Here is a 57,671-nt window from a genome sequence, read left to right on the forward strand (position 1 = left end):
CCCCGACACCGGCCTCGACGTCTACCACGGCCCCAACAAGGACCTCGGCGTCGTCACCGCCGACCGCGCCGACGTCAACGGCGTCAACACCAAGTGGGTCGGCGACCGCGCCGCCGGCAACGGCTGGATCGACTTCCCCCAGGCCGGAACCACCGTCCACAAGAACGGCACCGAGAACCTCGGCACCGTCACCGCGGACAAGGCCGACCTCAACGGCCTCAACACCACATGGGTCGGCGACCGCGACCACGGCAACGGCTGGATCGACTTCCCCCAGGCCGGCGTCAACGTCCGCAAGGACGGCACCCAGGACTGGGGCACCGTGGCCGCCGACAAGGCCGACCTGAACGGTGTCAACACCAAGTGGGTCCAGGGCCGTGACACCTCCGACGGGTGGATCGAGTTCCCCAAGTCCGGCGTCCGCGTCTACCGTGACGGCGGGCACGACCTCGGCGCCGTCGTCGCCGACAAGGCCGACGTCAACCAGCTGCGCGCCGGCGAAGGCCACGTGAAGGGCCTCCTCACCGTCGGCGGGGGGATGAAACTCAGTCACGACGGCGAACGGCTGTTCGTCACCATGCCGGACCGGATCCTGTTCCTCGGGATCAACGAGTTCAAGAAGTGGGTGACCTTCGATCGGGGCCTCGGTGTCGCCTTCGGCAAGGCGAACTTCTCGCTGACCAAGGACTACGGCCTGCTGACCCGCGGATGCGACGTCCAGATCCAGCAGGGGAAGCTCTCCATCTCCACCGGCAACCCGCCCCACGTCAGGGAGCTCTAGGGTCTCCGGCGCGCGTGCCGGTCGCAGTGCCTCGCCGAGGACTGCGACCGGCACTCCGCCCCGTCACGGCCGGTCGGCCGGGTCGGACGTTGGGTCGCCCCGCACCGCCCGACCCCTGATCAGCCCTTCGGCTTGTTCAGACGGGACTTGAGCATCAGCGCGCGGGAGAACTGGTCGGCGGCGGTCGTCGTCCGCTTCGGGAAGTTGGCTTTCATCAGCTTGTCGTAGGCGTCCGGCCGGAACTCCGCCGTGAGCAGCCAGCCGCTGCGGACGTAGCTCGTCGGCGCGCTGTTCCCGGTGCCGTCGGTGCCGTCCACACGCCCGGCGTAGTGGCCCGAGCCGGTGCTCATCGCGTCCACGAAGGTGTTCGCCAGCGGCGCCAACTGCTGGGCGGTGATGCCGTACCGGCCGGACAGATAGGCACGGTAGAGGCCCGCGCAGTCCAGGCTGCCGTGGTTGTTGTCCTCCTTGTCCCGGGTCTGCGCCGCGTACACCCAGTCGTAGGCGGTCTTCCCGGCGGGATCCCGGTAGCTGCGGGCCTCCGCGAAGAACCAGTCCACGCTGGCCTGCACCAGCCGGTCGTACCGGGCGACCCGCTTCGCGTCGTCGCCCAGCAACTGGTGGGCGACCGCCAGGTTCTGGAAGGCGTAGTCGAACATCATCTGCTGGTTCCACGGCACCGGCTTGCCGCCCTTGTACGGCGAGTCCGCGGCGAAGTACTGGCGGTCGCCCTTCGAGACGTCCAGCAGCCGGCCCAGGATGTGGCGGTCCACGGCGGTGTCGGCCTCCTTGACGAACCGCTTCGCCCGGTCGAGGTAGGTGGCACCGTAACCGTGCGGGTCGTGGTCGGGCACCTTCGTCTGCCAGAGGGCGGGCGTCCGCAGGACGAGCTGCGCGCAGTAGGCCAGGTGGCCGACCGGATCGCCCTGCTCGCCGCCGGTACCGACGGGCGCGGCCGACACGTCGTTGGGCCAGGCCGGATCGACCTTGCCGGTCCAGAGCACGTGCTGCCCGACCGGCTTCGCCGCCAGGTCGTTGCGCTCGGAGAGGACGGCATCGCAGAAGACGATCATCCGGTCGAGGACCGCCCGGTCCGCGGACACCTCGTACACCAGGCCCATCGCCTTGGTGTCCTCGCCGCTGTGTCCCTGGGCCCACTGGTTGCGGATGTTGTTCGGGGCGGGAGTGAGCGTCAGGGCGTAGGAGCGGAAGGACTCGATCTCCGCCTTCGTGACCGGACCGTCCAGACTGCTGAACGTCAGCACCGGGCGCGCGGCACCGGACGGCCGTTCCGCGGCGGACGAGGTCGGCGCGGGAGCGAGGGCGAGGATCACGGCACCCGTGGCGACGAGCGTCGTGCACCCGATCACCAGCCTCCGGACGGGGATCCGGACGGGATTTCGCTGGGCCATGGCAGTCTCCTGGGCGGGGCGTCGGGGCGTCGGGCTTCGGGGCGTAGCGGGGCGGTCCTCCGGGGGGACCGCCGCACGCATCCTGTCGCCCGCCGACCCGGCCGGGTTGCCGATCCGGCCCCACCGGCGGGAGGTCCGCCCGAACGGGCAGCGGCGGGACCGCGTAGGGGTGGGGCCGGTGCGCGGCAGGGCACCGGCGGGCGCTCGCCGCCGGCGTCGGCCCGGTCCGGGCGCGCGCGGGAAGTCGGCCCGTCCGACGTCCCGCGCGGGACGGGCGGGGGCCGGACCGAGGGTCGGGGCCGAGGTCAGGGGCTGGGCGGGCTGTCGGTCTGCCGGAGGGCGACGACGGCCTCGGTGGTACGGCAGAGGGAGTCCACGGCGCGGCGCAGGGAGCGCCAGGAGACGAGGCCGACGAGGATCCCCACCACGGCCGAGGGCCACCACCAGAGGCCGACGACGGCGAAGGCGACGCCCCACACCAGGCCCTCGCAGGCCGCGTCGTAGGAGTCGCGGACCGCGCTCAGCGCCTCGCGGGAAGCGTCGGACGCACCGAGGAGCAGGCCCGTCCACGCCTCGGCGACGTCCGCGCCGGTCGTCGCCCTGATGCGCTCCTCCGCCGCGCGCAGCCGGTCACCCGACCAGGTGGGGCCGGTGGGAGCGGTCGGGCTCGCCCGGGCCCGGAGCGCGTCGAGCCGGGCGGCGCGCAGTTCGCGGCCCGCCGCGCGGGCCCGGACGGCCTGCCGGGCGATCTCCGCAGGCGGCGCCCAGCGGCGTGCCCGACGGCGGGTCAGCCGCTCCCCCAACGGCGTCAGCCACCAGGGCCAGGCCCCCGCCGCCAGCGCGCCCACCGCCCCGGCGGCGAAGGGCAGCAGGAACGCGGCGGCCACCGCGGCCACCGCGAGGAGGGCGAGCACCGCCGCGGTGTCGGACGCGAGTCCGCCGTCGAACCGCAGCACACCGGCGACCGCCTCCCGGGCGAGGCCGCGGTCGGCCCAGTGCCGGTGCCCGAGCCGGCCCCCGACGGCGGCGACGACGACCAGGAGGACGGCGGGCAGCAGGCGGCGCAGGAACCATCCGTCGGGGATGCGTTTCTGGAGTTCGAGGAGCAGGCCCATGCGCGTCTCAGTCCACTCGGCGCAGCGGTCCGCCGCTCAGCGCGCAGACCCGGGCGTCCGGCGGGGCGTTGTCCGGCCCGACGGCGTCCGGCGGGGCGTCGTCCGGCAGGTCGACCCGGGCGCAGCGGCCTGTGGGGCAGATCCAGCCGACCGACCGCGGCGTGGGCCCACCCGGCCAGTCGCCGACGCCCATCGTGGTGCGCAGGCCGATCCCGCCGGGGATTCCGGCGTCCTCGGCGGCCTCGTGGAGGGCCCGGACGGCGTCGTGCCACGCGCCGGTGGCCGGGTCGCCGTCGCGGACGAGGGCGAAGGGCCCGTCCCAACGGGTCGCTCCGACGAGATCGCGCAACGCCCCGGCGTTGCGGCAGAGGTACTCGACGGCGTCCTCGAAGGCCCGCCGCTCCTTGCCCCCGGCTCCCACGGTCCCCCCTTACGGTTCCCCCTCGATACACTCCTCGCCACGATACGTCAGGTTACGCTGAATACGTGACTGACCTTCACCAACGGTTTACGGCAAGGCTGTTGAGGTACAGGGACACGGACGACGCACTACCGCTCCGGGCTCCGGAGGTGACGGACGAGGCGTACGCGCTCCTGCGCGAGGCGACGACATGGCCCGAGAGTCCCGTCGATCTCGACAGGGTCTTCGCCGTCTTCCGGACGTTCTGGTTCCGGCACGAGGGGCCGGACGACCCGGAGGCCGCCGTCAACGTTCTCTTCATCGGCGCCACCTCCGGCTTCCTGCAATCCCGCACCCCCGGGGACATCCGGTTCCCGGCCGCGCTGGGCGAGTCCTTCGACCCCGCCGACCCGCTCCACGACGCGCGCTTCGCCCAACTCGCGGGCGCCGCCCACGGCGAGCTGATCGAAGCCCCGGATGTCGCCGAACCCGACCGACTGGCAGCGCTGGGCCGCGCGCTCGCCTGGTCCGCGTTCGCCCGGAGCCTGCTGCCGGAGGGGCCCGACGGGGACGTCGGATTGACCATGCAGGCCCTCGTACTGGAGCTGGCCCGGTTCCGGCTCACCGCCGATCCGGGCGCGCTGGCCGTCGCCGGGCGGCACGGCCGGGTGGCGACCGAGGCACTGTCCTCCGTCACCCCCGGCGACCTGGACGCGGCCGGCACCGGCATGGCCGCGCTCGCCCTCGGAACCGTCCTGGATGCGGCGCGAATGCTCGGGGACCCGCCGCTCGCGGAGGTCGACCGTCTGGTCGCGGCGGCTCCGGCCGGCACCCTGCCCCCGGAAGCCCTGGAGGCCCTGCGGACGGTGCGCGAGCTCCAGGCCGATTCGACCTCCTGGCCGGGGCAGTTCGAGCTGCGGATCGGACTCGTCCTCACCGAGGCGGGCACCCGGGAGCACGACGCCTGCCGGATCGCCTGCGCCGTACACCGGCTGCACTCGGCCCTCGCCGCCACACCCGCCGAGCACCCGGCGCATCCCGTCGTCACCGCCGCCCTGAGCGTGGCTCAGCAGGCGTTCCTCCGGGAGCGAGGTGACGGCACCGCCCCCGAACAGCTCGACCCGGGCGCGGCAGGGGAGCTCGTGAACCAGCTCCGGGAGCTGTACGACCACCAGGGCGCGCCCCCCGACATCGAGCTGGAACTCCTCGCCGTCGCGGACTCGATGAGCACGGGCACGAGGGTCCCCGACGAGCAGATCACCCGGTTCCGCGCCGCACTGGCCGCGGTCCCCCCGGAGGAGCCGCGCCGTTACGCCTACGTTGCCGTCCTGGCCGCCCTCACCGGGCTCGGGGCCGACGAATCGCGGGCGGTCGACCCGGCCGGGGCCGCCCGGGCGGATGCCGACGTGAGAACGCTGACCGAGGAGGTCGCCCGCACGTCACCGGCGGGCTCGTCGATCTGCGATCCACTGCTCGCGTGCCACTACGCGCCGGCCCTGGCCCTCGCCGTGATCGCCGCCCTCCCCTCGGAACCGGCCGACGGCCTCGACGACCCGCAGCTCGCCCGGCCGAGGTCCCTGCCGACCCGGTTCGCTGCTCTGCGGCTCGACCTCCTCGACCCCGGCGACACGGACGGCCTCGACCACGCGATCGCGGAGTTGCGCGCGATCATGGCCGAACTCACCGAGAACGAGAGCCTCCAGAGGGCCCACGTGGCCGCGACCCTCGGTACCACCCTGATGGTCCGGGCCAACACCTCCCAGGACCTCGGTGTCATCGACGAGATCATCCAGCTGCTCCGCTACGCCCGCACCCGTGCCCCTGCGGACTCCGAGGCCACCGACGAGCTCCTCGCCTACGCCCTCACGGCCGTCTCTGCCTTTCGCATCGATCCGGAGGCCGCTCGCGAGGCAGCCGCGGTCATCGCCGAAGCAGCGATCCGCCCCAGGGACCCGCGCAGGGCCACCGGCCTCGCCCAGGCGTTCGTGTCGGCCAACACCGAATACGCCACGGCCGTACAGAACTACCTGCTCGGTCACGAGCCGGACCAGCTGGCCCTGGCCCGCCGGGCGGCGCTGCGGATCAAGGAACTCGGCGCCGAAACGAGCTCGGCCAGGTGGACCGCGCAGCTGCGGCTCGACGCGGTCGGCGATGACTGCCTCAACCTGATCGACCTCCTCGGCCCGGGGGGTCGTCCGAAGGCCGTCCTCACCGACGAGCTGGTCGACCGGTGTCGGACGACGTTCGCCGCGTTCGTCCCCGGTCACCGCCGACGGCTGACGTCCGCGATGACGCTCGTCACCGTCCTCACCCAACGGGTCTGGGCGAACGGGAGCAGCGACCCCGGTCAGAATCGGCGTTTCATCGACGAGATCGAGCGGGTCATCGCCACCGTCGCGCCGGAGGCCCCCGAGGGGTGGGCCGACCTCCTGCGGATCCCCGTCTCCATGGCCGTCGGAACCCTGCGGTTCCCACCAGCGGTGGACTCGACAGGGCCGGCACCCGAGAGCTCGAACCGGCTGGAAGCCGTGGACCGTCTGCTGTTCGAGGGCCTGGTCGCCATCAACCCGCGGATTCCCGGCGGCTTCACGCCCTCCGTGGCGACCAGGGCGCACATCGAGATCTGGGGCGCGCAGGATGCCCTGCGGGCGTCGAGGTCTGGCATCCCCAGGGCCCTTGCGCACGTCGAGGTGGCCGTCGACCTGCTGGCGCAGGTCACCGACCGGGGCAGCTCACAGCCCGCGGCCGAGCACGGGCTGTCCTCGTTCGACGGGGACCTCCGGGGCATCGTCGAGCTGATCCTGTCGGTGGCTGCCGGCCGGGACACCGGCGCCCGCCGGACGGTGTCCGTGGTCGACGGGCCCGACGTCGAGCGGGCTGTCGAGCTGCTGGAGCGCGGGCGCGGGCTGCTGCTGTCGCGGCGGATCGAGGCGCGCGCCGACCTCGGTGACCTGCGGGCCGCCCACCCGGGGCCGGCGGGCGAGTTCGAGCGGCTCACCGGCCTGCTGGCCGATCTGACCACGACCGGGCCGGAGGCCGGGCCGGCCCCCCGTCCGGCCGACGCCGGGCCTCGCCGGGCCCCCGACGTCGTGCCCGAGCGGGACCGGCTCGACGGGCTCCACGCCTCGCGGGACCTCGACGAGCTGATCGGGCACATCCGTACCCTGCCCGGATTCGACGCCTTCCTCCGGCCGCTCACCGGCGACCGGTTGCGCGAGCTGGCCGTCGACGGGCCCGTCGTCCTCCTCCTCCAGGGCCCGCACTACCTTCACGCCCTCGTGGTGACCGGCCGGACGATCGCCGCGCTGCCCCTCGCGCCGCCGACCGACGAGCTCACCGACACGGCCCACCGGCTGCGCGAAGCCGTCGGCGCCGTCAGCCTCCGGGGCTCCGCCCGGCCCTCCCCGGCCGACCTCGTCGGCGCCGGGGCCACCACGCGTCGCACCCTGTCCTGGACCTGGCACAAGATCGTCCGCCCCGTCCTCGCCCATCTGGGGGCCGACGGACCCGTGCCCGACTCCGGGGCGTGGCCCCGGATCTGGTGGATCCCCACCGGGGCCTTCCACGCCCTGCCGCTGCACGCCGCCCAGTGCACCCTGCCCGACTGCGACGAGCCCGGCTGCGGCGCCGCGCTCGACACCGTCGTCTCCTCCTACGTCCCCGGGTTCCAGACCCTGGCGTACGCCCGCTCCCGGGCCGCCCACCGCGAGGGCGGCGGCCCGGCCGCCGGAGGGACCGCCGCCCTGCTGGTCGCCGCCCCCGAGAACGAGATGCCCGGCGTCGCGGAGGCGGCCCGCTACGCCGCCGGCCTGCTCCGGGCGCCCGCGCCGCTGGTCGGCACCGCGGCGACCCGCGAGGCCGTCCTCGGCGCGCTCGGCGGCACCCAGTGGGTGCACTTCGGCTGCCACGCGGCCACCGACCCGGCCGAACCGTCCGGCGCCCGGCTCCACCTGCCCAGCGGCGAGCAGCTCTCCGTCCTGGAGATCTGCCGGGCCCGGCCGCACGCCGCCAGGCTCGCCTTCCTCACGGCGTGCGGCACGGCGCGCACCTCGGAGCGGCTCAGCGACGAAGCCATCCACATCACGAGTGCCTTCCTGCTCGCCGGCTTCCCCGCCGCGGTCGGCACGCTCTGGGAGATCGACAGCGCGCACGCGGACCACGTCACCCGCGACTTCTACCGCCGAGTGACGGCCGACGACACCCCGGGGAGCGCCCTCGCCCTGCACCACACCGTCCGCGAACTCCGCCGCCGGATACCCGACCGCCCCCACATCTGGGCCGCCTACGTCCACGCGGGTGCCTGAGGGCGGGCCGGGCAGTCCCGGTCAGGTGGTCGGGAGGCCGGGGAGCCCGGGGGTGAAGCCGTCGAGGGCGTGCGGGCAGGGGCAGGTGCGGGTGGCGGGGAGGGCCTCCAGGGCGGTGAAGAGGACCGTGCGCAGCCGGTCCACGTTTCGGGCGAAGACCTTCAGCACCTCGGCGTGGGTCACGCCCTCGCCGCTCTCCACGCCCGCGTCCAGGTCGGTGACCAGGTTCAGGGAGGTGTAGCAGAGGGCGAGTTCGCGGGCGAGGACGGCCTCCGGGTGGCCGGTCATGCCGACGACCGACCAGCCGTTCGCGGTGAACCAGCGGGACTCGGCGCGGGTGGAGAAGCGCGGGCCCCCGATCACCACGAGGGTGCCGCCGTCGACCGGTTCCCAGGTGGCGGCCCGGGCCGCCGCCAGGACGGCGCCGCGGCCGGCCGGGCAGTAGGGATCGGCCATCGGCGCGTGCACGACGCCCGGGACGGAGCCGTCGGGGAGCGGGACACCGTCGTAGAAGGTCTGCTCCCGGCCGGAGGTGCGGTCGACGAACTGGTCGGGCACGAGCAGGGTGCCCGGCCCGTACGCGGGGCGCAGCCCGCCGACCGCGCAGGGGCCGAGCACCTGGCGGACCCCGAGGGAGTGCAGGGCCCAGAGGTTGGCGCGGTAGTTGATCCGGTGCGGCGGGACGGCGTGCCCGCGCCCGTGCCGGGGCAGGAACGCGACCCGTCGGCCGCCCACCTCGCCGACGAACAGCGAGTCGCTGGGCGGCCCGTACGGGGTGTCGACGGTGACTTCGGTGACGTCGTCGAGCAGCGCGTACAGGCCGGAGCCGCCGATCACGCCGAGTTCCGCGCGCGGGGCCGGATCGGGTGCGGGCCGGGTGGTCGTCACGTGGTCACCTCTCGGGGGCGGTCGGGGTTGCACCGGCCACCCTAGGAGGGCGCGACGGACGAGGGGTACCCGGCGGCGGTCCGGCCGCGTCGGGCGGGCCCGGCCGGGTCCGGTGGCGGGCCGCGTCGTCAGCGGGGCGGTCCGCCGGCGGTCAGCTCGGCCACCGCGTAGGGGCGGTGACCGAGCATCGGGACGCGCAGGACGGCGGCGGCGATCCGCTGCACGGGGCCGATCCGTTCCATGACCGGGTGCTCGGCGACGGCCTTCCAGCCGGGTGCGGCGGCGGCGAGCCCGGCGGCGCCGCGCGCGCCGGAGCGGAACCGGGCCCCGGTGGCGCGGGAGATCGGATGGAGGCCGCTGCGGGCCACCCAGGGGTGGAAGAAGTCGGCCAGCAGGCCGGTGCCGGGTCCGAGTTGCCGGTGGACGTCGGTCAGGAAGCGGGACACCTCGGTGTCGGTGAGGTACATCAGCACGCCCTCGGCGACCACCAGGGCCGGGCCGTCCTCCCCCACCAGCGCCTCGACCCACTCCGGGTCCGTGACGGAGGCGGCGTGCAGCCGTACGGCGCTGTCGGGCAGGAGCCGTTGCCGCAGTTCGGCGACCTCGGGCACGTCGACCCCGATCCACCGGACGCCCTCGGGTACGGCGTCCCCGAGGCGGGTGTCCCGGGTGCAGAGGCCGATGCCGACCGACACGACCGCGCCGTCGGGGTGGAGCCGGGCGAACCGCCGCACCAGGGCGTCGAAGACGATCGCCCGGTGGATCGCGCCGACGGCGTTGGACCGGTCGGTCAGCACCTCCTCGGCCCGGAACCCGGTCAGTTCGAGCACGGCCGCCGCGAGCGGGTCCCGGAAGTCCGTGCCGGGGAGCAGCCGGTCGGCGTGGGCGCGGCCGTAGAGGGGGGTGAGCAGCGTACTGGCCACGCCCGAGAGGCCGTGCACCGGGAAGTCATCCGACATGAAGGTTAGCCTTACCTAAGTTCGATGTCCGGTCAAGGCTCGACCGTCCGCCGGCGAACCGACAACTCCCGTGGACGTGAAGCGAGAAGGACGGACAGGTCGAGGGAGCCGCGGTGGTCGGGCCCTACGCTGAGAGCGACTGGAGCGAAACGAGAGGTGGCCGGTGACCGGGAGCGGTGAGCGGGCGTGACGGCGGGCGCGGGGTTCGGCAGGCTGGTGCCGGTCGCGGACGGGCCGGGCGGGTTGCGGGTCTGGGGAGTGACGGAGCCGCCCCGGTGCGCGCGGGGCGGGGAGCCGGTCGAGGTCAACGTGCTGCTGGAGGCAGGCGAGGAGCCGGGGCAGGTGGATCGGACGCTTCTCGGCGAGGTGGTCGCGGAGGTGGACCGCTTCGTCGGGGCGGCGCTCGGGTTCGTCCAGCGGGTGATGGCCTCGGACCCGGGGTCGCTCGGGCTTTCGGCGGAGGAGGCGGGGCACTACCTCGCGGCGCCGGCCGCGGAGCTTCCGCTGGGCGCCCCGCAGGTCGACTTCTTCGTGGACGGGTGGCAGCTGCGGTTCACCGAAGGGAGCCTGCCGGTCTGCGACCCGTACGGCCTGGCCGTGGTGTTCGACGGGCGGCGGCCGGTGCGGGTGGAGGACCTGAGCGACGCCGAACCGGTCGAGGAGTAGGACTTCTCCGGCCGACCGGCCGGCCTGTCGCCGCCGTGGTCGCCGCCGTGGTCGGCGCCGTGGCGGCGGGCAGGACGTAGCGAAGCGAAGCGGCCCGGTCAACAGAGTGCGTCCCAGTCGTGGAGCGCCCGCAGCCCCGCCGCGCGTTCCGCGTGCGTGGCGGAGTCCGGGGCCGGGGTGAGGAGGTAGTCGGCGACGGGGGTGAGCAGGAGCGGGCCGTCGGGCACGGGGGCCAGAAGAGCCTCGTCCCAGTCGTGGCGGATGACCGTACGGCGCAGCAGGGTGCCGTGGCGGGCGGCGGGGCGCAGGGCGGCGGCGGCCTCGGTGCGGCGGCGGTTCTCGGGAGCGAGTTCGGCTTCGAGGGTGGCGCGGACCAGGGCCAGCGGGCCGAGCGGGAGGTACGTGGCGGCGAGGTCGAGGAGGGCCGCGGCCTCGGGGGCGAGCCGGTAGGCGGCGACGACGGCGGCGGTCTCGGCGGGTTCGAAGGGTTGCCGGTCGAGGGCCGCGACGTCGAGGACGTCGGCCGGGAGGAAGGGGCGGCGGAGGCCCTCCTCGGCGAGGGCGATGAGGCATTCGACGTGGTCGTCGGCGACCAGGTAGGGGCGGACGGGGACGCCCGCGCCGTCCCCGTCGAGGGCCGCGGTGGTGACGCGGACGCGGTACCACGGGTCGACGAGCGGGTCCTCGGACGGCCAGAGGACGGTGACGGCGGTGTGGTGGGGGCGGTCGCCGAGCAGCGTGACCTCGATGTGCTCCACCGGGTGGTCGGTGACCAGGCGGACGACGGCCTGCCAGAGGGCGGCCTCGCCGGGGGCGACCAGGTCGAGGACGTCCAGCGGCCTGAGCAGGTCGGCCGGGTAGTAGCCGGCGAGCGGGAGGCCGCGGAGGGCGCGGACGCCGGTGGAGCGCGCGAGGCCGTCGGCGAGGCGCGTGTAGCGGTCGGCGCGGTCGTGGGCCCGGCGGAGTTCGGCGCGGGCGGGCTCGCCCATCCGGACGCCGTCGCCGGCCAGGGCGGAGAGCACCAGGGCGGGCAGCCCGCGGCTGCTGCGGGCGCGGTGGAGCAGTTCGGCCGGCCCGTCGGCCGGGTCGACGTCGAGCAGGTGGTAGAGCAGAGCGGTATTCACGGACGTCCGCCTCCGAAGGTATGGTCGTGGCCCGCGCTGCGGCGACCGACGGCGGGGCCGGAGCACAGGGGTCCCGGCCGTCCGGGCGGAGGCAGGCGCGGGGTGGACCGGCCCGCGGCGGTAGCGGCCTTGGGGGGTAGGGAAGTTCGGGGATCAGGGGGTTTCCCTGTGCCCGGCGTGCAGGGCGGGACGGGGACCGACCGGACCGTCTCCGGTGGCCCCCCGCACGGTCGATTCTGTACGACCGCGTTCAACGCCCGGTCACCACAGGCTCAACGAAGTCTCGACATCGGGTGCGGCGCTGTGGTTTATAGGTGACACGAAGTCTGACATGTGCACGAGCGGGGCGGGCACTGTCCTGGGGCAGCTGGGGGCAGGATTTGGGCGATCTCCGTTTTTCCTTACTCGGTCTGATGCGGTCGTACCGGGGCGCGTCGGCGCTCAAGGTGGGCAGTCCGCAGCAGCAGGCGATGCTTGCCGTCCTCCTCCTGCGGCCCGGCCACTCGGCGAGCGCCACCGACCTGATCGCGGCGCTCTGGGGCGAGGAGCCCCCGAACGCCGCGATGACCACCGTGCGCACCTACGCGTGGCGGTGGCGGAAGATCCTCGACGGGGGAACCGTCGGCGGCGCGGACGGGCCCGCCGACGGCGGTCGGGGCGGCGACGACAAGGCACCGAGCGTCCTGGTGTCGATGGGCGACGGCTACCGCCTCGTGCTGCCCAAGCTCGCGGTGGACGCGGCCGAGGCCGAGTCGCTGGCCGCCGAGGCGGAGCGCACGGCCCGGACCGACCCGCTGCGCGCCCGCGACCTGCTCAACCAGGCCCTGGAGCTGTGGCAGGGCGAGCCGCTGGCCGGCATCCCCGGTCCGTTCGCAGAGCGGCACCGGCAGCGGCTGGAGGAACTGCGGCTGACCCTCCTGGAGGAGCGGATCGGCCTGGACCTGACGCTGGGCCGTCACTCGCGCTGCATCCCGGAGCTGACCGCGCTCACCACCGAGCACCCGCTGCACGAGCGGGCCTACGAGCTGCTGATGCGCGCGCTGTACCAGGCCGGACGGCAGGCCGACGCACTCGCGGTGTTCCGCGGCGTGCGGCAGCTCTTCCTCGCGGAGCTGGGGGTCGGGCCGGGCACGGAGCTGGAGCAGCTGCACCGGCGGATCCTGGAGGGGGACCCGGCCCTGGCCGCACCCGCCGCGCCGGAGCCGGCGGGCCCGGCGGTGGCGGGGAGCAGCGGGCCCGAGGCCGCCGCCGGGGCGGGCGAGCCGGAGGAAACGGGCGAGGCCCGCACGACGGCCCGACCGGCCGCCGCGCCGCCCCGCCCCGCGCAGCTGCCGCCGGACGCCGCCGACTTCACCGGGCGGACGGCGCCGGTCCGGGTGCTGGACGAGGCCCTGGGCTCGCCCTCCCCGCAGGCCCTGGTGATCGCGACCGTGGTCGGCATGGGCGGGGTCGGCAAGACCGCGCTGGCGCTGCACGTCGCGCACCGGGTCCGGGACGCCTACCCGGACGGTCAGCTGTACGTGGACCTGCGCGGGTCCGACCCCGTCCCGGCCGATCCGGAGGCGGTGCTCAGCGGGTTCCTGGTGGCCCTCGGGGTGGCGGCGGACGCGGTGCCGGACGGGCTGGACGCCCGCTCGGCGCTGTTCCGCTCGGTGGTGGACGGACGACGGCTGCTCCTGGTGCTGGACAACGCGAAGGACGCCGCACAGATCCGGCCGCTGCTGCCGGGGGCGGTCGGCTGCGCGGTGCTCACCACCGGGCGCACCCGGCCGGCCGGACTGCCCGCCACCGTCCAGGTCGACCTGGACGTGTTCCAGCCCGCCGAGGCGTTGGACCTGCTGGGCCGCACCATCGGCGCCGAACGGCTGGCCGCCGAACAGGACGCGGCGCGGGAGCTGGTGGTGGCCTGCGGCCACCTGCCGCTGGCGGTCCGGATCGTGGCCGCCAGGCTGGCCGCCAGGCCCGGGTGGACGGTGGAGACGCTCAGCCGCCGCCTCCAGGTGGAGCGGCGGCGGATCGACGAGCTGCGGATCGGGGACCTCGCGGTGGCGGCGGCCTTCGAGCTGAGCTACCGGCAGCTGACCGCCGACCAGGCCCGGGCGTTCCGGCTGGTCGCGTCGGTGGACGGGCCGGACATCGGCCTGGCCTCGGCCGCCGCGCTGCTGGACCTCGACGAGTACGACGCCGAGGACCTGCTGGAGGCGCTGGTGGACGTGGCGATGGTCGAGTCGCCGTTCCCGGGCCGGTACCGGTACCACGACCTGCTGCGGGCGTTCGCCCGGCGGCGGCCGGCGGAGGGTGCGGAGCCGGCCCGGGACCACGGCGAGGTGGTGGCCGCCCGGGACCGCCTGCTGGACCACCTGCTGGCCACGGCGTGCACCGCGTTCCAGCACGCGGTGCCGGGCGACCCGGCGGCCGGCGCGCTCGGCCCGGCCCGCTCCCCCGGCGTTCCGCTGGCCGGCCACGACGCCGCGCGGGCGTGGGCGTCGGCGGAGCGGGCGGGCGCGGTGGCCCTGGCGGCCCAGGTCGCGGAGCAGGCGGGAGTGACTCCGGCGGGAGTGACTCCGGCGGGCGCGGCGGCTGCTTCGGACGGTGGGGCGGCCCACGGCGGGGCGGACGGGTCGGCGCTGCGGGCCGCGATCGACCTGCTGATCGCGCTCACCCCGTTCGTGCTCACCCCGCCGAGCCGCCGGCTGGCAGCCACCGCCGACGCGCTGGCCGAGGCCGCGGCCCGGCACCGGGACGTCCGGGCCGAGGGGCGCGCGCACTTCCTGCGCGGGAACGTCGCCCTCGCCGCGACCCGGCTGGACGCGGCCGAGGCGGCGGCCCGGCAGGCGGCCGGGGCCGCGCGGGCCGCCGGGGACACGGTGATCCTCCGTCAGGCGCTGAACGACCTGGGCCTGATCTGCCAGTTCCTCAGCCGCTACGACGAGGCGGTCGACCTCTACGACGAGGCGCTGCTGCTGGCCAACGCGCTGGGACACCGTTCCGGGGCCCTGGTGACGACGGTGAACGCCGCGCTGGCGCGGGTCCGCAGCGGACGGGCGGACGAGGCGGTGGCCATCTGCCACGAGGTGCTCGCCGAGCTGCGCACCCGGCAGGACGACCCGGGGCGCGCGTACACCCTCTACGTGCTGGGGCTGGCGCTGCACGCGCTGGGCCGGCACGCGGAGGCGGTCACGTGGTTCGGCGAGTGCCTGGCGGTGGCGCTGGGCGCGGGTCTGCGGGACCGGGCCGCGCATGCGCGCTACCGGTTGGCGGACAGTCTGCGCTCGCTCGGCCGGGCCGACGAGGCGTTGGACCACGCCGGGCAGGCCCTGGCGCTCTGCGAGGAGCTGGGGGCGGAACGGGACCAGGCGCAGGCGCTGGTGGTACTGGGCCGCTCGCTCGCGGACCTCGGACGCGGGGCGGAGGCGGGGGTCAGGCTCCGGCAGGCGTTCGAGATCTTCGCCCGCCTGGGGCTGCCTGAGGCCGCCGAGGTGGCGGTGCTGCTGACGGAGCCCGCGTTCGCGCTGGTCGAGCCGTGAGCCGGCCGGCCGCCGGTGCGGCGGAGGGCTCGGGGCCGTCCCTGCCGTCCGTGCCCATGTGGACGGGGGCGGAGCAACGGCCGTTGAAGAAACGGTTCTGCACTCGGGGAGGCGGCGGGAGCCGTGCCCGGTACGGGGGTCAGGAGCCGGTGCTGTTCCAGTCGCCGTGCCCGCCGCCGTCGGTGGGGGTCGGGGTCGGGGTCGGGGTGGTCGTGACCACCCCGCCCTGGCCGGCGCCGGTCGCACCGTCGGCCATCGCCGTGCCCGCCGCACCGAGGGCGATCGCCAGACCGAGGCCGGCGGCGGCCAGGCGGATCCGGGTGAGACGGTGGTTCGAGTGCTTCGCCATGACTGCTCCCTAGGGCGTCTTCCCTGGTGGGAAGGGGTTTTCCGGGGTGATGGGATCATCATGGCAAGGCGCGTTCAACGGCAGATCGACGCACGAGCACCGTGCGTCGATCACCGTCGTTGATCCGGTCGTCGATCCGGTCGCCCGTCGCCGAGAGCGGGCGGGGGCGAGCCGGGTCCCGGTGGCCGCAGCACGCTCTAGGGGCGGATCTCCAGGGTGCAGCACTTCACGCTGCCACCGCCCTTGAACAGCTCGGAGAGGTCCACCCCGATCGGCCGGAAGCCGCGCTCCCGCAGCCGGGCCGCCACCCCGGTCGCGGCCTCCGGCAGCACCACGTGCAGGCCGTCGCTGATCGCGTTGAGCCCGAACACCGCCGCGTCCGCCTCCTCCACCAGCACCGCGTCCGGGAACAGCCGCCGCAGCACCGCCCGGCTGCCCGCGGAGAAGGCGCCCGGGTAGTACATGACCTCGTCGCCGTCGAGCACGCTCAGCGCGGTGTCGAGGTGGTAGAAGCGCGGGTCGACGAGGTCCAGGCCGATCACCGGCCGGCCGAGGAACTCCTGCGCCTCCGCGTGCCCTGCGGACTCGCTGCGGAAGCCCCGTCCGGCCAGCAGGTGGCCGCCGGTCAGCAGCAGGTCGCCCTCGCCCTCGTTGACGTGCTCCGGGTCGTGCGTCGTGAAGCCGTTCGCGCGGAACCACTCCAGGTAGGCCGGGCCCTCGGCGGCGCGCTCGACGTTGCGGAACCGGGCACCGAGCACCCGGCCGTCGACGACGGTCGCACCGTTCGCCGCGTACACCATGTCGGGCAGGCCGGGCAGCGGGTCGATCAGGTCGACCCGGTGACCGAGCTCGCCGTAGAGCTCGTACAGCCGCTCCCACTGGGCGACGGCGAGGCCGGTGTCGACCGGCTTGGCCGGATCCATCCAGGGGTTGATCGCGTAGCTGACCTCGAAGTGGGTCGGACGGCACATCAGGTAGCGGCGCGGGCGGGCGGTGCGGGTCATGGCGGGGCTCCGGGAAGTGAGGGAGGTGAGGGAGGTGAGGAGACCGGGGAGACCGGGGAGACCGGGGAGACCGGGGGTGAGGGTCCGCCGGGGGCGGGTCAGGAGTCGGCGGGTCGCTCGGGGAAGTTCCGCAGGCCGCGCAGGGGGCCGGCCAGCAGCACCGCGCCGGCCGACAGCAGCACGCCCGCCATGATCCAGATGGTGGTGCGGGCACCGAGCACCTCGCCCAGCCAGCCGCCGAGCAGGGCGCCCACCGGGATGGCACTGAAGTTCACGGTCGAGGCGCTGGCCCGGATCCGGCCGATCATCTCGGGCGGGCAGTACGACTGGTAGAAGCTGCCGGCGATGACGTTCCCGGCGATCACCCCGCAGACCGCGACCGACCAGGCGACGGCGCTCGCCGCGAGCGGCAGCTGCTCGCCGGCCAACGGCAGCAGGAGGATGAACGGCGCGGCGACCAGTTCGCAGAGCAGCAGCCCGCGCGCCGTGCCGAACCGCCTGGCGATCCGCCCGGCCAGCGCCGCACCGGCCAGGCCGCCGATCGACACCACCGCGAAGACCATGCCGATCCCACCGGGCGTCACCCCCACGCTGCGGACCAGGAAAACCGTCTGCACCGCCTGGATGCCGTTCAGCCCGAGGTTGCCGACGGCACCGAAGGTCGCCAGCGTGCGGAGGTACGGGTCGTGCGCCAGGAAGCGGACGCCCTCGCCGATCTCCCGCAGGATGCCGCGCCGTTCGGAGACCGGCGGCGGCGTCTCCTCGGCCTTGATGGTGCCCACGCAGAGCGCCGACACCAGGTAGGTGACCGAGTCGGCGAGCAGCCCGCTGGCCGCGCCGAACACCTGGGAGAGCAGGCCCGCCAGACCCGGCCCGGCGATCTCCGCCGCGGAGTCCCCCGAGCGCAGCTTGACGTTGGCCTCCAGCAGGTCCTGCTTGGCGACCAGCGCGGGCAGGACGGCGCCGTAGGCGGTGGAGAAGAACACCTTGACCGCACCGGCCAGCAGCGCCACCGCCACCAGCTGGGCCATGGTCAGGGCGTCGAACCAGCCCGCCACCGGCACGCTGCCGAACAGCAGCAGCAACAGCAGGTCGCAGACCAGCATCACCTTCAGCCGGGGCCAGCGGTCCACCCAGGCGCCGGCCAGCAGACCGAGGAAGAGCCAGGGCACCCAGGCGGAGGCGGTCAGCACGCCGACCATGAACGGCGAGGCGTCGAGGGTCACGACGGCGACCAGGGCGAGCGCGACGTTGCCGACGGCGGTGCCGAGGCCGCTGGTCGTCTCGCCGATCCAGAGCTTGCGGAAGTCGCCCTGCGCCCAGAGGCCCCAGCGGCTCCTCCTCGGCGGGTCCGCCACGGGCGGCGGGACGGAGACAGTGGTGGTCATGACGGGGTCACTCTCCAAGCTTCTCGGCCAGCACGGCAGCGATCCGTGCGACGGGGTCGGGCTGTGTCATGGCGCCGTGCTCGCAGGCGATGCGGTGGAGCGTGACGCGGCCGTCCACGTACGGCCGCCAGGCCGCCTCGTAGGGCCAGTCCGCGGGCTTGTCGAGGGTGGCGCCGAAGAAGACGGCGTCGCCCCGGTAGCGGTCCGGCACGTGTTCGGCCATCAGCTTGCGGTGGTGTTCGAAGACGTCGGGCAGGACGCCGGCGGCCTCGCCGAGCAGCGCGGTGAGGTCGGCCTGCCCGCGTCCGTCGGCCGGGTCGTACCCGAGCGAGACGAGCAGCTCGGCGAGGGTGTCGACGGGGTCGTCGGACGGCGGGGCGTCCGCGTACCCGGCGGGGTCGGCCGGCACGCCGTCGAGGAGGGCGAGCAGCGCGACCTCGGCGCCGTCGGCCTGGAGCCGGACGGCCATCGCCTGGGCGACGACCGCGCCGAAGGACCAGCCGAGCAGGTGGTACGGGCCCTCGGGCTGGACGGTGCACAGCTCGCGCACGTAGTCCTCGGCGATCTCGGTGACGGCAGCCGGGGAGCCGCCGCGCAGGCCGCGGGCCTGGAGGCCGTAGACCGGGCGGTCGGGGCCGAGGTGGCGCAGCAGGCCCGAGTAGACCCAGCTGATGCCCGCGGCGGGGTGGACGCAGAACAGCGGGGCCCTGCTGCCGCCGGCGCGGAGCGGGAGCAGCACGTCGAGGGCGTCGGCGGGGTCCGGGGCGCCGGGGGCGCCGGGGGCGCCGGGGGCGCCGGGGGCGCCGGCGGCGGCCGACGGGCCGTCCGCCGCGTCCAGGCGGCGGGCCAGGCCCGCGACGGTGGGGGCCTCGAAGAGGGCCCGCATCCCGAGGTCGGTGCCGAAGGCGGTGCGGATCCGGCCCAGCAGCTTCATGGCGAGCAGCGAGTGGCCGCCGAGGTCGAAGAAGCCGTCGTCGACGGAGACGCCGGGCAGTCCCAGGACCTCCGCGAAGAGGCCGCAGAGCCGTTCCTCGCGCGGGGTGCGGGGCGGGCGTCCGGTGGGCGAGGCGGCGAAGTCCGGGGCGGGCAGGGCGCGGAGGTCGACCTTGCCGGCGGCGGTCAGCGGCAGCGCGTCGAGGAGCACGACGGCGGACGGGACCATGTGGGCGGGCAGCGACTCGGCGGTGAAGGCCCGCAGCTCGGCCGGGTCGAGGGGAGTGTCGGGCGTGGCTCCCGGGCCGGTGTCCCGGCCGGTTCCCCGCGCGGCGGATCCGCCGTCGGCGACCACGTAGGCGACCAGGCGGGGGCCGGCGGCGCCGTCCTCGCGGGCCGTCACGGTGGCGGCGTGGACGCGTGGGTGACGGGAGAGCACGTGCTCGATCTCGCCGGGTTCGACGCGGAAGCCGCGGATCTTGATCTGCTGGTCGGTGCGGCCCAGGTAGGCGAGGGCGCCGTCGCGGGTGCGGCGGACCAGGTCGCCGGTGCGGTACATCCGCTCCCCCGGCGCGCCCACGCCTGCGGCGAAGGGGTCGGCGACGAAGCGCTCGGCGGTCAGGCCCGGGCGGCCGAGGTAGCCGCGGGCCAGGCCCGCCCCGGCGAGGTACAGCTCGCCGGGGACGCCGACGGGCACCGGGTTCAGGTGCTCGTCCAGCACGTACGCCCGAGTCCCGAGGACGGTCCGCCCCAGCGCGGGGCGATCGGTGGCGGCGAACGGCTGGGTGAGCGCGTCGACGGTGGACTCGGTGGGCCCGTACAGGTTGTACGCGGCCGTGGCGGGGGCCTCCCGCAGCCTGGTCCAGAGCGACTGGCCGACGGCCTCGCCGCCGAGCAGCAGCACCCGCGGCGCCGGCGCGGCCAACAGGCCCTCGTCGAGCAGCTGTTCGGCGTAGGAGGGGGTGATCTCCAGGACGTCGACGCGCTCGGCCCGGACGTGCCGGACGAGGGCGGCGGCGTCGCGGCGGACGTCGTCCCCGAGCAGGTGCAGTTCGTGGCCGGCGACCAGCCAGAGCAGGCCGTCCCAGGAGGCGTCGAAGCAGAGCGAGGCGGTGAGGGCGACGCGCAGGCGGCCGTGGGCGCGCTCGGCCGCGCCGATCGGGCCGGTCGGGGCCCGGTGCGAGGCGAGCAGGGCGGCGATCGAGCCGTGGCTCACCACCACGCCCTTGGGGCGGCCGGTGGAACCGGAGGTGTAGACGACGTACGCGGCGTCCCCGGCGGTGGCGCGGGTGGCCGGGGTGCGGGGGGCCGGGGTTCGGGTGGCCGGGGTGCGGGGGGCGGCCGTCCGCTCGGCGGCAGCGCGGGCGGCGGCGGGGCCGTCCGCCGGGCCGGGGCAGAGGGTGGCCAGGCCGTCCAGCAGTTCGGGCAGCGGCCAGCGGTCGTCGGTGAGGACGAGCGCGGGCGCGGCGTCGGCGAGCATGGCGGCGGTCCGGTCGGCCGGGTACTCGGCGTCCAGCGGGAGCGAGGCGGCGCCGGACCTGAGGACGGCGAGCACGGCGACCACCGTCTCGGCGGACCGCGGCAGCGCCAGGGCGACCACCGACTCGGGGCCGGCGCCCGCCGCGACCAGGCGGTCGGCCAGCCGGTCCGCGAGCGCGTCCAGCTCGGCGAAGGTCAGCCGGGTCCTCCCGGAGACCAGGGCGGTCGCGTCCGGCGTCCGGGCCGCCAGGGCCGCGAAGGCGTCCGGCAGCAGCGGCGACTCGGCCGGCGGCGCCGCCGCTCCGGTGAGGAGTTCCGCGCGCTCGGCGGCGGAGAGCAGGTCGGCGCGGCCGATGGACTGTTCGGGGCGGGCGGCCACCGCGGCCAGCAGCCGGCCGAAGCGGACGGCGATCGACTCGACGGTCTCCCGGTCGAACAGGTCGGTCGCGAAGTCGATCGCGCACTCCAGTCCGGCGGGCGCGCCGTCGGCGTCGAAGGACTCGCCCATGCCGACGGAGAGGTCGAACTTCGCCTCGTACCCGCCGACCGGTTCGACGGTGGCCGGCAGGCCGGCCAGGTCGAGCGGTGCGTCCCCGGCGCCGCCCGGCGTGCCGCCCTGGAGCAGCAGCATCACCTGGAAGAGCGGGTGGCGGGCCAGCGAACGGGTGGGGTTGAGCTCCTCGACGAGTCGCTCGAACGGCACGTCCTGGTGGGCGTGAGCGTCGAGTTGGGCCTCCCGGACGCGGTGGAGCAGCTCGGCGAAGGCCGGGTCGCCGGACGTGTCGGTGCGCAGGACGAGCGTGTTGACGAAGAAGCCGACCAGGTCGTCCAGCGCCTCGTCGGTGCGACCGGCGACGACCGAACCGATCGGCACGTCGGTACCGGCGCCGAGCCGGGTGAGCAGCGCCGCCAGGCCCGCCTGGAGGGTCATGAACATCGTGACCCGGTGCTCGCGCGACAACGCGACCAGCGCCCGGTGCAGTTCGGCGCCCAGCGGGAGGACCACGCGGTCGCCGCGGTGGCCGCTGTCGGCGCGGCGGGGGCGGTCCACCGGGAGCGCGAGCTCCTCCGGGAGGTCCGCCAGGGTCTCGCGCCAGTAGGCGAGTTGACCGGCGGCGCGGCTCCCGGGGTCGGTCTCGTCCCCGAGCAGGGCGCGCTGCCACAGCGCGTAGTCGGCGTACTGGACGGGGAGTTGACGCCACCCGGGGGCCGAGCCGTCGCGGCGGGCGGCGTACGCCTCGGCGAGGTCGCGCAGCAGCGGGCCCATCGACCAGCCGTCCCCGGCGATGTGGTGGAGGACGAGGACGAGCAGGTGCTCGTCCGGGGCGAGCGGGAGCAGGTGGGCGCGGACCGGGAGGTCGGCGGCCAGGTCGAAGGGGATCGCGGCGCAGGCGGCCACGGCGGCGGCGGGGTCGGCGGGCGGGGCGGGGTGGCGGTCGAACGGGACGTGGGCCCCGGTGGGCGGAACGATCCACTGGTGGGGCTCGCCGTCCTGCTCGGTGACACGTGTGCGCAGGCTCTCGTGCCGGGCCGCCAGGTCGCCGAGGGCCGCTTCGAGGGCGGTCGGGTCCAGTGCTCCGGTGAGGCGCAGCGCGATCGGGAGGTTGTAGAGGGCGCTCGGGCCCTCCATCCGGTCGATCAGCCAGAGCCGTCGCTGGGCGAAGGAGAGCGGCAGCCGCTCCGGGCGCTCGCCGGCCGTCAGGGCCGGCCGGGCGTCGGAGCCGTCCAGCCGCCGGTCCAGGCCCGCCACGGTCGGGGCCTCGAAGACGTCCCGGATCCCCAGCTCGGCGCCGAGCGCCGAACGGACCCGGCTGACCAGCTTCATCGCGAGCAGCGAGTGGCCGCCGAGGGCGAAGAAGTCGTCGTCGATCGAGACGGTCGGCAGCCCGAGGACCTCGGCGACGAGGCCGCAGAGCAGTTCCTCGCGGGCGGTGCGGGCGGCCCGGCCGCCGGCGAAGAGCCCGAAGTCCGGGTCGGGCAGGGCGCGGCGGTCGATCTTGCCGCTGCCGGTCAGCGGCAGCGTGTCGAGGGTGACGACGGCGGACGGCACCATGTGGGCGGGCAGCGACTCGGCGGCGAACCGGCGCAGTTCGAGGGCGAGTTCGGTGCCGGGCGCGGCCGTCGCGCAGTGGGCGACGAGGCGGCGGTCCCCGTCGGCGCTCTCGTGCAGGGTGACGACGGCCTGACGGACGGTCTCGTGGCGGGCGAGCACCTGCTCGATCTCGCCGAGTTCGATGCGGAAGCCGCGCACCTTGACCTGGTGGTCGGTGCGGCCGAGGTACTCGACCCGGCCGTCGCGGGTGCGGCGGACCAGGTCGCCGGTGCGGTACATCCGCTCCCCCGCCGCGCCCGCCCCCGCGGCGATGGGGTCGGCGGCGAAGGGGTCGGCGACGAAGCGCTCGGCGGTCAGCCCCGGGCGGCCGAGGTAGCCGCGGGCCAGGCCCGCCCCGGCGAGGTACAGCTCGCCGGGGACGCCGACGGGCACCGGGTTCAGGTGCTCGTCCAGCACGTACGCCCGAGTCCCGAGGACGGTCCGCCCCAGCGACGGGCGGTCCGAGTCGGCGAACGCCTGGATCAGGGCGTCGACGGTGCACTCGGTGGGCCCGTACAGGTTGTACGCGGCGGTGGCGGGGGCCTCCCGCAGCCTGGTCCAGAGCGACTGGCCGACGGCCTCGCCGCCGAGCAGCAGCACCCGCGGCGCCGGCGCGCCCGGCGGGACCTCGCCCGGCAGGCCCCCGCCCGGCAGGAGCTCGTCCAACAGGCCCTCGTCCAGGAGCTGTTCGGCGTAGGACGGGGTGACGTTGACGACGTCGACGCCCGTCTGCCGGAGGTGGCGGACCAGCGCGGCGGGTTCGCGGCGCAGCTCGTCGTCGATCAGGTGCAGTTCGTGGCCGGCGACCATCCAGAGCAGGCTGTCCCAGGAGGCGTCGAAGCAGAGCGAGGCGGTCAGGGCGACGCGGAGCCGGCCGTGCCGCCGCTCGACGTCGCCGAAGGTGTCGGCCCGGTGCGCGGCGAGCAGGGCGGCGATCGAGCCGTGGCTCACCACCACGCCCTTGGGGCGGCCGGTGGAACCGGAGGTGTAGATGACGTAGGCGGCGTCGGACGGCCCGACCCGGGCGGGGAGGGCGTCGGCGGGCTGCCCGGCCCACAGGTGCTCGTCGGTACGGAGCTGCGGGAAGCCGTCCAGGGCCTCCGGCAGCGGCCAGGCCGCGTCGGTGAGGACGACCGCCGGGCGGGCGTCGGCCAGCATGTGGGCGGTGCGGTCGAGGGGGTGGTCGGCGTCCAGTGGCAGGAAGGCGGCGCCGGCCTTGAGCACCGCGAGCCGGGCGACCACCGTGTCCGCCGACCGGGACAGGGCCAGCGCGACCAGCGACTCCGGGCCGAGGCCGGCCGCCGTCAGGCCGTGGGCGAGACGGTTGGCGCGGGCGTCGAGTTCGGCGTAGGTCAGCCGGGCGCCCCGGAAGACCAGGGCGGTGAGCTCCGGCGTGCGGGCCGCCCGGTCCTCGAAGACGGCCGGGACGAGCGGCCGGTCGGCGGGCGACGGCCGCGCGCCGCCGAGCAGTTCGGCGCGCTCGCCCTCGGCCAGCAGGTCGGCGCGGCCGATCCGCTGCCCCGGCCGCTCGACCACGGCCGCCAGCAGCCGGCCGAAGCGGGCGGCGATCGACTCGACCGTCTCGCGGTCGAACAGGTCGGTGGCGTAGTCGATCGCGCAGTCCAGTCCGGCGGGCGCGCCGTCGGGGCCGAAGAACTCCTCCAGCGTCACGTTCAGGTCGAACTTGGCGACTCCGGTGCCGGCCGGCAGCGGCTCGGCCCGCAGACCGGCCAGCTCCGGCTCGGCCTCCTCGGTGGACTGCAGGACCATCGCCACCTGGAAGAGCGGGTGGCGGGCCAGCGAACGGGCCGGGTTGAGCTCCTCGACCAGCCGCTCGAACGGCACGTCCTGGTGGGCGTAGGCGCCGAGGCCGGTCTCCCGGACCCGGCCGAGGAGCTCGGTGAAGGTCGGGTCGCCGGACGTGTCGGTGCGCAGGACGAGCGTGTTGACGAAGAAGCCGACCAGGTCGTCCAGCGCCTCGTCCGAGCGGCCGGCGACGACCGAGCCGATCGGCACGTCGGTACCGGCGCCGAGCCGGGTGAGCAGCGCCGCCAGGCCCGCCTGGAGGGTCATGAACATCGTGACCCGGTGCTCGCGCGACAACGCGACCAGCGCCCGGTGCAGTTCGGCGTCGATCGGCAGGGCCACCCGGTCGCCGCGGTGATCGGCGCGGGCGCCGCGCGGGCGGTCCGCCGGGAGGGCCAGCTCCTCCGGGAGGTCTGCCAGGGTCTCGCGCCAGTAGGCGAGTTGGCCGGCAGCGAGGCTTTCCGGGTCGGTCTCGTCGCCGAGCAGGGCACGCTGCCACAGCGCGTAGTCGGCGTACTGGACGGGGAGTTGACGCCACGCGGGAGATTCGCCGTCGCGGCGGGCGGCGTACGCCTCGGCGAGGTCGCGCAGCAGCGGGCCCATCGACCAGCCGTCCCCGGCGATGTGGTGCAGTGCCACCACCAGGACGTGGTCCTCGGGGGCGATCCGCAGCAGGGTGACGCGCACGGGCGGCTCGGCGGCCAGGTCGAAGGGGCGGCGGGCCGCCCGGTCGACCTCGGCGTCGACGGCCACGGGCGCGCAGTCGAGGAGTTCGACCCGCAGGGGCGCCTCGGCGGGGGTGAGGATCCGCTGGTGGGGCTCACCGTCCTGCTCCGCGATGACGGTGCGCAGGCTCTCGTGCCGGGCCGCCAGGTCGCCGAGGGCCGCTTCGAGGGCGGTCGGGTCCAGTGCTCCGGTGAGGCGCAGCGCGAGCGGCATGTTGTAGAGGGCGCTCGGGCCCTCCATCCGGTCGATCAGCCAGAGCCGCTGCTGCGCGAAGGAGAGCGGCAGCCGCTCCGGGCGCTCGCCGGCCGTCAGGGCCGGCCGGGCGTCGGAGCCGCCCAGCCGCCGGTCCAGGCCCGCCACGGTCGGGGCCTCGAAGACGTCCCGGATCCCCAGCTCCGCGCCGAGCGCGGTGCGGACCCGGCTGAGCAGCTTGGTGGCGAGCAGCGAGTGGCCGCCGAGGGCGAAGAAGTCGTCGTCGACGGTGACCTCCGGCAGGCCGAGGATCTCGGCGAACAGCCCGCAGAGAATCTCCTCGCGCGCCGTCCGGGCGGCCCGGCCCCCGGTCGCGGCGGCGAAGTCGGGGGCAGGCAGGGCGGCCCGGTCGAGCTTGCCGTTGACGTTGAGCGGCAGCGCGTCCAGGGTCACGAAGGCGGCCGGGACCATATAGTCGGGCAGGGCGGCGGCCGCGTGGGCGCGCAGCGCGGCCGGGTCGAGCTGCGGCGTGCCGACCACGTAGGCGACCAGCCGGGTGCCGGCCGCGCCGTCCCGGTGGGGCAGCACGGCGGCGCGCAGCACGTCGGGGTGGGCGGTGAGAGTCGTCTCGATCTCGCCGGGTTCGATCCGGAAGCCGCGCACCTTGACCTGGTGGTCGGTGCGGCCCAGGTACTCGACCCGGCCGTCGGGGCGGCGGCGGGCGAGGTCGCCGGTGCGGTACATGCGCTCCCCCGCCACTCCCGCCGCTGCGCCGAAGGGATCGGCGACGAAGCGCTCGGCGGTCAGGCCCGGGCGGCCGAGGTAGCCGCGGGCCAGGCCCACCCCCGCCAGGTACAGCTCACCGGGGACGCCGACGGGCACCGGGTTCAGCTGCCCGTCGAGGACGTACGCGCGGAGGTTGGGCAGCGGGCGGCCGATCAGCGGGCGGCCGTCGGCGGTGAGCCGGTGGTACAGCGCGTCGACGGTGCACTCGGTGGGGCCGTACACGTTGAGGACGGCGGTGTCGGGGGCGGCGGCGAGGACGCTCCAGAGGGACTGGCCGAGGGCCTCGCCGCCGACCATCACGAGGGCGGGCGGGCAGACGGCGAGCAGGCCCTCCTCGACCAGCCGTTCGGCGTGGCCGGGGGTGATGTCGAGGACGTCGGCCCCGGTGCGCGCGAGGTGGCGGACGACGGCGGCGGCGTCGCGGCGCAGGTCGTCGTCCAGTACGTGCAGCTCGTGGCCGGCGACCATCCAGAGCAGCGCTTCGAGTGACGTGTCGAAGGACAGCGAGGCGGTCTGGGCGAAGGTGAACCGCCGCCCGGGGCGGGCCTGTTCGGCGACGGTGACGGTCTCGGTGCGGTGGAAGGCGAGCAGGTTGGCGAAGCCGGCGTGGCGGACCACGACGCCCTTGGGGCGGCCGGTGGAGCCGGAGGTGTAGATGACGTACGCGGCGTTCTCGGGGCCGGCCGTGGCCGGAAGGTCACCGGCGGGCCGGTCGGCCCACGCCTCCGGGGCGGCGGGCAGGACGGGCAGGCCGTCCAGCACCTCGGGCAGCGGCCAGTCGTCGGTGGTGAGGACGGCCGCCGGGCGGGCGTCGGCGAGCAGGTAGGCGATCCGGTCGCGGGGGTAGTCGGCGTCCAGCGGCAGGAAGGCGGCACCGGCCTTGAGCACGGCGAGCAGGGCGACCACCGACTCGGCCGACCGGGGCAGCGCGAGGGCGACCACCGACTCGGGGCCGACGCCGGCGGCCCGCAGGCCGTGCGCGAGGCGGTTGGCGCGGGCGTTCAGCTCGGCGTAGGTCAGCCGGGTGTCCCGGAAGACCAGGGCGGTGAGCTCCGGCGTGCGGGCCGCCCGGTCCTCGAAGACGGCCGGGACGAGGGCGTCGGGCGCGAGGCCGTCAGGGACGAGGGCGTCCGGCCCCGGGCGGGCGGTGCCGTGCCAGTCGGCCAGGGCCGCCCGGCCGGCCTCGCCGAGCACGTCCAGCTCGGCGACCGGGAGGTCCGGGCGCTCGGCGACCTGGGCGAGGATCGCGGTGAGGGCGGCGGCGAGCCGCTCGGCGGTGCTCCGGTCGAAGAGGTCGGTGGCGAACTCCAGGCCGCCTTCCAGCCCCGCCGGGGCGCCGTCCGGGTGGTGGCGTTCGGAGAGGTTGAGGGTGAGGTCGAAGGCGGTGGTCGGCAGGCCGAGCGGCTCGTAGGCGGTGCGGGTGCCCGGGAACTCCGGACCTCCGCCGCCGGTGGTGTTGTCGAAGGCGATCATCACCTGGAAGAGCGGGTGGCGGGCCAGCGTGCGGGCCGGGTTCAGCTCCTCGACCAGGCGCTCGAACGGCACGTCCTGGTGCGCGTAGGCGGCGAGGTCGGCCTCCCGGACGCGGGCCAGCAGCTCGGCGAAGGCGGGGCGGCCGGCGAGGTCGGTGCGCAGCACCAGGGTGTTGGCGAAGAAGCCGACCAGGTCGTCGAGGGCCTCGTCGAGGCGGCCGGCCAGCGGGGTGCCGATCGGCAGGTCGTCGCCGGCGCCGAAGCGGTGCAGCAGGGTGGCGTACGCGGCCTGGAGCACCATGAACAGGGTCGCCCCGTGCGCGGTGGCCAGGGCGGCCAGCCGGGCGTGGAGGGTCGCGTCCAGCTCCAGCGGGACGACGTCGCCGCGGTGGGTGGCGACGGGCGGGCGGGGGCGGTCCGCGGGGAGCGGCAGCTCGTCCGGCAGGCCGGCCAGGGCCTCGCGCCAGTGGGCGAGCTGACGGCCGAGCGGGCTGTGCGGGTCGGTGTCGGAGCCGAGCAGCCGGTACTGCCAGAGGGTGTAGTCGGCGTACTGGACCGGCAGCGGTTCCTGGACCGGCCGTTCGCCGCCGAGCCGGGCCGTGTAGGCCTCGGTGAGGTCGTGGAAGAGCGGCCGCAGCGACCAGCCGTCGCCGGCGATGTGGTGCAGGACCAGCAGCAGGACGTGCTCGTCCGCGCCCTCGGGCCGCAGGTAGGCGTGCAGCGGGACGTCGGCGGCCAGGTCGAAGGTGTGGCCGGTGAGTTCGTCGACCGGGCGGTCGGTGACGGTGAGCAGCGGGCCGGGCGGGGCGGGCAGCACCCGCTGGTAGGGGATGCCGTCGTGCTCGCCGAAGACGGTGCGCAGGGCCTCGTGCCGGTCGACGACGTCGCCGAGGGCGCGTTCGAGGGCGGCCGGGTCGAGCGGGCCGGTCAGCCGCAGGGCGAGGGTCACGTTGTAGGTGGCGGCGGGGCCCTCGGCCCGGCCGAGGAACCAGAGGCGGCGCTGGGCGAAGGACACCGGCAGCCGTTCGGGGCGCTCCTCCCGGCCCAGCACGATCCGGGCGGGGCCGGCGGCGGCCCCTGCGGACCCGGCACGGCCGACGGAGGCGGTGGCGGCGGCAGGCCCGGTCGGGCCGCTCGGCCCGGCGGCGAGGCGGGCGGCGAGGGCGGCCACGGTCGGCGCCCGGAAGAGGTCGCCGATGGCGAGTTCCGCGCCGAGTTCGGTGCGGGCCCGGCCGACCAGGCGGGTGGCGAGCAGGGAGTGGCCGCCGAGTTCGAAGAAGTCGTCGTCGACGGTGATGCCGTCGATGCCGAGGATCTCGCCGAAGAGTGCGCAGAGGGCGCGCTCGCGGTCGTCGCGCGGGGCGCGGCCCGCGGTGTCGGCGGCGAGGTCGGGGGCGGGCAGGGCGCGCCGGTCGACCTTGCCGTTGGCGTTGAGCGGCAGGGCGGGGAGCACGACGACGGCGGACGGGACCGTGTACGCGGGGAGCGTCCCGGCGGCGAACTGCCTGAGCTCGGCGGCGAGTCCGGACGCGCCGTCCGGGGCGGCGGCGCAGTAGCCGACCAGCCGGGTGTCGCCGGGGCGGTCCTCGCGGGCGATCACGACGACCTGCCGGACGGCGGGGTGGCGGGAGAGCACCGCCTCGATCTCGCCGAGCTCGATCCGGAAGCCGCGGATCTTGACCTGGCCGTCGATCCGGCCGAGGAACTCGACCGCGCCGTCGGCCCGGCGGCGCACCAGGTCACCGGTGCGGTACATCCGCTCCCCCGGCGTGAAGGGGTCGGCGACGAACCGCTCGGCGGTCAGCGCGGGCCGGCGCCAGTATCCGCGGGCCAGACCGGCCCCGGCGACGTACAGCTCGCCGGGGACACCGGCCGGGACGGGCTGCAGCCGCGCGTCCAGGACGTGGGCGCGCATGTTGTCGAGCGGGCCGCCGATCGGTGCGCGGGGGCCCGCCAGGTCGGCGGGGGCGAGGTGGTGGAACGTGGCGAAGGTGGTGGCCTCGGTGGGGCCGTAGACGTGGGCGAGCAGCAGGTCGGGGCAGCGGTCGAGGACGCGGCGCAGCAGGGTGGCGGAGGCCGCCTCGCCGCCGGTGCAGACGGTGCGCAGGGCGGTGAAGGTCTCGGGGGCCTGCTCGGCGACCAGGTCGAAGAGCGCCTTGGTCAGGAAGACGGCGGTCACGTCGTGCCGGGTGGCGACGGCGTGCAGGGCGGCGGCGTCCAGGGTGCCGGGCGGGGCGACCACCACCGTGGCCCCGTTCAGCAGGGGCGTCCACAGTTCGTAGGTGGCGGCGTCGAAGGCGTGCGGGGAGTGCAGCAGGATCCGCTCGTGCCGGCCGTCCTGCCAGCGGCGGTCGGCGGCGAGGTCGACGACGTCGCGGTGGCGGACGGCGACGCCCTTGGGGGTGCCGGTGGAGCCGGAGGTGAACATCACGTAGGCGAGCCGGTCGGGGTGGACGGGCAGGCCCGGGTCGTGGTCGGGGGCGTCGTGCCCGTCACCGGGCCGGACCACGGCGGCGGTGTGCGGGAAGCCCGGGTCCGCGCGGTCGGTGAGCAGGACGGGGGCACCGGTGTCGGCGAGCAGGGCGGCCATCCGCTCGGGCGGCAGGCCGGCGTGCATCGGGACGTAGCAGCCGCCGGCCTTGAGCACGGCGAGGGTGGCGACGACCAGGTCGACCGAGCGCTCCATCAGCAGGGCGACCGGGGACTCGGGGCCGACGCCGCTGGCGATCAGGTGGTGGGCGAGCCGGTTGGCGCGGGCGTCGAGCTCGGCGTAGCCGACGGTGCCGCCGTCGTGGGCGAGCGCGACCGCGTCGGGGGTGCGGGCGGCCTGCGCCGCGAACAGGGCGGGCAGGGAGCCGGTCCGGACCGGGGCGGCGGTGGCGTTCCAGGTGTCGACCAGGAGGGTGCGCTCCGCGGGGCCGAGGACGTCGAGGGCGCCGATCGGGGCCGCGGGGTCGGCCGCCGCGGCGGCGAGCAGCCGGCCGAGCCGCTCGAACAGGGCGGCGACGGTGGCCCGGTCGTAGAGGTCGGCCGCGTACTCGACCGAGCCGGTGAGGCCCGCGGGGGCGCCGTCCGGGCCGTGCCGTTCGGTGATGCCGATGTTGAGGTCGAACTTCGCCACCCGAAGGCCGAGCGGCTCGGGCTCCGACTCCATCCCGGGCAGGCCGAGTTCGCCCTCCTCGTGGTTCTGCAGGACCAGCAGGGTCTGGAAGAGCGGGTGGCGGCCGAGCACGCGGGTCGGGTTGACCTCCTCGACCAGCCGCTCGAACGGAACGTCCTGGTGGGAGAACGCGTCGAGCTGGGACTCCCGGACCCGGCCGAGGAGTTCGGCGAAGGTCGGGTCCCCGGAGGTGTCCGTGCGCAGGACGAGCGTGTTGACGAAGAAGCCGACCAGGTCGTTCAGCGCCTCGTCGGAGCGGCCGGCCACGCCGGTGCCGAGCGGGATGTCGGTGCCGGCGCCGAGGCGGGTGAACAGGGCGGCCAGGCCGGCCTGGAGGACGGAGAACAGGGTGGACCGGTGGCGGCGCGCCAGATCGGCCAGCGCGGCGTGCAGGTCGGCGCCGTAGACGAACGGGACGGCGTCGGCGGCGCCGGTCGGGACGGGGGGCCGGGGGCGGTCGGCCGGGAGCTCCAGTTCCTCCGGGAGACCGGACAGGACTCCTCTCCAGTAGTCGAGTTGACGGCTCATCAGGCTTTCGCGGTCCGACTCCTCGCCGAGCAGCTCGCGCTGCCAGAGGGTGTAGTCGGCGTACTGGACCGGCAGCGGCTCCCAGGCGGGGGCGGAGCCGGCCAGCCGGGCCCGGTAGGCGGTGGCGAGGTCGCGCAGCAGGGGGCCGAGCGACCAGCCGTCACCGGCGATGTGGTGGAGCACGACGAGCAGCACGTGCTCGGTGGGCGAGAGCGAGAAGACCGTGACCCTGAGGGGGAGTTCGGCCGCCAGGTCGAAGGTGCGGGCGGCGGCCCGGTCCAGCACGGCGGGGTAGTCCCCGCCGTCCGGTCCCGGTGCGCAGTCCACCGTCTCGAAGGCGATCGACGCCTCCGCGGACGGCAGGATCCGCTGCACCGGGACTCCCCCGACCACCGGGAACACCGTGCGCAGGGCCTCGTGCCGGGCGACCACGTCCGCCGTCGCGGCCCGCAGCGCGGCGGTGTCCGGCGCACCGCGCAGCCGGACCGCGAACGGCAGGTTGTAGAGCGCGGTCGGCCCTTCGATCTGGTCGACCAGCCAGAGCCGCTGCTGTGCGTACGAAACCGGGATCACGGTGCTTCCTCTACTCACGTCTACTCACGTCACGGCGTGGGAAATGGGTGGCGGCCTCAGGCCGGGACGGCGGTGGTGGGCAGCACGCCGGGTCGGCAGTCCAGGACGTCGACCGGCCGGCCCATCGCGACGACGATCCTCCGGTCGCCGCGGAACGGGTCGCGGCCGTGCGCACAGAGCACGTTGTCCACCAGCATCACGTCGCCGACCTGCCAGGTCTCGCGGACGGTCGCGGCCTCGTACGCGGCGTTGAGCGCGTCCACGTCCTCCCGCGGGAGCGGTTCGCCGTCGCCGAAACCGGTGTTGAACGGCAGGCCGTCCGCGCCGAACTCGTCGACCATGGCCTCCCGGATGTCCGGGTCGAGCGACCACTCGTTCCAGAAGGCCAGGTGGTTGAACCAGACCTCCTCGTCGGTGTGCGGGTGGTGGACGGTGGCCGGGCGCAACTGGCTGGTGCGCAGGTTGCCGTCCGGCAGCCACTCCCAGGAGATGCCGTTCTCGCGGCAGTACTGCTCGACGTCGGCCCGGTCCTCGGTGCCGAAGGCGGTCCGCCAGCCGAGCGAGACGTAGTCGGAGTAGGTGCGGGTGAGCGTCCAGCCGGAGGAGCGACCGCGCGCCGCCAGGTGCGCGGGCAGCCCGGCGAGGACCTTGCGGACGTCGGCCGTCGGGGTGGCGCCGCCCTCCTCCGGGGCCGTCAGGCAGGCGAAGAGCAGCCGGCCGGGGAAGGTCAGGGTGTAGCTGTTCTCGTTGTGCATCCGGATCGACTGCGCGGGCGGCAGGTCCGTCGACGAGAAGACGCCGTCGCCGAAGTCGCTGCGCGGGGTGGCCTTCTCCCGGTACGGGGTCGGCTCGGGGATCAGCACGTCGCGGACGGCGGCGACGTCCGCGGCGGTGGCCACCGGCAGCCCGCGCAGGAAGATCGTGCCGTGCTCGTGCAGGGCGGCGGTCAGCTCGGCCTCGTGGTCCCGCAGCCAGGCGCAGGCCCCGGCGAGGTCGGCGGCGGCCGGGACGCGGGTGAGGGCCGGACGGCCGGGGTTCAGCTCCCAGGTCGGCATGGCGGCGCTCACCGGGTGCCGAGGGCGGCCACCAGGCCGGCCGGGCGGATGTCGGTCCAGTTGGCCTCGATCCAGTCCAGGCAGTCCTGGCGGGTGGCCTCGCCGTGGACGGTGGTCCAGCCGGCCGGCACGTCGATCCAGACCGGCCAGAGCGAGTGCTGGTTCTCGTCGTTGACCAGCACCAGGTAGCCGGCGTTGTCGTCCTCGAACGGGTTGCTCACGGTGGTCTCCTCGAAGGGGGTGTGGCCTGGGGTGTGGTTCGAAGGTATCGGCGCCGTACGGGCCCGGGCGGCACAAGGCCCGGCAGGTGAGCGGCAGTTAGCCACCTGCCGGGCGGGGGCCCGGGACCGGGGTCCGGTCGGTGCGGGAGGAGGGTCGTGGGCGGGGTCGTGGCGGGGTCGTTGGCCGGGTTCGGGAGCGGCAGCGGGGTCGTGCGCGGGGGCCGGGGCGGGGGCCGGTCAGCGCGGGGTGAGGCGGACCGGGAGGTGGTCCAGGCCGAAGTTGATGATCGACCGGTTGTACTGGACCGGCCCCGCCGGCTCGATCGCCGCGGCTTTCTCCAGCGCCGCCGAGAACAGCGCGCCCAGCTCGGCCTTGGCCAGCGGCGCACCGATGCAGTAGTGGGCCCCCAGGCCCAGCGCGAGGTGCTTGTTGGGCGAACGGTCCAGCCGGACCTCCTCGGGCCGGTCGAAGGTCTCCGGGTCCCGGTTCGCGGACCAGACCCAGACCGCCACCCGGTCGCCGCGCCGGATCTGCCGCCCGGCCAGCTCGATGTCCCGGGTCGCGGTACGCAGCGTGTGCAGGCCGACCGAGGTCCACCGCAGCAGCTCGTCCACGGCCGAGTCCATCGACACCTCGCCCTGCTGCAACCGCCGCCACAGGTCGGGCCGCTGGACCAGGGTGTGCAGGCCCATCGCCGCGGTGTGCCGGACCGTCTGGACGCCGCCGACCACGATGTTGTCCAGGTTGAGCACCACGTCCTCGATCGGCATCAGCCGCCCGCCGACCTTGTAGGTGGCCATCATGGAGATCAGGTCGTCCCGCGGGTCGGTGCGGCGCAGCATCACCTGGTGCATCAGGTACGGGATCAACTGCTGGTGCCCGGCGCGGCGTTCCTCCGGCGTGCTGCCGAGGAAGGCCACGTCGCAGACCCGGACCATCATGTCGCGGTCCTGCTCGGGGACGTCCAGCAGATCGCACATCACGGCGAGCGGCAGCGCCGAGACCACGTCGACGAGGTCGGCCTCGCCCTGCTCCACGGCCCGGTCGAAGAGCTCCCCGGCCCGCTCGGCGATCGACCGGGAAGCCCCGCGCACCCCGCCCTTGGAGAAGAACGGGTTCGCCGGAGCCCGCAGTTCACGGTGCCGGGGCGGGTCCGTGAGGGCCATCATCCGGCCGGAGCCGACCGGCACCTTGCCCTCGCCCGAGCCCAGCAGCGAGCCGGACTCCGAGCTGAACACGGCCGCGTTGCGCAGCACGTCCGCCGACTCGCGGTAGGTCATCACCGACCAGACCGGCCCGTCGTCCATGGTGTCGGTGCGGTGGACGGGCGCCTCGCGGCGCAGCTCGTCGACCAGGGCCGGGGTGTCGGGGCGGGCCCAGAGGGCCGGGTCGGTGAGGTCGACGGCGGTGGTGGTCACCATTGCTGCTCCCTGGTGTCGTGCGCGGGGACGGAGGTCTGGCGGCCCGCCAGGAGGGTGGTCAGGAGGCCGACCGGACCGGGGCGGTCGACGGTGGCCAGGAGGTGCCCGCCGGGGACGACGTGGTGGCCGAAGTCGCCGCGGGTGTGCGCGGCCCAGCCGGTGAGGTCGGTGGCGCCGAGCATCGGGTCGTCGGCGCCGGCCACCGCGTACAGCGCGGGGCCGATCGGCGCGTGCGGGCGGTACCGGTAGGTGGCGCTGACCGCGAGGTCGGTGCGGATGCCGGCGAGTGCCAGGTCGACGAGTTCGGGCTCGGCCCGGACGACCTCCTCCAGGCCGGTGAGCCGCAGCAGCTCGGACGCGTCGAGGTCCCGGGACTCCCGCTCGGTCCACGCGGCGGGGCTGGGCGCGGCGGCGGCCACCACCAGCTCGGGGCGGCGGTCGGCGGGCAGCGCGCGGGCGGCCTCGTAGGCGAGCAGGGCGCCGAAGCTCTGCCCGTAGAAGCCGAACCGGCCACCGTCCAGGTGCGGGGCGATCGCCCCGGTCACGGCCGCCACCAGGGCGTCGAAGTCGGGCGGCATCGGGTGCCGGCTGCGCCCGCCGCGGGCCGGCGGGCGCAGCGCCCAGACCTCCGCGGCCGGGGCGAGCGCCCGGGCCAGCGGGGTGTAGGCGGTGGCGTCGCCGCCGGCGTGCGGGAAGCAGAACAGCCGGAACGGGCGGTGGGGCTGGGGCGCGGGGACGAGGAACCAGTCGCCCTCGATCCGCGGGCGGGCGGTCGGCCGGACGGCGGTGCTCATCGGACGGCCTCCCGGCGGGCGGTGAGCGCGGGGCGCGGGGCGGCCGGGCCCGCCTCGGTGGCGCGGCGGACGGCGGCGGTGAACCCGGCGAGGTCGTCGGCGTCCAGCAGGTGCCGGAGCTGGAGCTCCACGTCGAGCTTGCGGCGCAGCAGGTGGACGACGCGCAGGGCGGCGAGCGAGTGGCCGCCGAGCGAGAGGAAGTCGTCGGTGGGCTCGACGGAGGGGACGCCGAGCACGGTGCGCCAGACCTCGGCGACCAGCTCGTCCACTCCCCCGGGCCCGTCGGCCGCGGCGCTCCCGGCGGTGTCCGCCGACGGCGCGGGCAGGGCGCGGTGGTCGACCTTGCCGTTGGGGGTGAGCGGCAGTGCGGCCAGCACGGTCACGGTGGCCGGCACCAGGTGGGCGGGCACGGTGCGGCGCAGTTCGGCGAGCAGTTCGGCGGGGCGGGCCCCGCCCGTGACGTAGCCGGCCAGCCGGACGTCCCCGGGGGCGGCCTCGTACACGGTGGCCGCGGCCGCCGTGACCCCGTCCAGGGCGGCCAGGGCGTGCTCGACCTCGCCCAGCTCGACCCGGAAGCCGCGCAGCTTGACCTGCCGGTCGACCCGGCCGACGTACTCCAGCAGCCCTTCGGCGCTGCGCCGGGCCTGGTCGCCGGTCCGGTACATCCGGGCGCCCGGCTCCGTCGTGAACGGGTCGGCGACGAACCGGCCCGCCGTCAGGCCGGGGTGGCCCGGGTAGCCGTGTGCCACGCCCGGCCCGGCCAGGTACAGCTCGCCGACGGCGCCGGCGTCGGTGACCGGGGCGAGCCGGTCGTCCAGCAGGTAGGTGCGGACGCCGGGCAGCGGCTCGCCCAGGTGCGGGCCGGGGCCGGTGATCCAGGTGGTGACCGCCTCGACGGTGCACTCGGTGGGCCCGTACAGGTTGAGCGCCTCGATGCCGCCGTCGGCCAGCTCGCGCCAGGTGCGCGCGGGCACCGGCTCGCCGCCCATGAACAGGCGCGGCACCCGGGCGCCTGCCAGCGGCTCGCGGAGCAGCGGCCAGTGCGAGGGGGTCAGGTCGAGGTCGGTGACGCCGTACTCGGCGAGGAGCGCGGCGAGCCGGAGCGGGTCGGCGCGCCGGGCGTCGTCGATCACCACCAGGGTGTCGCCGCGGCAGAGCCGGGTCCACTGGGGGACGGAGGCGTCGAAGGAGACGCTGGCGTTCCAGCCGACCACGGCCGGCTCGGGGCGGTGGGCGCCGCGCTGTGCCAGGGCGTCGGCGAGGTGGGCGACGCCGCCGTGGGTCACCTCGACCCCCTTGGGCCGGCCGGTGGAGCCGGAGGTGTAGATGACGTAGGCGGAGTCGGCCGGGTGCGGGGTGAAGTCGGCGAACGGCGCGTCGCCCTCCGGTCCGTCGGCGGACGGCGCTTCGGTGTCGGGGCGGAGCACCGGGACGCCGGCCGGGACCGGCGGCGAGGTGTCGGTGCTGACCACGGCGGCGAGGCGGGCGTCGGCGGCCATGAAGGAGATCCGCTCGGCCGGGTAGGCCGGGTCCAGTGGGACGTACGCGGCGCCGGCCCGCCAGGTGGCGAGCAGCGCGACCGGCAGGTCGGCGGTCCGGGCGAGGTGGATGCCGACCCGGTCGCCGCGCCGGACGCCGTGTGCCCGGAGGGCGCGGGCCAGGGCGGCGGTGCGGCGGTCCAGGGCGGCGAAGTCGAGGCTGCCGTCGACGCCGTGCACCGCGGGCCGGCCGGGGTGGGCGGCGACCGCGGCGCGCAGCCGGGTCAGCAGGTCGACGGCGGCGGCGGGAGCGGGAGCGGAGGCAGCGGCGGGGGCGGGCTCGGTGGGGGCGGCCGGCTCGGCGAAGGTGGTCATGCGGGGGCACTCCTCGGTCAGGTCGGGCAGATCACGTCGGGTGGGGCGCGCAGGCGGGCGCGCGGGAGCGGCGGCAGCGCGCGGCGAAGGCGGGTACGCGGGGCGGGCGTCAGACGGGCGGGGCCAGCCGGGCCAGGGCCGCCGCGTAGGCGTCGATGAACTGCTCCGCGGTGGCGTCGTCGACCAGCGCGCGCTGGTGGTCCACGGCGAGCAGGACGCGGTGCGAGACCGGGTCCTGGATCAGCGAGGCGCCGAACGCGAAGCTGTTGGGCTCGTGCCGCAGGGTGGGTTCCGAGCCGATCCGGCCGTCCTCGATCCGGGCCGGGCCGAGCCGTCCCAAGGCGTGGAACCGCAGGTAGCCGAACTGGCTGTCGAGCGCGGTGTCGGCCATCATGCGGGCCAGCCGGGCGAACGGCACCCGGCGGTGCGGCATCATGTCCAGCTCCTCCCGGTGCACGTGGCGGACCAGCTCGGCCAGGTCCTCCCCCGGTTCGGCGACCAGCGGCACCGTGTTGAGGAAGAGCCCGTACACCTCGGTGCCGCCGAGCCGCTCCAGGCGGCCGTTCATCGCCAGCCCGGTGGTGACCCGTTCCCGGCCGGTGATCCGGGCGAGGGCGTGCAGGTGGGCGGCGAGGGCGACCGACTTGACCGGGACGCCGAGCGCGTCGGCGGCCCGCCTCAGCTGGCCGGGAGCGTCCGGGAGGACCCGTTCGACGGTGCGCGGCAGCTCGTGGACGTCCTCGCTGCCGGGCCAGAGCTGGCCGGTGGCGCCGTCGAGCCGCTCATGCCAGTACGCCAGGGACTCCCGGTCACCGGCCGCCGCGCGTTCGACGGCGACGAAGTCGCGGAAGGCGGTGCGGGGCGGCGGGGTGGGCGCGGAGACCGGGTCGGCGGCCAGCGCGGCGTGCCGTTCGAGGAGTTCGGCGAGCAGGGAGGTGAAGCTCCAGCCGTCGAGGATCGCGTGGTGTTCGGAGATCGTGAGCTGGAAGGCGTCGTCCGCCAGCCGCTGCACCGTGATCCGGAAGAGCGGCGGGGTCGCGAGGTCGAACGGCCGCTCGCGGTGGTCGTCGAAGACGGACCGGACCGCCGCGTCCTGCTCCTCCCCGGTCGCACCGCGCAGGTCCGCGAAGGAGACGGGGGCGGGCAGGATCCCGTGCACGAGCTGGAGCGGTTCGCCGTAGCCGGAGATGTCGAGCCCGGTCCTGAGCACGGCGTGCCGGGCCATCGCCTCGTTGACGGAGCGGCGGAAGGCGGTCTCGTCGAGGTCGCCGCCGATCCGGTAGGAGTTGACGTTGTGGTAGCTGTCGGTGCCGCCGGCGACCTCCATGTGGAAGACCATCGAGAGCTGCATGGAGACCATCGGGTAGGCGTCGACCACGTCGGACGGCAGGTCGGCCCGGTCCTCCTCGGTGACGAGCGCGAACGGCCGGTCCGCGCCGGGGTCGGCCGCCGCCGGGCGGGCCAGCGGCAGCAGGGCGGCGACGGTGGGGGCGTTGAAGACGTCGCGCAGGCCGACCTGCCAGCCCCGGTCGTGCAGGGCGCCGGCCAGCTGGACGGCCCGGATCGAGTCGCCGCCGAGGTGGAAGAAGTCGTCGTGCACGCCGATCCCGGGGACACCGAGCACCTCCGTCCAGACGCCGGCGAACAGCTCCTCCTCCGGGGTGCGCGGTTCGACGTGCCGCCCGGCCGCGACGGGCGAGGGGCGGCCCGGGGCGGGCAGCGCGGCCCGGTCGACCTTGCCGTTGACGGTGAGCGGCAGCGCGTCCAGCAGGGTGACGCTCGCCGGGATCATGTACGCGGGCAGCGACCGGCCGAGGAACCCGCGCAGGTCGCCCGGTTCGCGCCCGGTGACGTACGCGGCGAGGCGGTCGTCGTGCACGGTGACCACGCAGGCGTCGACGTCGGGGTGGGCGGCGACGGCGTTCTCGATCTCGCCGAGCTCGATCCGGAAGCCGCGCAGCTTGACCTGGAAGTCCGCCCGGCCGACGTACTCCAGTCCGCCGTCCGCCAGGCGCCTCGCCACGTCGCCGGTCCGGTAGAGCCGGGCGCCGGGCGGGCCGTACGGGTCGGCGACGAAGCGGCCCGCGGTGAGGCCGGGCCGGCCCCAGTAGCCGTGGGCGAGGCTGCCGCCGCCGATGTACAGCTCGCCGGGGACGCCGGCCGGGCACGGGCGCAGCCAGTCGTCCAGCACGAGCGCGGTGAGGTGCGGCATGGGCTCGCCGATCAGGCTCCGCCCGAAGCCCGCGCCGCCGTCGGCGACGTCGTGGGTGGTGACGTGGACGGTGGTCTCGGTGATGCCGTAGAGGTTGCAGAGCCGGGCGGGCGGCAGCGGGTCGAGGTCGTGCCAGCGCTGGACGACGCCGGGGTCGAGGGCCTCGCCGCCGAGCATGATCCAGCGCAGCGCGGGCAGGACGCGGGGGCGGCGGCGCAGGGCCGGTTCGAGCTGGCGGAGCGCCGACGGGGTGAGGCAGAGGTGGGTGACCCGCTCCTCGTCGAGGAGTCCGGCGAACTCGTCGGGCGAGCGGCTGGTCAGGTAGGGGACGACGACCAGGCGGGCGCCGTGCAGGAGCGCGCCCCACAGCTCCCAGACCGTCCAGTCGAAGGCGTAGCTGTGGAAGAGGGTCCAGACGGAGTCCGGGCCGAAGCCGAAGTGCGGCCGGCCGGAGGCCAGGAGGCGGCTGACGTGCTCGTGGGCGACGGCCACGCCCTTGGGGCGGCCGGTGGAGCCGGAGGTGAAGATGAGGTAGGCGAGGTCGCCGGGGCGGCCGACCGCCGGGGGGCGGCTCGCCGGGTGGGCGGCGATCTCACCGGCGCCTGCGGTGAGATCGAGGGTCTGCCAGGGGCCGGTGGGGGCGCGGTCGGGCCGGTCCGTGACGACCGCGGTGACGGCGGTGTCGCCGAAGACCAGGGCGGCCCGGTCGGCGGGGGCGGCGAGGTCGACCGGCACGTAGGCGGCGCCGGTCTTGAGGACGGCGAGGATCGCGACGGGGACGGCGGCGGTGCGCTCCAGCAGCAGGCCCACCCGGTCGCCGGGGCGCACCCCGCGGGCGATCAGGGTGTGGGCCAACCGGTTGGCGCGGCGGTCGAGTTCGGCGTACCCGAGGGTGCCGTCCGGGCCGCTGACGGCGGGCCGGTCGCCGTACGCGTCGGCGGCCTGTTCGAAGAGGTGGTGCAGGCAGTGGCCCCGGTCGAGCACGGCCGGGCGGTGCGACGGCCCGGCGGAGGTGAGCCGGCGCAGGGTGGCGTCCGGGTCGGTGAGCGCGGCGTCCAGCAGCTCGGCGTAGTCGGCGGTGAGGCGGCGCACGGTCGCCGGGTCGAAGAGGTCGCTGCTGTACTCGGCCTCGCCGCGCAGCTCGCCGCCGGCGCCCGGGCCGCCCGGCGCGGCCGGGTCCTGCGCGGCCGGGTCCTGCTCCGCGCCGCCCCGGGATCCGGAGGTGTCCTCGAAGACGGACCAGGTGAGGTCGAACTTGCTGGTGCCGTTGGAGCGGACGGTGCGTTCGGCGGTGGCGGCGCCGAGGACGAGCGGTGTGCGGTCCTCGCCGTGGGCGCCGAACACCACCTGGACCAGCGGCGGGTGCTGCGGGCTGCGGTCGGTACCGAGCAGGTCGACCAGCCGGTCGAACGGCACGTCGAGGTAGCCGTAGGCGTCGAAGGCGCCGTCCTGGACGTCGGCCAGCAGGCCGCGGAACGTCGCACCGGGGGCGAGCCGGATCCGCAACGGCAGCAGGTTGACGAAGTACCCCAGAAGGTCGGCGAGTTCGGGCCGGTTGCGGGTGGTGACGGGGGTGCCGACGAGCAGGTCGTCGGCGCCGGTCCAGCGGCCGATCAGCAGGGCGAAGGCGGCCAGTTGGACGGTGAACGGCGTCACGCCCTCCTGCTCGGCGAGCGCCCGGACCCGGGCAGCGCTCCCCGCCGGCAGCTCGAACGGCTCGGTGCGCCCGCGCCGGCTCCGCTCGGCCGGCCGGGGCCGGTCGGCGGGCAGCTCCAGCAGGGTGGGGGCACCGTCGAGGCGGTCCTTCCAGTAGGCGAGGTGCTCCTCGTAGGGGGTGTCCTGCTCCTCCAGCGCGTAGTCGGCGTACTGGGTGGCGAGCTCGGGCAGCGCGGCTGCCCGCCGCTCACCCGACGCGCCGTACAGCTCGACGAGTTCACGTTCGAAGACGTCGGCGGACCAGCCGTCCCAGACGATGTGGTGGACGACGAACAGGAGCGTGGTGCGGTCGTCGGCGAGCCGGATCGCCTCGGCGCGCAGCAGCGGGCCGGCGGCCAGGTCGAAGGGCTCGGCGGCCCGGTCGGTGACCAACCGGGCGGCGCGGTCGGCCCGTTCACCCTCGGGGAGCCCGCGCAGGTCGGTGACGGCGAGCGGGACGGTCAGGGTGCGGTGGACGTGCTGGCGGGGGCCGTCGGGGTGCAGCGCGAAGGTGGTGCGCAGCGCCTCGTGCCGGGCCGAGACCCCGTCCAGCGCCCGCCGCAGCAGCGCGAGGTCGAGCGGGCCGGTGACGTCGTACGTCCAGGGGGTGGTGTAGGTGGCGGCCTGCGGGTTCCAGCGGTCGAGGAACCAGAGGCCGCGCTGCAGACCGGACGCGGGCGCGGTGCGGACCACGCCGTCGGGCAGGGTCTCCGGGGCGGCACCGGCGGGGCGGGCGGCGGCGCCGGGAGGGGCGGCCGGCGCGGCGGCCGGCGGGGCGTCGGACGGGCTCACGGCCTCGTTCCCTTCGGTGGGGAGGGCGGTCGGGCGGGCGGTCGGGCGGGTCGTCGGGCGGGTCGTCGTCACGAGGCCAGCCGTTCGGCGATGGCGCCCACGGTCCGGCCGCGGAACACCACGTGCGGCGGCACCCTGGTCCCGGTGTCCTGCGACAGCCTCATGGCGACCCGGACCGCGGCCAGCGAGTTGCCGCCGATCCGGAAGAAGTTGGCGTCCGGCCCCAGGTCGTCGGCGAGCTCCAGGACGGCCCGGACGGCGTCCGCGACGAGCCGCTGGTCCGGGGTGAGCGGGTCGGCCGGGGCGTCCGCGCGGCGCGCGGCGGGGGCCGGCAGGGCACGCCGGTCGACCTTGCCGTTGGGGTTGAGCGGCAGGGCGTCGAGGACGTCCAGGGTGGCGGGCACCATGTGCTCGGGGAGCAGCGCCGCCAGGTGGTCGAGCAGCGCGTCCGGGTCGGGCGCGGTGCTGCCCGCGGTGACGTAGGCGGCGAGCCGCCGGTCGCCCGGCGCGGGTTCGTGGACGGTGACGGCGGCCTCGTGGACGGCCGGATGGCGGGTGAGGGCGTCCTCGATCTCGCCGGGTTCGACGCGGAAGCCGCGGATCTTCACCTGGTCGTCGATCCGGCCGGTGATCTCCAGCAGGCCGTCCGCGTTCACCAGGCCGAGGTCCCCGGTGCGGTAGAGCCGCTCGCCGGGCGCCCCGAACGGGGAGGCGACGAACCGTTCGGCGGTCAGCCCGGGCCGGCCGACGTACCCGTGGGCCAGGCCGCCGCCCGCCGCGTACAGCTCGCCGGTGGTGCCGGGCGGGACGGGGTTCAGCCGGTCGTCGAGGACGTGGACGGCCTTGCCGTGCAGCGGGCGGCCGATCGGGACGGAGGTGCCGGCGGCGTCGGCGGCGGTGGCGCGGTGGCAGGTGGTCAGGCCGAGGCTCTCGACCGGGCCGTAGCCGTTGGCCACGACGAGGTGCGGGTACTGCTCCAGCGCCTTGCCGACGTGCGTGACGGAGGCCCGCTCGCCGGCCGTGAAGGCCACCTTGAGGTCGTCGTAGGTCTCCGGCATCTCCTCCAGCAGGAAGTTGAACAGGCTGGCGGAGAGCTGGAGCTGGGTGACGCCGTGGCGGCGGGTCAGCTCCGCGATCGCCTGCGGGTCGGGCCGCCGGCCCGGCTGGAGGACGCAGGTGCCGCCGAAGGCCAGCGCGCCGTACAGCTCCAGGGCGAAGGCGTCCCAGGAGACCGGGGAGCACTGGAGCCAGACCTCGCCGGGGCCGAACCGGGCGTAGTCCTGGCCCAGGTAGGTGGTGGTGAGGGCGCGGTGCGGGACGGCGACACCCTTGGGGCGGCCGGTGGAGCCGGAGGTGAACATCACGCAGGCGAGGTCGGCGCCGGTGACCGGCAGGCCCGGGTCGTGGCCGGGGCGGGCCGCGACGGCGGCGGCCTCGGCGTCGAGGTCGAGGTGACGGGCGACGGGGAACGGCGGCTGGGCGTGCCGGTGGGTGACCAGCAGGGCGGCGGCGCTGTCGGCGACCGCGCCGGCCAGCCGCTCGGCCGGGAAGTCCGGGTCGAGCAGGGTGTAGGCGGCGCCGGCCTTGAGCGCGGCGAGCAGGGCGGTCACCAGGTCCGGTCCGCGTTCGACCAGGACGGCCACGGTGTCGCCGCGGCCGATCCCCTGCGCGGTCAGGTGATGGGCCAGCCGGTTCGCCCGGGTGTTCAACTCGCCGTACCCGAGACGCTGTTCGCCGGAGATCAGGGCCGTGGAGCGCGGGTCCCGGGCGGCCCGGGCCTCGAACAGGGCGTGCACGGGCGCCTCGACGGCGGCGGCCAGGGTGCCGAGCCAGGCGTCGCAGAGCTCCGCCATGGTCGCTTCGTCGAACAGGTCGGAGTCGTACTCGAAGCGGCCGGTGAAGTCGGTGCCCCGGTCGTCGACGGAGATCGACAGGTCGAAGCGGGAGACCGGGTTGGAGTGGAGTTCGCGGGTGACCTCGGTGCCGCCGATCACCAGCGGCCGGGAGTCCAGCGGGTGCAGCTCCAGCAGCACCTGGCAGAGCGGGTTGCGGTCCTCGGTGCGGTCGTCCGGCCGGTCCTCCAGGACGGCGCCGGCGATGTCGTCGAACGGCGTCTCCTGGTGGCGGTAGCCGGCGATCGCCACCTCGCGGACGTGCCGGACCAGTTCGCGGAAGTCCCCTGCCTCGTCGAGCCGCACGCGCAGCGGCAGCAGGTTGACGAAGTAGCCGATCAGGGCGTCGAGTTCGGCCCGTCCGCGGAGACTCACCGGGGATCCGAGCACCAGGTCGCGCTGCCCGGTGCGCCGGTGCAGGGTGAGCGCCAGACCGGCGAGCAGCACCATGAACGGCGTGGCGTCCTCGCCGCGGGCCAGGGCCCGGACGGCCTCGGCGACCGGCCGCGGCATGGCGAACCGGTGGAAGGCTCCGCGGAACGCCTGCACCTCCGGCCGGGGGCGGTCGGCGGGCAGCACGGGCTCGGTCGGCGAGTCCCGCAGGTGCTCGCGCCAGTAGTCGAGGCGGCTGCCGGCGGTGGCGTCCTCGTACTGCCAGGCGCTGTAGTCGGCGTACTGCACCGGCAGTTCGGGCAGGACGGCGGGGCGGCCGGCCGCCAGGGCCTCGTAGAGTTCGGCGAGTTCGGACTCCAGGACGGGCAGCGAGCCCTCGTCCCAGACGATGTGGTGGCAGAGCAGCAGCAGGGTGGACGCGGCGCCGGACCGGTAGAGGTGGGCGCGGACCAGCGGCCCGGTCTCCAGGTCGAACGGGACCAGCGCGGCCCCGGCGAGCAGCTCGCCCACCTGCTCGGGGCCGGCGTCCACGACGGTGAACGGCAGTTCCACCGACGGGTGGACCACCTGCCGGGGGCCGTCCTCGCCGAACGTGAAGGTGGTCCGCAGGGCCTCGTGGCGGTCCACCACGCCGGCCAGCGCCCGCCGGAGCAGCTCCGGATCGACCGGGCCGGCGAAGCGGAACACCCACGGCACGACGTAGGTCGGCGCGCCCGGGTTCCACTGGTCGAGGAACCAGAGGCCGCGCTGGAACTTGGAGAGCGGCGCCTCGCAGGCCCCCGCCCCGGACAGGACCGGGCGCCCGCCGCCCGCCGAGGCGGTGACGGCGGCGGCGAACTCCGCGAGGGTCGGCGCGTCGAAGATGGTGTACGGCGAGATCATGCCGAAGACGTCGAAGACCCGGCCGACCACCCGCACGGCGGTGAGCGAATCCCCGCCCAGGTGGAAGAAGTTGTCGTCGGCACCGACCTCGGGCACCCCGAGCACGTCCGCCCAGACGGCGGCGATCAGCTGCTCGGCCGGGGTGCGCGGCGGGCGCCGGCCGGCGGCCGGGGCGGCGGGCGCGGTCCGCGGTTCGGGCAGCGCCGCCCGGTCCACCTTGCCGCCGGCGGTCAGCGGGAATGCCTCCAGCGGGGTGACGGTGGCCGGGACCATGTGCTCGGGCAACCGCTCGGCCAGGAAGGCCCGCACCTCGGCGTAGTCGGGGGCGGTCCCGGTCGTGTAGGCGGCCAGCCGGCCCTCGTACGCCACCACGACGGCTCCCGCGACGCCCGGGTGGGTGGCCAGCACCTGCTCGATCTCGCCCGGTTCGACGCGGAAGCCGCGGATCTTCACCTGGTGGTCGGCGCGGCCGACGAATTCCAGCGGCGCCTCCGTCCCGGTGCCGTCCGTCGCCCAGGTGCCGTCCGTTGCCCCGGTGCCGTCTGCCGTGCCGGGCTCCGCCGCCCGCCGGACGACGTCGCCGGTCCGGTACATCCGGGCGCCCGGCTCCGGCGCGAACGGGTCGGCGACGAACCGGCCCGCCGTCAGGCCGGGGCGGCCGTGGTAGCCGGAGGCCAGCAGCGGCCCGCCCAGGTACAGTTCGCCGGCCGCACCGGGCAGCACCGGCCGCAACCGGTCGTCCAGCACGTACGCCCGCCGGTCGCCGAGCGGGCCGCCGATCGGCACCACGTCGCCGACTCCGGCGGCCGGGCCCGCCGACGCGTGGACGGTGGCCGTGATCACCGTCTCGGTCGGCCCGTAGGCGTTCAGCAGCGGCACGCCGGTGGCGGCCCACCAGCCGGCGGCGGTGTCCGGGTAGAGCCGGTCGCTGCCGGAGATCATCAGGCGCAGGGTGCGCGGCGCGCGGCCGCGCTCACGGAGGACGGCCACCACGTCCTGGAAGTAGCCGGCGGCCAGGTTGGCCACGGTCACGCCCTCGTCGTCCAGCAGGTCGAGCAGCGCGGCGGGTGCCACCAGCTGCTGTTCGGGGACGACGACGCAGGCGCCGGCCGTGAGGGCGGCGAGCACCTGCTCCACCGCCACGTCCACGGTCGGGCGGGCGAAGTGCAGCACCACGTCGTCCGCCGTGAGGCCGAACCGTTCGACCGCGGCGGCCAGGTGGCCGGTCAGCGCGGCGAGCGGGACGTGCACGCCCTTGGGGCGGCCGGTGGTGCCGGAGGTGTAGACGAGGTACCCGGCGGTGGCCGACGCGTCCGCTCCCGGGACGCCCGTGCTGCCGGGCGAGCCGCCGGACGCCGCCGGGCCGAGGTCGACGAGCTCCCCGTCGGTGTAGGCCAGGGTGGCGCCGGCGTCCTCGCGGATCCAGCGGTTGCGTTCCTCGGGGGCGTCCCGGTCCAGCGGCAGGTAGGTGGCACCGGCCCGGAGCGCGGCGAGCAGGCCGACCACGTGGTCGAGCCGGTCCCGGCCGGTGACGGCCACCGTCCGGCCGGGGGCGATCCGGGCGGCGAGGGAGCCGCTCAGCTCGTCCAGTTCCCGGTAGCCGACCGTCCGGCCGCCGAGCCGTACGGCCGGCCGGTCCGGGGACCGGCGTGCGACGGACGTGAAGGGGAAACCGCGAGATTCCATCATCCAACCCCGATGAATTAGCGAGTGAATTTGCGACGCTGCCGGTAGTGGTACCGACCTTAGGACGGCTTTTCCGGGCCGATCGGCAGAATGCGCGGAAGTGCATCGGCAGTTTCAACTGCCGCTTGCAGCCTGCCTGTTGAGAAACAAAGGCAGCCCGTCGACACGCACGGGGCGCGTCGGCGGGCTGCCGGGAACTACCGCTCTCCTAACCTGCCGCGGACATTCCGGGGAATTCCGCGGACCACACGTCGTCACCGTCCAGCGCGGCCGGCGTGTACTTCCCGAGTGCGCTGATCAGCAACCGGAGTTCGAGGGCGAGGCAGTCCGCGAACCGGACCAGCCCGGCCTCCGGGTCCTCGGCGGTGGCGAGCAGCGCCGCCCGGCCCAGCCCCACCGCGCGGGCACCGAGCGCCAGGCTCCTGACCGCCCGGCCGCCCTCCCAGATCCGCCCGGACACCAGCAGGCAGGGCGGCGGCCCGGCCACCGCCAGCCGGCGCAGGCACTCCGCCAGCGGCAGGCCGACCTGCGCGGGGAAGACCCCGGGCGCCCAGCCCGTCCCACCCTCGGCGCCGTCCACCGTGACGGCGTCGGCCCCCGCCCCGGCCGCCACCCGGGCCGCCTCGGCGACGTCCCGGCCGGGGTGCAGCTTCACCCAGACCCGGGCCCGGGGGAAGTTGTTGCGCATCAGCCGGACCTGCTGGCGCAGGATCTCCGCGGTGAAGGTGCCGGGCGTGCTGGACCTCAGCACCCGCCCGTCGCCGAACACCCGGTCCAGCCCGTACCGGTCACCGAGCCGTCCGGCCGCCCCGGCGTCCAGCACGGTCATCCCGCCCAGGCCCGGCTTCGCCCCCTGTCCGACCTTCAACTCGAAGGCCAGACGCCCGGATTCGAGCAGCGGAAGGGCCGCCGGGTCGCTGTAGACGAGGTTCCACACCTCGGCGTCGGCGTCCTCGGTGGACTGCTGGACGGCGACTCCACCGAGCCCGTCCGGCAGCTCCCCGGCGTAGGCGCGCAACCGGCCGAGCAACGCCCGGTCGGCCGCCTCGCCGAGCCGGCCGTAGCCGTTCACCGGGACGACGTTCTCCCCGATCACCATCGGCAGGCCCAGCGCCCCGGCCTGCCGGCTGAGCGCGAGGCCGAGGTCCCCGCCGGCCGCCCGGGTGGACCCGAGGGCGGACACGTAGACCGGCAGGGCGGAGGTGAACCCGCCGACGGGAGTGACGAGTTCGACGTCCCGGTAGTCGGGCTCACGCCCCAGGTCGATCAGCTTGGCCAACCGCTGCGGCATGAAGACGGGCGGGACGAGGCGCAGCGCGTCCAGCGGGTCCCGCGGATCCCGCCGCCCGTCGTCGCGCTCGGCGCCGAACAGGACCCGGCCGTACTCGCCGGGCGGGGGGAACGCCGCCGCCGCGCCCGAGCGGGCGCGCTGCCGGACCTCCTCCTCCGGGAAGCCGGGCGCGGAGAGGTCGCTCACGGGGACACCACCCCGGCGATCTTCGGGAAGGCGCTGGCCTGCCAGACCTCGTCCAGCCCGGCGACGTAGCGGGTCAGCCGCTCGACGCCGATGCCGAACCCGGCGCTGCCGGGCACGCCTTCGCGGACCAGGTCCAGGTACCAGCGGTACTTCTGCGGGTTCTCGCCGGTCTCCCGCATCCGGGTGACGATCTCCGCGTAGTCGTTGGTGCGCTGGCTGCCGCTGCACAGCTCGCCGTAGCCCTCGGCCGCGATCAGGTCGAAGTTCCGCAGCAGACCGGGGTCGTCCGGGCTCTCGCGGTCGTAGAAGCCGCGGGAGCCCTTCGGGTAGTCGGTGACGAAGAACGGCCGGTCGCGCCGGGAGGAGAGCAACGCCTCGCCGGCCCAGTCGAGTTCGGCGTCCGGGCTCTGCGGGTGGCCGAGCTCCTGGAGTTCGGCCACCGCCCCGGCGTGCCGCATCCGGCCGAACGAGCCCTTCAGTAGTTCCGTGAACGCGTCGGTGTCCCGGCCGAGTTCGGCGAAGTCCTTCGGCAGCTCGCGGACCGCGCTGCCCACCATGTGCACCACCAGCTCCTCGACGAGCCGGACGGCGTCGTCCCGGCTCGCGCCGGCCACCTCCACGTCCAGCTGGTGGAACTCGGCCAGGTGGCGGCCGGTCCCGGCGGTCTCCAACGGCTCCAACCGGACGTTCGGCGCGATGCAGAAGATCTTGTCGAAGGCCAGCAGCGAGGCCTGCTTGTAGAGGATGGCGCTGGTCATCAGCTTGTAGCGGTGGCCGTAGAAGTCGATGTCGACCTGCTTCGAGCCGCGCGAGCCCGGGTCGGTGACCGGGCCGATGATCGGCGGGAGCAGTTCGGTGAATCCCTGAGCCCTCAGGAACTCGCGCGCGGCGGTCAGGAGTTGGTACTGGATCCGGAGCGCGCTGCGGGTGGCCGGGGAGGTCAGGTGCCGCCCGGGGTCGACCGGCCCGGAGGCCGCGGAGGGCGCGGGGGAAGAGGAGGTGGCGGAGGTGGATGGCCCGTGGTCGGTCATGGCGAGGTGAGTCCCAACTCTCGTCGTGCGGCGGGTGTGCGGGGCGTTTCGGGGGTCGTGCCGCCGGAGCGCGCGACGGCACCGGCGGCGGCGCGGGCGTCGTACGTCCGCTGGACGTGGGAGAGCGCGGTGAGCAGCTCGGCCGAGCCGAGGATCGGCGGACGCGGTCCGCCCGACAGACCGGCGATCGGCATCGATCCCACACCCGACCAGGACAGCCGGCCGTCCGGACCGAGCGAACTGCGGGCCCGGCCGGCGTTGTCGGGGTGCAGGCAGTACGGAACGTCCAGGTAGCCGGCGGCGAAGGCCCGGACCAGCGCGCGCCCGACATCGGTGTCCAGCTCCAGCACGGCGCCGATCAGCGCCCGCGCCTCCGCCTCGATCCCGGTGTCCCGGCCGGCGACCCGCACGGCGGTGCTCGACGGTGGGGCGGCCGGGCGCAGGCGGGCGCGCTCGTCGGCGGCGGCTGCGGCGGCCGTCTCCAGCGCGGTGACGTTCTCCCCGACCGTCGGGATCCGGTGCGCCTCGGCGGTGGTCTTGACGATCAGACGGGCCGCCCCGGTCCGCACCGCCAGCCGGGCCGCCTCCTCCAGCAGCAGCCGGGCACCGCCCGGCGAGCGCGGGAAGACGCCCATGTAGGCGTAGAGGACGATGTGCCGGTCGACGTCCGGCAGCAGCTCGTCGGCGAGCCGGCCGAGCACCGTGAGCGCCTCCTCGTCCTGCCGCAGGTCGGCCTGCTGGGCGTAGCTGAGCGAGATGCTGCGCAGCCCGTGCTGCCGGAAGAACAGCCCCTCCAGCACGCTCACCGCGATCAGCAGGCTCGGCGGGCAGAGCTGCCCCATCAGACAGCCGCCGAACGTCTCCAGATGCGGCTCGGCGCCGAACTCGCGGATCGAGGCGAGCAGTTCGCAGCTGCGCTGCCAACAGGCCACCGCCTCGTGCAGCGGCGTCCGGCTGTAGGGCAGGCAGTACGAGACGGGGCCGCCCTCGGTGGCGTCCAGACCGACCGCCAGCAGGGCCCGCACGATGTGCTCCGGCATCGCCGAACCGTGCCGGACCTGCACCGGGAAGCCCGCGTCCACGACCCCGCGGAGCACCGCGCGGGTGACGTCCGCCGAGTGGGTGGCGATCGGGTAGCCGTTCAGGCCGACCCCCTCGGCGAGGGCGCGCCGGGCGGCGGCGAGGTCGCCGGTCCGCGTGTAGCTGTCCAGGGTGAGGGTGCCGACCGTGACGGCCGCCGCGTCCCGGGTGGCGAGCAGGCCGTCGCGCATCCGCAGCGGGTCGGCCATGCCCATCCGCGGCTGGACCACCAGGGCGCCGGCCGCCCGGGCCTGGGCCACGAAGGCGCCGAAGCCGGTCACAGCAGCACCCCGATCGACAGCGACCGGAGGTAGGACCGGAACTCCGCCACCGAGCCGCCCTCCTCGAAGACCCCGTCGAACCCGGCGGCCAGCAGAGCCTGTTGCCGGGTCGGGTCCCCCGAGCCGGCGATGCCGAGCTTGCCGCCGATCACGGTCGGCGTACGGCCCAGCTCCGGGCAGGCCCGCAGGGCGCCGATCACCCGCATGCCGTCGTTGAACCCGTGCCCGTTGACGCTGCTCAGGACGATGAGGTCCGGTTCGGCGCGGCGGCACTCGGCGACCAGCAGCTCGTCCGGCACGCAGGCGCCCAGGTTGGTGACCCGGTGCCCGAGCTCCTCCAGCAGCAACTGGAGGAAGACCAGGTTCCAGGTGTGCGAGTCCGAGGCCATGGTCGTCACGACGACGTCCAGGCCGGCGGCCCGGGCCGTTCCGTGCTGCTTCAGCTGCTCCACGGTGCAAAACCTTTGGTGTCGGTAGGTGGTGGGGGTCCCGGCCGGCGGTCGCGGGTGTCCGGGGCGGTGCGCCTCCGGGGAGGGGCTCGGCCGGCTCGCCCCGGCGACGCCGGGCCGGACGGCCGACCGGGCTGTCCGGCCGTGAACAGAACGCTAGGGAGCATCGGCCCTCCGGACCGGCAGCTCGCCCGGCAAGAGACGGGCAGTATCGCCCCGCGCCGCACGTCGCGTCCGGCGCCCGACGGCGTCCCACGGGCGGCGGCCGGTGGGCGGCGGCCTGCCGGAAGGCGGCGCGGCCCGACCGGTCAACCCGCCGTCGCCAGCACCGGGTACGCGGCGCCGAAGAGTCTGCGGCAGAGGTTCAGCACGGTGAACCGGACGCCCTCACGGGCCTGGACGCTCCGGATCAGCCCGCTCGCCAGCAGCTCGTGCACCGCCGCGAAGCACTCCTGCGGCGGCCGGCCGGTGAGCTGGACGGCGTCCTCCCCCGACCAGTCCCCCGGCTCCGCCGCCAGCCGCTCCAGGAGGTCCCGCTGGCCGAGCGTCAGCCGTTCCAGTGCCGCGCCCAGCGCCGCCCCGACGTCACCGCGCCCGCCGTACCCGGCGGGCGGCGGCGCCAGGTGGAACGGCCCGTCCGCCAGCCGTGCCACCAGCTGGCGCGGCGAGAGCACCGTCGACCAGCCGGCCGCCAGTTCCAGGGCGCCGGGCAGGCCGTCGAGCTGGCGGCAGAGCGCGGCCACCGCGGGCGCCTCGTCGCGCTCCAGCCGGTAGCCGGGGCGCAGCCGCCGCAGGTGCGAGAGGAGCAGCCGGACGGCGCCGACCTCGGCCAGCGCGACCGGGTCGTGGTCGAGTTCGGGCCCGGGGGTGGGCAGCGGGGCGAGCGGGATCACCTGGCCGCCCGGCAGCGGCTGCGGCACCCTGGCGGTGATCAGCACCCGCAGGCCGGGGCAGTGCTGGAACAGCTCGTCCAGCAGGACGGCGTCCACCCCGGCGTCCGCACCGTCCAGCACCAGCAGCGTGGGACGGTCGCCGATGGCCCCGGCGAGGTCGGCGCGTCGTTCGGTCCCGGCGGCCGGGAGCCGGGCGCAGTCCAGCCACCGCACCGACCAGTGGGCCGTGAGGTGCAGCCGGCGGGCCACCTCCAGGACCAGCCGGGTCTTGCCGACTCCGCCGAGACCGGCCACGGTGACCAGCCGGTCACCGTGCACGGCGAGGGCGTCGGCCAGCACCTCCACCTCCAGCTCGCGGCCGACGATCGCGCCGCGGGCGACCGGCGGTGCGGTCGGTTCCTCCCGGGGCTCCTCGGCGAGCGCCTGGCGGCGCGCGGCCGCCTCGAAGGCCGTCCGGTGGCGGCCCTCCAACCGCAGCGCGTCGGCCAGCAGCCGGACCGTCTCCTGCCGGGGGCGCTGTACCCGGCCGCTCTCCATGTCCCGGATCGCCCGGACGCTCAGGGTCGCGTGGTCGGCGAGCACCTGCTGGGTCAGGCCGACCCGCTCGCGCCGGATCCTGAGGACCTCTCCGAAGCCCGCCGTCGACTGCAGCGACTGACCGCCGTCCATGCCTCGTCCGCCTTCCGTGGGGTGACCGACTACCGGGGACCGGCGGTCCGCACGGCCGCCGGGCACGCCGGGGGCGGCGCCGACCGGACCGGCCGTCGAACCGTGTTCCCCCCTGGCGCCGATGCTCCACGGCGCGGTTCTACGGCCGATCAACGGCCGATCACCGCATGTTCACAAGACGTCCGCATCGCCCACGAACCCTCCGGGGGCCGGGTCCCCGGACCGTGGCGCGCCGCTCGGACCGACGCGACCGGCCCGGCCGGACCGCGGCGGGAGGCTGCACCGGGCGCGGCCCGCCCGAACGCGCCCCCGAACGCGCCCGTCCGAGACGGCGTCAGGTACCGCGGGGCGCGTCCCGTCGACGGCCGGACGGCGCCCGCCCGGTCACCGGGAGAGCGAGGCCAGGCTGAGCAGGAGGTGCGCGGACTCGGGGTGCTGGAAGTCCGAGTGCGCACCGGCCGGCGCCAGCCGGCGGCCCGCCCGGCTGCCCCGGTACACCTCACCGGCGTCGATGTTGACGATCGGGTGGTCGAGCGCCTGCCGCGGATAGGGCGTACTCGTCGCCCGCAGCCGCTCGGAGTACTGCGCGACCGGCGCCGACCCCGTCCCGGAGTGCCCGATCCCCGGCCGGCCCTCGGCCCGCAGGTGCCAGAAGCCGGTCGCCCGGTCCCAGCGCGAGTGGGTGAGCACCACCGGCCCGCGCAGGGGCGCCCCCGACCGGCCCGCTGCGGCGAAGAGGCGGGGGAACAGCCGGTCGAAGGCGTCCCGCGGCGCCGCCATCTGGAAGATCAGCGCGCTGTCCGCCGTGAACGGCCGCGCCGGATCGGCCTTCCCGCTCCAGCCCAGCACCTGCGGCCCGGCGGCGGGCCGCTCCGCCGCCCACTGGACGGCCTCGCAGAGGAACCGGCCGCCGAAGGAGTGCCCGACCAGGTGCAGGTACTGCCCCGACCGGTTGGCCAGGACCGCCGGATCGGCCGGGTTCCCGCGCCCCGCGTCCAGGTACCCGAGCAGGTGACCGATCACGTAGCCCGCCTGTCCCCGGCCGGGCCCGCTCATGGCGTGCGCGCGGTCGCGGATCCGCCGGTAGCCGCCGAGCGACGGCACGCTCGACGACGGCCAGCGCACCACCACGCACCACGGCCGGTACCCGCGCGCCAGTCCCGGGTACGCCTCCGGCGCCCGGCCGCGCAACCCGGCCGCCCGTTCGACCAGTCCGGCCGCGGTTCGGGTCGCCGCCGACCGGCCGGTGTTCCAGCCGTGCACGTACACGTAGATGTCGGTCGCCCGTGCGGGCACCCGCAGATACCGGGCCAGGTGCTCGGCGACCCGTGACTCGGGCACCGGCGTCCGCGTCCCGGGGACGAGCAGCCGGCCCCGCTCGTCGAGGTCCACCACGGCGGGGGCAGTCATGTCGTGAGCTCCAGGATGCTGTCGATACCGCAGTGCAGGGAGTAGGTGAGCGCGAGCGGATTGCCGTAGTCGTCGACGAACCGCCGGGCCAGTTCCCGGGTGATCTCCCCCGCGGTGAACTCGCCGGTGAGGTACAGGTCGAGGAAGGCGAAGGCGTACTCGGCGGCGAACACCTGCGGGATCTCGATCTGCGGTCCGAGCACCCCCCTCGCCCCCAGTTCCACCAGGGCCCGGCCCAGGTGCTCCAGCTCGGCCGCCGCCGACTGCCCGGCGTGGCAGGCGTTGAGCAGCACGAACGGCCGGAACAGCGCCTCCGGTTCGTCGAGGTGCGCGCGCCGCTGACGGCGCACCAGGTCGGCGTCGATGTCCCGGGTGTCGGAGAGCCGGACGGCGAGCTGGGCGAACGGGGTGCCGTTGTCGACGAACTGGCCGTGGCACCAGAAGTACATCAGGTCCTCGTCCAGGACCGCACCGGCGAGCGCCTCCAGGAAGCGGGCCGACTCGGTGCGCACGGTCAGCTCGGTCCGCTCCTCCAGCAGCTTCCGGACCTCCGGCGCCCGGCCGACCGACTCCAGCGTGGCGTCGGTGTTGAGGCTGGTCACCGCCCGGGCGCGGGTCGGGTGGGCGACCTGGATGCGCTGGTAGGACGAACCGGTCTGCTCGACCTGGTGCCGGTGGCCGAGGAAGTCCTTCCAGGGCTCGCCCGGGCCGCTGTCCACCGCCATCATGGGCCAGGGCAGGTGGAGGTCCGAGTCGAAGCTGACCCGCAGCGGCCCCTCCTCGGTGAGCGCGCCGACGAGGAACGCCCTGAACTCGGCGAGGTTCCGGTCCGGTCCCTCCAGCATCGTCTCCAGGAGGTAGCGGCCCTCCTCCGCGAGCTCCGTCATGCGGTTCTCGGCCAGCTTCACCTGGTCGGACAGGTCGACGGCCGACGCGAACGGGTACGCCAGGGGCATCCCGTCCTCGTCCGTCGTCTGGTAGTTGACCAACTGGTCCCGCCAGGCCGCCCGCAACCGGGCGGCCCTCTGCAGCAACCGGGTGGCCGGGACGTCCAGGAAGGCGTGATGGCCCCGGGTCAGCGGCGAGCGCTCGCCCGGCCGGTTGGCGGACATGTGCAGGAGGTCGGCGGTGCCGTGCCGCCGCAGCGACACCTCCAGGTCCAGCGGCTCCGGGCCGCGCGGACCCGGCCGGTACCCCGGATCGCCCCGGTCCGGCAGCAGCGGCTCCGGGCCGCGCGGACCCGGCCGGTAGCCCGGGCCGCCCTGGCGCGGCAGCAACGTGAAGTCGGCAGAGGGGTTCTGCCGGATCTGGACGACGAGATCCCGGGGCACGGGCTACTCCTGCTCCTCTTCCTGGACGGTGACGGCGGGGGTGACGTCGACGGCGGTCTCCAGGTCCTGGAGGGCGACGCCGTAGCCCCGGTCGTAGACGGTGATCCGGATCCGGTGCCGGCCGGACGCGGCCGGCGTCAGGGCGAACTCGGCGGGCGGACCGGCCGGGTCGTAGACGGTGACCGGCGGGTCGATCACCGCGTCCGAGGCGACGGCCGCGACCAGGTGCAGCTCCGGCAGTTCCGGCGCCCCGCCGGGGTCGGCGGGGTCGGCGGGGTCGGTGGGCTCCGCGCGGTCGGCGGGGTCTGCGGGCGCGGCCCCGGACGGGTCCACGTCCGGCTCGAACCGCAGCTCCAGCCGGGCCGGGACGCCCACCGCGGGCTCGTCGAGCAGGGTGATCCGGGGTCGCCAGGCGACCCGGGCGGCCGGTACGCCGACCGGACTCGCCGGGTCGCGCGGGGCGACGGCCGCCCCGAAGGGTTCGGCGGGGGCTTCCTCGTCGGGCGCCGCCTCGACGGGGGCTTCCCCGCCGGGCGAGACGAGGCCGGGAGCGGGCTCGCCGGGCGCGACCGGCTCGGACACGGCAGGGCCGGTCGCGGCCGGGTCGGGCACCGCGGGGCCGGGCTGGGCCGGGCCCGGCCCAGCCGGACCGGTGGGCTCGGCCGGACCGGGTTCGGTCGTGTCCGAGCGGGCCGCCGGCAGAGCGGCCGGGGCCCGCCGGGACGGCAGCGGCGCGGCCGGCTCCGGGGCGGCCCCCGCCCCGGCCGCCGCCCGGCTCTCCACGGCGAGCGGGTGCCCGGCCCCCATCACGGCGTCCCGCCCGGCGCGGACGGCGGCGAGCAGGTCCGCCGCGGTCTCGTGCCGCCCGGCCGCCGCCAGTGCCCGGGCCAGGCCGACCGCCAGTGTGGGGAACAGCTCGGAGTCCCCCGTCCGGCGGCCGGCCACGGCCACGATCGGCTCGTCGGTGTCACGGTGCCCGGCCGCGAGCAGAGCGGGGACCCCGGAGGACAGGCCCTCGCGCCGGAGCCCGCGGTCCTCGACCACGGCCTCGTACACCCGCACCGCCCCGGCGTGGTCCCCGGCCCGGTGTCGGGCGAAGGCCAGATCCTGGCGGATGCCCAGGGTGCGCGGGTGGTACGGCCCCCGGTTCCCGGCGCTCTCCTCGGCGAGCTCCCCCAGCAGGACCACCGCGCGGAACGGCCGCGCGCCGAGCGCCAGCAACAGGGCGTGCGCCACCCGGCACTCCACCGTCTCGGTGTGCGCGGCTCCCAGCGCCTTCGTCGCCCGGTCGACCAGGGAGGCGACCAGGGTGACGGCCGTGCCGGTGTCACCGGCCAGATGGGAGGCGTAGGCGAGGCGGCGTCCGGTCAGGAAGACCCCGGGGTGGTTCGGTCCGAGCGCCCGCACCCAGTCGGGCACCAGCGCGGAGAGCTCGTCCACCGCCGCGCGGTAGTCCCCCGCCCTCCGCAGCGTGACGCCGAGGCTCGAACGGGCGTCCAGCACCGTCCGGTGGTCCGGGCCGAGCGCGTCGGCGGCCACCGCCCGCAGGTCGCGGTACCGGGCCGCGGCCTCCGGGTACCGGCCCGCCTCGCGGAGGGTGTACGCGATGCTGTCCAGGACGTCCAGGGTGACGGGGTGGCCGGCCCCTCGCAGCCGCGTCAGGTCGTCCCTGAGGGACTCGAAGAGCTCGACGGCGGCCGTGTGGTCCCCGCTCCACCGCAGGGCGTGCGCCAGGTCGGAGCGCGCGACGAGGCTGTCCAGGTGGTCGGAGCCGTGGATCCGGACGGAGTCGGCGACCAGGAGCTCCTGTTCCCGGACCGCCTGGCGGTGACGGCCCGCCTCCCGGTGCGTGAGGGCACGATGGCGGCGTTCGTCGAACGTGGCGGGGTGGTCCGGCCCCTGGATCCGGGCCCGGTCGGCGATCAGGGCCTCATAGAGGTCGGCGGCCACGCGGTGCGCCCCGGTGTTCCGGTGGAGGGCGGCCGCCCACGACCGTGCGTCCAGGGTGTCGGGGTGTTCCGCGCCCTGGAGGCGGAGACGGTCCTCGACGAGGCGCGTCCGCTCGTCCAGGGCCTCGCGGACGCGTCCGGCCTCCGTGAGGGCGTACGCCACGGAGGCCCGGGCGTCCAGGGTCTCCGGGTGCTCCGGGCCCTTGAGGCGGATCCGGTCCCGGAGCAGCGTCTCGCGGACCGCCAGTGCCCCCGGCCCGTCCCCCGCACGGCTCAGCGCCCAGGCCAGTATCGAACGGGCCGCCAGGGTCTCGGCATGGTCGGGGCCGTTGATCCGGAGCCGGTCCGCCAGCAGTGCCTCCTGCCCGGCGAGCGCTTCGCGGAACCGGCCGGCGAGAACGAGCGCGTGCAGCAGGCCGACCCGCCCGGCCAGTGTCTCCGGATGGTCGGGCCCCTGGAGTCTGAGCCGATCCCGGTGGAGGGCCTCGTGGAGCGCGACGGCGCGGAGCGGGTCACCGGCTTCCAGGTGGGTCCAGGCCA

The 57,671-nt window shown here is 75.8% G+C and carries 29 protein-coding genes (1 of these 29 running past the window's edge); 4 read left to right on the forward strand and 25 right to left on the reverse strand.

The window, feature by feature from the left end; genetic code table 11:
* Positions 1-781 (forward strand): hypothetical protein (locus PUR61_RS20900; RefSeq protein ID WP_329880680.1); only part of this gene is annotated, 781 nt, incomplete at its 5' end.
* Positions 782-900: 119 nt separating this feature from the next.
* Here PUR61_RS20900 and PUR61_RS20905 read toward each other — a convergent pair.
* From PUR61_RS20905 to PUR61_RS20915, 3 genes are all read right to left on the reverse strand, one after another.
* The gene (locus tag PUR61_RS20905; RefSeq protein ID WP_329880682.1) at positions 901-2,193 is read right to left on the reverse strand and encodes a hypothetical protein; all 1,293 of its coding nucleotides are present in this window, start codon (positions 2,191-2,193) and stop codon (positions 901-903) included.
* A gap of 305 nt (positions 2,194-2,498) precedes the next feature.
* Positions 2,499-3,308, reverse strand: coding sequence for a hypothetical protein (locus PUR61_RS20910; protein WP_329880684.1), 810 nt, complete (start codon positions 3,306-3,308; stop codon positions 2,499-2,501).
* A 7-nt stretch (positions 3,309-3,315) separates the two neighbouring features.
* The gene (locus PUR61_RS20915) at positions 3,316-3,729 is read right to left on the reverse strand and encodes a hypothetical protein (RefSeq protein ID WP_329880686.1); all 414 of its coding nucleotides are present in this window, start codon (positions 3,727-3,729) and stop codon (positions 3,316-3,318) included.
* 101 nt (positions 3,730-3,830) lie between these two features.
* Here PUR61_RS20915 and PUR61_RS20920 point away from each other — a divergent pair, with 101 nt between their 5' ends.
* Positions 3,831-8,012, forward strand: a complete 4,182-nt coding sequence (locus PUR61_RS20920) for a CHAT domain-containing protein (RefSeq protein WP_329880688.1) — start codon at positions 3,831-3,833, stop codon at positions 8,010-8,012.
* Between the two features lie 21 nt (positions 8,013-8,033).
* Here the strand turns inward: PUR61_RS20920 and PUR61_RS20925 are convergent, their stop codons facing one another.
* Both PUR61_RS20925 and PUR61_RS20930 read right to left on the reverse strand, forming a co-directional pair.
* Entirely contained in the window at positions 8,034-8,900 is an 867-nt protein-coding gene (locus tag PUR61_RS20925) for an S-methyl-5'-thioadenosine phosphorylase (protein ID WP_329880690.1), read from the reverse strand.
* 128 nt (positions 8,901-9,028) lie between these two features.
* The gene (locus tag PUR61_RS20930) at positions 9,029-9,859 is read right to left on the reverse strand and encodes a class I SAM-dependent methyltransferase (protein WP_329880692.1); all 831 of its coding nucleotides are present in this window, start codon (positions 9,857-9,859) and stop codon (positions 9,029-9,031) included.
* Between the two features lie 186 nt (positions 9,860-10,045).
* Here PUR61_RS20930 and PUR61_RS20935 point away from each other — a divergent pair, with 186 nt between their 5' ends.
* Positions 10,046-10,525 carry a hypothetical protein gene (locus PUR61_RS20935; protein WP_329880693.1) on the forward strand — a complete coding sequence of 160 codons (480 nt, stop codon included), beginning with the start codon at positions 10,046-10,048 and terminating at the stop codon, positions 10,523-10,525.
* 98 nt (positions 10,526-10,623) lie between these two features.
* On the opposite strand, the gene PUR61_RS20940 is transcribed toward PUR61_RS20935, so the two are convergent.
* Entirely contained in the window at positions 10,624-11,649 is a 1,026-nt protein-coding gene (locus PUR61_RS20940) for a hypothetical protein (RefSeq protein ID WP_329880694.1), read from the reverse strand.
* Positions 11,650-12,062: 413 nt separating this feature from the next.
* Between PUR61_RS20940 and PUR61_RS20945 the strand changes: the two genes are divergently transcribed.
* Complete coding sequence (locus PUR61_RS20945; protein WP_329880695.1) at positions 12,063-15,176, forward strand: AfsR/SARP family transcriptional regulator; 3,114 nt, start codon at positions 12,063-12,065, stop codon at positions 15,174-15,176.
* A 139-nt stretch (positions 15,177-15,315) separates the two neighbouring features.
* On the opposite strand, the gene PUR61_RS20950 is transcribed toward PUR61_RS20945, so the two are convergent.
* From PUR61_RS20950 to PUR61_RS21040, 19 genes are all read right to left on the reverse strand, one after another.
* Positions 15,316-15,525: a hypothetical protein gene (locus PUR61_RS20950; protein WP_329880696.1), complete on the reverse strand. Its 210-nt coding sequence runs from the start codon at positions 15,523-15,525 to the stop codon at positions 15,316-15,318.
* 197 nt (positions 15,526-15,722) lie between these two features.
* The gene (gene ddaH, locus PUR61_RS20955) at positions 15,723-16,529 is read right to left on the reverse strand and encodes a dimethylargininase (protein ID WP_329880697.1); all 807 of its coding nucleotides are present in this window, start codon (positions 16,527-16,529) and stop codon (positions 15,723-15,725) included.
* Between the two features lie 98 nt (positions 16,530-16,627).
* A complete protein-coding gene (locus PUR61_RS20960) occupies positions 16,628-17,917 on the reverse strand; it encodes an MFS transporter (protein ID WP_329880699.1) in 1,290 nt (429 codons plus the stop codon).
* Between the two features lie 7 nt (positions 17,918-17,924).
* A complete protein-coding gene (locus PUR61_RS20965; protein WP_329880700.1) occupies positions 17,925-31,664 on the reverse strand; it encodes a non-ribosomal peptide synthetase in 13,740 nt (4,579 codons plus the stop codon).
* Between the two features lie 56 nt (positions 31,665-31,720).
* Positions 31,721-32,719: a TauD/TfdA family dioxygenase gene (locus PUR61_RS20970; RefSeq protein ID WP_329880701.1), complete on the reverse strand. Its 999-nt coding sequence runs from the start codon at positions 32,717-32,719 to the stop codon at positions 31,721-31,723.
* A gap of 8 nt (positions 32,720-32,727) precedes the next feature.
* Positions 32,728-32,940 carry an MbtH family protein gene (locus tag PUR61_RS20975; RefSeq protein WP_329880702.1) on the reverse strand — a complete coding sequence of 71 codons (213 nt, stop codon included), beginning with the start codon at positions 32,938-32,940 and terminating at the stop codon, positions 32,728-32,730.
* A 237-nt stretch (positions 32,941-33,177) separates the two neighbouring features.
* The gene (locus PUR61_RS20980) at positions 33,178-34,362 is read right to left on the reverse strand and encodes a cytochrome P450 (protein WP_329880703.1); all 1,185 of its coding nucleotides are present in this window, start codon (positions 34,360-34,362) and stop codon (positions 33,178-33,180) included.
* The gene (locus PUR61_RS20985) at positions 34,356-35,156 is read right to left on the reverse strand and encodes a thioesterase II family protein (protein ID WP_329880704.1); all 801 of its coding nucleotides are present in this window, start codon (positions 35,154-35,156) and stop codon (positions 34,356-34,358) included. The genes PUR61_RS20980 and PUR61_RS20985 overlap by 7 nt, the downstream gene beginning before the upstream one ends.
* Positions 35,153-37,009, reverse strand: coding sequence for a non-ribosomal peptide synthetase (locus PUR61_RS20990; protein WP_329880705.1), 1,857 nt, complete (start codon positions 37,007-37,009; stop codon positions 35,153-35,155). Before PUR61_RS20990 ends, PUR61_RS20985 begins: the two co-directional genes overlap by 4 nt.
* Positions 37,010-37,118: 109 nt before the next feature.
* On the reverse strand, positions 37,119-41,708 hold the full coding sequence (locus PUR61_RS20995; RefSeq protein WP_329880706.1) for a non-ribosomal peptide synthetase: 4,590 nt from the start codon (positions 41,706-41,708) through the stop codon (positions 37,119-37,121).
* 68 nt (positions 41,709-41,776) lie between these two features.
* On the reverse strand, positions 41,777-46,564 hold the full coding sequence (locus tag PUR61_RS21000; RefSeq protein ID WP_329880707.1) for a non-ribosomal peptide synthetase: 4,788 nt from the start codon (positions 46,562-46,564) through the stop codon (positions 41,777-41,779).
* A 205-nt stretch (positions 46,565-46,769) separates the two neighbouring features.
* The gene (locus PUR61_RS21005) at positions 46,770-48,038 is read right to left on the reverse strand and encodes a glutamate synthase-related protein (RefSeq protein ID WP_329880709.1); all 1,269 of its coding nucleotides are present in this window, start codon (positions 48,036-48,038) and stop codon (positions 46,770-46,772) included.
* Positions 48,035-49,069, reverse strand: coding sequence for an asparagine synthetase A (locus PUR61_RS21010; protein ID WP_329880710.1), 1,035 nt, complete (start codon positions 49,067-49,069; stop codon positions 48,035-48,037). Before PUR61_RS21010 ends, PUR61_RS21005 begins: the two co-directional genes overlap by 4 nt.
* A complete protein-coding gene (locus tag PUR61_RS21015) occupies positions 49,066-50,430 on the reverse strand; it encodes a methylaspartate mutase (protein ID WP_329880711.1) in 1,365 nt (454 codons plus the stop codon). The genes PUR61_RS21010 and PUR61_RS21015 overlap by 4 nt, the downstream gene beginning before the upstream one ends.
* Entirely contained in the window at positions 50,427-50,882 is a 456-nt protein-coding gene (locus PUR61_RS21020) for a cobalamin B12-binding domain-containing protein (RefSeq protein ID WP_329880713.1), read from the reverse strand. Before PUR61_RS21020 ends, PUR61_RS21015 begins: the two co-directional genes overlap by 4 nt.
* Before the next feature lie 305 nt (positions 50,883-51,187).
* Positions 51,188-52,441, reverse strand: a complete 1,254-nt coding sequence (locus PUR61_RS21025) for a helix-turn-helix domain-containing protein (protein ID WP_329880715.1) — start codon at positions 52,439-52,441, stop codon at positions 51,188-51,190.
* 384 nt (positions 52,442-52,825) lie between these two features.
* Entirely contained in the window at positions 52,826-53,851 is a 1,026-nt protein-coding gene (locus PUR61_RS21030) for a hypothetical protein (RefSeq protein ID WP_329880716.1), read from the reverse strand.
* Positions 53,848-55,182 carry a CHAT domain-containing protein gene (locus tag PUR61_RS21035; RefSeq protein ID WP_329880718.1) on the reverse strand — a complete coding sequence of 445 codons (1,335 nt, stop codon included), beginning with the start codon at positions 55,180-55,182 and terminating at the stop codon, positions 53,848-53,850. The genes PUR61_RS21030 and PUR61_RS21035 overlap by 4 nt, the downstream gene beginning before the upstream one ends.
* Positions 55,183-55,185: 3 nt before the next feature.
* On the reverse strand, positions 55,186-57,671 hold the final stretch of the coding sequence (locus PUR61_RS21040) for a tetratricopeptide repeat protein (RefSeq protein ID WP_329880720.1). 3,853 nt of this gene lie beyond the right edge of the window; 2,486 of the gene's 6,339 nt are visible here — the last part of the coding sequence; its start codon lies beyond the right edge, outside the window; its stop codon occupies positions 55,186-55,188.

The sequence above is a fragment of the Streptomyces sp. BE20 genome (genome assembly GCF_036322525.1).
Taxonomy (GTDB): Bacteria; Actinomycetota; Actinomycetes; order Streptomycetales; family Streptomycetaceae; genus Kitasatospora.

Excerpts from the sequence above, each read along its gene's own strand:
- PUR61_RS20990 (WP_329880705.1), bottom strand. The coding sequence starts at position 37,009 with ATGACCACCTTCGCCGAGCCGGCCGCCCCCACCGAGCCCGCCCCCGCC.
- PUR61_RS20950 (WP_329880696.1), bottom strand. The coding sequence starts at position 15,525 with ATGGCGAAGCACTCGAACCACCGTCTCACCCGGATCCGCCTGGCCGCC.
- PUR61_RS21030 (WP_329880716.1), bottom strand. The coding sequence starts at position 53,851 with ATGACTGCCCCCGCCGTGGTGGACCTCGACGAGCGGGGCCGGCTGCTC.
- PUR61_RS20910 (WP_329880684.1), bottom strand. The coding sequence starts at position 3,308 with ATGGGCCTGCTCCTCGAACTCCAGAAACGCATCCCCGACGGATGGTTC.
- PUR61_RS20945 (WP_329880695.1), top strand. The coding sequence starts at position 12,063 with ATGCGGTCGTACCGGGGCGCGTCGGCGCTCAAGGTGGGCAGTCCGCAG.
- PUR61_RS21025 (WP_329880715.1), bottom strand. The coding sequence starts at position 52,441 with ATGGACGGCGGTCAGTCGCTGCAGTCGACGGCGGGCTTCGGAGAGGTC.
- PUR61_RS20960 (WP_329880699.1), bottom strand. The coding sequence starts at position 17,917 with ATGACCACCACTGTCTCCGTCCCGCCGCCCGTGGCGGACCCGCCGAGG.
- PUR61_RS21010 (WP_329880710.1), bottom strand. The coding sequence starts at position 49,069 with ATGACCGACCACGGGCCATCCACCTCCGCCACCTCCTCTTCCCCCGCG.
- PUR61_RS20930 (WP_329880692.1), bottom strand. The coding sequence starts at position 9,859 with ATGTCGGATGACTTCCCGGTGCACGGCCTCTCGGGCGTGGCCAGTACG.
- PUR61_RS20970 (WP_329880701.1), bottom strand. The coding sequence starts at position 32,719 with ATGCCGACCTGGGAGCTGAACCCCGGCCGTCCGGCCCTCACCCGCGTC.
- PUR61_RS20905 (WP_329880682.1), bottom strand. The coding sequence starts at position 2,193 with ATGGCCCAGCGAAATCCCGTCCGGATCCCCGTCCGGAGGCTGGTGATC.
- PUR61_RS21000 (WP_329880707.1), bottom strand. The coding sequence starts at position 46,564 with ATGATGGAATCTCGCGGTTTCCCCTTCACGTCCGTCGCACGCCGGTCC.
- PUR61_RS20980 (WP_329880703.1), bottom strand. The coding sequence starts at position 34,362 with ATGGTGACCACCACCGCCGTCGACCTCACCGACCCGGCCCTCTGGGCC.
- ddaH (WP_329880697.1), bottom strand. The coding sequence starts at position 16,529 with ATGACCCGCACCGCCCGCCCGCGCCGCTACCTGATGTGCCGTCCGACC.
- PUR61_RS20985 (WP_329880704.1), bottom strand. The coding sequence starts at position 35,156 with ATGAGCACCGCCGTCCGGCCGACCGCCCGCCCGCGGATCGAGGGCGAC.